The organism is Kitasatospora sp. Ki12 (genome assembly GCF_054601375.1).
This window is the reverse complement of record NZ_BAAIHT010000002.1, coordinates 1,079,156-1,135,512: the sequence shown is the minus strand read 5'-3', so window position 1 is coordinate 1,135,512 and position 56,357 is coordinate 1,079,156. Positions and strand designations below refer to the sequence as shown.

The window sequence follows — 56,357 nt, the reverse complement described above, 5'->3', positions numbered from 1 at the left end:
CAACCGAATCGCCCCGGAGGCGAGTTCGGCCCGGCAGAGGTAGCCGGGCAGGACGCTCCAGCCGGCGCCGGCCAGCACGGCCGTGAGCACCGCCCGCAGGTCCGGCACGGTGACCGCGGCCCGGGCGTGCAGCCGCTGGTCGAAGACGTGGCGCCAGTAGCGGCGGGCGATGGGCAGGTCCTCGGCGTAGCTGAGCAGCGGCACGTCGGCCAGGGCCTCGGGCAGTTCCCGGCCGGCCAGCCGCTCGGCCCAGACCGGGGCGGCGACCAGGACGAACTCCTCGTCGGCCAGCGGTTCGGCGAGCAGCGTGCGGCCGCGCGGGCGCCGGGTGGCGATCACCAGGTCGTGCCGTCCGGCCCGTAGTTCCTCCAGCAGGGGGTCGGTCAGCCCGCCGGTCACCCGCAGCTGGACGCCCTCGGCGACCAGGGGCGCCAGCTTCGCCAGCAGGACGGCGCCGAGGAACTCGGCCGGCCCGGCCAGGTGGACCGGCTCCGGCACGACGTCGCCGCGCCCGTCGGTGACGCCCGCCAGCCGGTCCAGCGGCTCCGCCAGCCGGGCGGCGAGGTCGTCCGCGTACGACAGCGGGCCGACCCCGCGTGCCCGCCGCTCGAACAGCTCCCGGCCGAGCCGCTGCTCCAGCGCGCGGATCTGCGCGGTCACCGTCGACTGGGAGAGGCCCAGGAGGTGCGCGGCCGCCGTGAAGGAGCCGACGCGGTGCACGGCGAGGAAGGTCCGCAGGTGGTTGAGGTCCAGGGGGCCGGAGCCCGGCGGCAGCCGATCGCTCATGCGTCGAGCCTACGGGATCCCGATGGCTGCGCCGCCCGAGCGAGCCATCGGAATTTCGATGGATCGCATCGCGTGGCCCATTGGTTCCGGCGGGCCCGCCGGGTCTAGCGTCGGCCGGGTGAGCGCCGCGGCGGGGTCGTCGTGGCGGGGACCGCACCACTGGAGGCACCCACCATGGCCGACATCCTGTTCGTCCTGACCGGCACGGACGTCTGGACACTGAACGACGGCACCAAGCACCCGACCGGCTTCTGGGCGGAGGAGGCCGTCGTTCCGTACCAGGCCCTGACCGCGGCCGGCCACCGGGTCACCGTCGCGACCCCGGGCGGGGTCGTGCCGGTCGCCGACCGGGCCAGCCTGACCGACCCGGCGATCGCCGCGGCGCTGGAGGAGATCGCCGAGTTCCGGCAGCCGCTCGTGCTGGCCGAGGTCGACCCGGCCGACTACGACGCCGTCTTCTACCCCGGCGGCCACGGCCCGATGGAGGACCTGGCGGTGGACGCCGACTCCGGCCGGCTGCTGACGAAGGCGCTGGCCTCGGGGCGTCCGCTCGGCGTGGTCTGCCACGGCCCGGCCGCGCTGCTCGCCGCCCGTACCGAGGACGGCGGTTCGCCGTTCGCCGGGTACCGGCTGACCGGCTTCACCAACGCCGAGGAGACCCAGGCCGGACTGGCGGACCGGGCGCCCTGGCTGCTCCAGGACCGGCTGGTCGCCCTCGGCGCGGACTTCGAGGAGGGCGAGCCCTGGGCGCCGCACTCGGTGGTCGACCGCAACCTGGTGACCGGCCAGAACCCGGCCTCCTCCGCCCTGGTGGCCACCGGGCTGCTGGAGCTGCTGAAGGCGTAGCGGCCGCGGCGCGGGCGCCCGTCGGGACGCCCGGGGACGGGACGACGGGGCGCCTCCTGCCGTCGGGTCTCCGCCGACGGAGGCCGTAGGCGGCGAGGGGCGGCCCGCCCGGATGGCGCGGGCGTCCTGCCAGGGGAGGCGGGTCCGCCCGGTGCCGGTGCCGGTGCCGGTGCTGGTGGCGGTGCCGGTGGCGGCGGCGTGGCAGGCTACCCGGGTAGCACCGCTGCCCGCGACCAGGAGCACTGCCATGGACCGACCCGCCGCCGACCGACCCGCCGACCGACCCTCCGCCCTCCGCCTCGACGCCACCGCCTCCGGGCACCCGGCGGGGATCCTGGACGCCGCCGAGCGGGCCGAACGCCGGGGCATGGACCGGCTGGTGGTGGCCGAGACCGCCTACGACCCCTTCCTCCAGCTCGCCCGCGCCGCCGACCGGACCACCGGGATCGAGCTGGCCACCGGCATCGCGGTGGCCTTCGCCCGCACCCCGATGACGCTGGCCTACCAGGCCTGGGGCCTGCACGCGGCCTCCGGCGGACGGGCCGTCATCGGGCTGGGCTCGCAGGTCAAGCCGCACATCGAGAAGCGCTTCGGGATGCCCTGGGACCGTCCGGCCGCCCGGATGCGCGAGTACGTCCACGCGGTGCGGGCGATCTGGCAGAGCTGGCAGACCGGTGAACGGCTGCGCTTCCGGGGCGAGTTCTACACCCACACGGTGATGACCCCGGTCTTCTCGCCCGACCCCGTCCCGGCCGGGGTGCCGCGGATCCTGCTCGCGGGCGTCGGGCCGCTGATGACCCGCACCGCCGGGGCGGTGGCCGACGGGTTCCTGAGCCACCCGTTCACCTCCACCGCGTACCTGACCGAGCAGGTGCTGCCCGGGCTGACCGAGGAGCGGGCGCGGGCCGAGGCGGAGGGCGCCGAGTGGACGCGCCGGCCGTTCGAGGTCGTCGGCAACGTGCTCACCGCCACCGGACGCACCGAGGAGGAGCTGGCGGCCAGTCGGGCCGCGACGCGTGAGCGGCTCGCCTTCTACGCCTCCACGCCGGCCTACCGCCCGGTGCTGGCGCAGCACGGCTGGGAGGGGCTGCAGGAGGAGCTGCACACCCACTCGGTGCGCGGGCGGTGGGCGGAGATGGCGGCGCTGATCGACGACGAGGTGTTCGACACCTTCGCGGTGTCCGGTTCAGTGGAGGAGGCCGCGGCGGAGATCCACCGCCGGTACGCGGGCCTGGTCACCCGGCTCTCGGTCAACCTGCCCGAGGACGCGGACCCTGAGCTGGGCCTGGACGTGCTGTCGGCGGTGCGCGCCCTGGGCTGACCGGGGATGACCACGGCCGGCCCTCGATGATCGATTCATTGTGTCGAACGGTCGAAGTGGATGGCCGTGCGGGCGAGGAATGATCAAGTCCGGGCAGATTCGGGCAACGGGTTTCCGGTGGCGAGTGCCGGCGGCAGGATCACGACGGCGGGACCGGCGGTGCCGTGAGGCAGGGCGCTCCGTTCCTGCCGGGCTCAGGGCCTGTCATGTCTTGGCCATGGCCATCCGTTCCCCGGCCACCGGTTCCACGGCCACCGCCGGGGCCTTTGCCGTCCGCTGCCGATCGAGGGGGTGCCCGCGTGTCCGTGTCCGACGAGCGTCCGGCCGACTACGACCTGGCGGAGAGCTGGGATCCCGTCGCAGCCGCCGAGGCCGATGCACTGGCCGACGAACTGCCTGATGAAGTGGCCGACGAGCTGGCCGACCTGGACGAGTTCCTGCGCGTCAGCGCCGAACTGACCGGCTTCGACGTGCCCGAGCTGCGCGCCACCGGCATGGCGGACGAGCACCACCGCACCGCGCTCGCCCACCGGGTCCGCGACGAGCACGCCCTCGTCCACCTCTGGTACGTCGGCGCCTGGCCCGGCGAGGCACCCAGCTCCGCCCGCGCCCACGACCAGGGCCTGGTCTGGCGCACCTTCCGGGCCACGCCGCCCGGCGCCGCCGCCCCCGGGCACGGCAGCTGGGCCGAGGCCCCCCGAGACGGGGCCACCCGAAGCGGGGCAGCCCTGGGCGGGGCGCCGCTGGGCGGGGCCGCCCTCGGAGGCGAGGCCCGATGAGCGCGCGCTGGGACGCCGTGGTGGTCGGCGCCGGGTTCGCCGGCACCCTGGTCGCCCACCAGCTCGGCGCGCAGGGCTGGCGCGTGCTCGTCCTGGAAGCCGGACGGCCCGCGCCCACCGGCGCCCAGACCTCCGCCGCCCACCGCGCGGCCGGCGGCGGACCGCCCACCTCGCCCTACCCGCACAGCCCCGACGCGCCGTCACCCGACGTCACCGACCTGACCGGCCTGCCGGACGGCGGCTTCACCGCCACCGGACACCTCGGCCAGTACGGTCCGCTGCCCTACGCCAGCGGCTACCTGCGCGCCAACGGCGGCACCGGCCTGCTCTGGACCGGGCTCGCCCCGCGCATGCACCCCGAGGACTTCCGCACCGGCGACCTCGGCCACGGCCGCAACTGGCCGATCGGCTACCACGACCTGGAGCCGCACTACCGCGCCGCCGAACGCGAACTCGGCGTCGCCGCCGACGCCGGGGAGCAGCGCGCCGCCGTCGGACTGCCCATCCCGGCCGACTACGACTTCCCGATGCGCGCCATCCCCGCCAGCTTCCTCGACCGGCAGCTGGCCGACGCGTTCGACGGCCGCACCGTCCGCGACCCCGCCGTGCCCGACCCCGCCCGGCTCGCCGTCACCGCCACCCCGCACGCCCGCAACGGCGTTCCGACCCGCGCCGCCTCCGTGCACGGACGGCCCGCCGGCGGACGGTCCGCCGAGGGACCGCTCACCGACGGACCGCTCACCGAGGGACCGCTCTGCGCGGGCAGCGCCGGCTGCGTCCCGGCCTGCCCGACCGGCGCCAAGTACACCCCGCTGCGCACCCAGGCCCGTTGGGCGGCCGGGGTCGAACTGCGCACCGAGGCCGTGGTCAGCCGGGTGCTCGCCGACCCGGAGACAGGGCGGGCCGAGGGGGTCGAGTACCTGGCGGGCGGCCGGGCCCACCGGGTGGTGGCGGACCTGGTGGTGCTCGCCGCGCACGCGATCGAGAACGCCCGGCTGCTGCTCCTGTCCGGCCTGGCCAACCGCAGCGACCAGGTCGGCCGCAACCTCATGGACCACCCGGCTCTGCTCACCTGGGGCCTGATGCCCCGCCCGGTCGGCCCCTACCGGGGGCCCGGCTCCACCAGCGGGCTGGAGGCCTTCCGCTTCGGCCCGGGCCGCGAGCGCCGGGCACCGTTCCGGATCGAGATCGGCAACTGGGGCTGGTCCTGGGCCGGCGGAGCACCGGAGGCGGAGGCCGCCGCGCTGCTCGCCGCCGGGCTGCGCGGCAAGGAACTGCGCGAGCGCCTCGGCGACCGGCTCGGCCGCCAGTTCTCGCTCCAGTTCGAACTGGAGCAGCCCGCCGACCCGGCCAACCGGGTCACCCTCGACCCGGACCGGCGCGACCCGCTCGGCCTCCCGGCACCGGCCGTCCGCTACGACCTCTCCGACTACGTACGCGAGGGCATGGCCTCCGCCCGGGCCGTCTCCGACCAGCTCTTCGCCCTGATCGGCGCCGAGGACCACACCGCCTACCCGGCGGCCGCCTGGCCGGGCCGGCTGGAACACCGGGGGGCCGTCCACGGCTACCGGGGCGCGGGCCACGCGGGCGGCACCCACCTGATGGGCGACTCGCCCGCCACCTCCGTGGTCGACCACTGGCAGCGCTGCTGGGACCACCCCAACCTGTACGCCGTCGGCTGCGGCTCGATGCCCTCGCTCGGCACCTCCAACCCCTCGCTCACCATGGCGGCGCTCGCCCTGCGCAGCGCCGGGCGGATGCACCGGGACCTGCTGGAGCTGAACCGCCCGGCAGCCGTGACACCCCCGGCCGCGTCCACCTCCCGCACCCCCGAACCCTCGCCCTCGGAGCACTCATGACCGGCCTGCCACTGCCGCCCGTACCGGAGCCGTACCACCTGCCCTTCCACTACGGCGCGCTGCACAACATCGGCGTCGACTACCTGGTCGACCGCGAGCGGGCGCGCGAGCTGCTCGGCAAGCGCCACCCCGGGCTGAAAGCCGCCGCCTTCGACGGCGGGGCCTGCGTGTCGCTCAACTACCAGCTCTACTTCGCCCAGTACCCGAACGGCGGCGGCATCACGCAGGAGCTGGAGATCAACCTGATCGCCCACCCGCTGTTCGCCGACGACCGCATCCCGGTGGTCAACTACGGCCAGTACGCCAGGGGTTACGACCAGACCAAGCTGCTGGGCATCGCCCGGCTGCACGTGCTCTGCGACAACCCGCTGGCCATCGACGCCGGACGCCGTCTCTACGCCGAGCCCAAGCACCCGGGCTGGTTCGAGAGCACCCTGCCCTCCCTCAACGCGCCCGCCGTGCGCGAACGCTGGTCCGTCTCCTGCCGTCGCGCCACCCTCGGGCCGGACGGGCTGCAGCGCCACGACGAGCAACTCCTCGCCCTGGACGTCAACCTGGTCGGCCTCACCCCCGAACCGGTCAACAACACCCCGATCACCGGCTACGGCACCGACGACGAGGGCAAGCTGCTCGCCGGCCCGCTCAACGTCTACCAGCCCTACCGCTACTACGCCCTGGACGACCGCACCGCCGAGCGCGTGCGCCTCGACCTCGGCAACCCCGCCGAGGAGTCCGCCCGCGACCTCGCCCACCTGATCGCCGACGCCCCGGCGGCCGGCGTCTGGACCTACCAGTCCCCACCGGTCGCCGCCCACAACCGGGCCTACTACGTCCGATGACGCCCCCCGGTCCCTGACCTGGCCCTGACCCGGCCGCGACCCGGCCCTGACCAGGCCGGCGGGAGCCGTCGCCGGGGCTCCCGCCGGCCTGTGACCCACCTCACACCTCGTTCCTGTCAGCAATCGAGGCGCTGCCCCGCTCAAGTCGCCGAGAGCACACGAGCAAGCGATCGAGCGAGCCGACAGGAGCACCTGATGAAGCACCGCATCGTCGTCCTCGGAGCCGGCTACGCCGGGTCCCACGTCGCCGGGAGCCTGGCCCGCCGACTGTCCCCGACGGACGTCCGGATCACCGTGGTCAACGCCGAGCCGGACTTCGTCCAGCGGCTGCGGATGCACCAGCTCGCGGCCGGCCAGGAGGTCGTGGCCCCGCGACTCGCCGAGGTCTTCGCGGGTACAGGGATCCGGCTGCGCCTCGCCCGGGTCACCGCGGTCGACCCCGAGCGCCGGGTCGTCACCGTGGCCGACACCGCCGTCGACACCGACACCGGCACCGATGGCGGTACCGACACCGGCACCGATGGCGGCACCGGCGCCGACGGCGATGGCGGCACCGGCAGCGGCGAGCTCGGCTACGACACGCTCGTCTACGCGCTCGGCAGCCATGTCGCCGACCACGGCGTGCCCGGCGTCACCGAGCACGCCTACGACGTCGCGGGCCGGCCCTCGGCGCTGCGCCTGCGCGAGCGCCTGGACGGCCTCGGCCGAGGGGGCGGTGGCGGGCGCGTGCTGGTCGTCGGCGACGGACTGACCGGCATCGAGACCGCCACCGAGATCGCCGAATCCCGGCCCGGCCTGTCGGTGACGCTGGTCGCCCGCGGCGAGCTGGGCGCCCGGCTCTCCGCCGGAGCCCGCGGCCACCTGCGCCGGGCCTGCGAACGGCTGGGCATCACCGTGGTGGAACACACCGCCGTCCAAGCCGTCGAGGCGGCGCGGGTGCTCTGTGCCGACGGCACGGTCCTGGCGTCCGACGTGACCGTGTGGACGGCAGGGTTCGCGGTCGGTCCCGTCGCGGCCGCCGCGGGGCTGGCGGTCACCGAGGACGGCCGGATCCTCGTCGACCACACCATGCGGTCGGTCTCGCACCCGGACGTGTACGCCGTCGGTGACAGCGTCCACGCCGTCGGCGACAACGGCCGGCCACTGCCGATGTCCTGCGCCTCGGCCGGCTTCACCGCCATGCGGGCCACGGCCGCGATCGTGGGACGCCTGACCGGCGGCAGGACCGCGAACACCAAGCTGGCGTACCCGGGCAACCACATCAGCCTCGGACGGCGGGACGGGATCCTGCAGACGGTCGACGGCGAAGGGCGGGCGAAGCCGACGTACACCGGTGGCCGGAAGGCCGCACGGATCAAGTCGGGCATCCTCAGGATGTCGCTGTGGGCCAACGCGCACCCCACCTTCGGCCTGCCCAAGCGCAAGCGGCGCCTGGCCGCGGTGCCGGCCGAGACACCGACCGCGGCGCCGACCGCAGGGCCGACCGCGGGGCCGACCGCGGGGCCGACCGCGGGGCCGACCGCAGGGCCGACCGCCCCCGCCCGTACCACGGCCGCGTAGCCACCTAGGGTGACCCACGTGGACGGCACCGCCATCGACCGCTTCGACACCAGCCGCTTCGAGGCCGGCCGGACCCGGCTGGCCTCGCTGGCGTACCGGCTGCTGGGCTCAGCCACCGACGCCGAGGACGCCGTCCAGGACGCGTTCCTGCGGTGGCAGGCCGCCGACCGGCAGCGGATCGAGGTGCCGGAGGCGTGGCTGACCAAGGTCGTCACCAACCTCTGCCTCGACCGGCTCCGCTCGGCACAGGCCCGCCGTGAGCGCTCCGTCGGCGCCTGGCTGCCCGAACCGCTCCTCGACGGCGACCCGATGCTCGGACCGGCCGACACCTTCGAGCAGCGCGAATCGGTGTCCCTCGCCGTACTGACCCTCATGGAACGCCTGCCTCCCCTTGAAAGGGCCGTCTACCTCCTGCGCGAAGCCTTCTCCTACCGCCACACCGAGATCGCCGAGATCCTCGGCATCACCGAGTCGGCGAGCCAGCAGCACCTCCACCGGGCCCGGCACCGCATCGCCGCCGGCCGCCGCGGCGGGGGCGAAGCCGACCCGGCCTCCGCCCGCCGGATCGTCGAGGAGTTCCTCGCCGCCGCCTCCTCGGGCCGCACCGAACGGCTGGTGGCGCTGCTCACCGACGACGCGACCGCGGTCTCCGACGCCAACGGCGCCGGCCCCGCCGAGACCTTGGTGCGGTACGACACCCCGCAGCGCATCGCCGCCATGGCCCGGGCCGGCTTCCGGCCCACACCCGCGAAACGACGCCTCGTCGGCGGCACATCCTCCCTTCACTACGCCGTCGTCAACGGCGCCCCCGCCATCCTGTTCACGCTCGGGGACCAGGTGATCGGCGCCGTGACCTTCGACCTCGCCGACGGCAGGATCGCCACCGTCCGCGGCATCGGCACCCCCGCCCGCCTCCGCCGCCTCACCGAAGCCTGGCGGCGGCACCGACCGGGCCCGCCGCTCATCGCCCGGTGGTGACTCCGGCGTCCCCGTGCCACCGCCGGCGCCACCTCACCCGCCGGCGCCGTCGGCGGGTGAGGTGCCCTCAGGGTGCCTGAAGCGGTGACGCCGGTGGGACCGGCCTGCCGACGAGCCGTTCAAGTGCCGCACTGCCGCAGTCGAACACCCGGGTCGGCTGCGAGGGGCCACCGACCGGTGAAGGCCGGGAGCCGGTCATCAACCGTGTCCGGACGAGCCACCCGCCCCGTGGGCCCGGGAGTCCGGGGGCGGCAGCGGGCCTGCTAGGGTCACGCCTCGACATGGACGAGACCGACCGGACGGATGACGTCGAGGCGCTGCGCCACCTGCACGACGGCGGGGACTACCGTCGGCTGGCGGAGCGGACGTCGAACCCCGACGTGCTGCGGCAACTGGCCCGGTGCGAGTACCCGTTCGTCTGGCACGCGATCGCCGGGAACGCGGCCGCGCCCGCCGAACTGCTCGCCTCGTTGTCCGTCCGGCGCCACAGCACCTGGAACGACAACTACCTGCTCGAGCTGATCGCCGCCCATCCCGCGTTCACCGGCGAGCCGTTGGGGCGGCTGGTCGACCTGGTGGCGGTGCGGCTGGGGGAGGGCGACCGCCCGTTCGCGGCCGTGCTGGAGCTGGCCCGCCGACCGGAGCTGACGGTCGAGCGGCTGAACTGGCTCGGGCACGTGCCCGGGGCGTCGACCCGGTTGCGCCGGGGGATCAGCCGGGCGCTGGCGGAGCGCCGTCAGCGGTGACCCCGGCCGTGGCGGTGACCGGTGCTGCGCCCGGTGCCGGTGCCGGTGGTGCCGCCGGTTCCGATGTCGATTCCGGTGCCGGATCCGGTTCCCGGGCCCGCGACCAGCGGCCGGCCAGGACCGTGCCGACCACCAGCTGGAGTTGGTGGTAGAGCATCAAGGGCAGCACCATCAGGCCCGCCTGCGGTCCGAACAGGACGGTGGCCATCGGCAGCCCGCCGGCCAGGCTCTTCTGCGACCCGCACAGCACTGCCGCGACGCGGGCCGACCGGTCGAGCCCCAGGAGCCGCGCGCCGAGCCCGGTGGCCGCCAGGGTGACCGCGAGCAGGGCGAGCAGGACCGTGAGGAGCCCGAGCAGGGCGCCGGGAGTGGCCAGCTGCCAGATGCCCTGGGCCACCGCCGCGCTGAACGCCGTGTAGACGACGAGCAGGATCGAACCGCGGTCCACCGGTGTCAGCACCCGTTTGTGACGGGCCAGGAGGCCGCCGATCCACGGGCGCAGCACCTGCCCGAGCAGGAAGGGCGCGAGCAGTTGGAGCCCGATCCGCAGCAGCCCGTCGGCGGACAGCTCGGTGTGCGAGCCCAGCAGCCAGGCCGACAGCAGCGGGGTGAGGAGCAGCCCCGCCAGGCTGGAGTAGGTGCCCGCGCAGATCGCCGCGGGGACGTCGCCCCAGGCGGCGCCGGTGAGCGCCACCGAGGACTGCACCGTCGAGGGCACCAGGCAGAGGAACAGCACCCCGGTCTGCAGTTGCGCGGTCAGGGGAACCGGCGTGAGCAGCGCCGTGGCCAGCCCGAGCAGCGGGAAGAGGACGAAGGTCGCGACCAGCACCAGCCCGTGCAGCCGCAGGTGGCGCAGCCCGGCAAGCGTCTCGCGGGTGGACAGCCGGGCGCCGTAGAGGAAGAACAGCAGCGCCACCGCGAGGTCGCAGGCGGCCTCGGCGATCCGCGCCGACCCGCCCGAGGCCGGGAACAGCGAGGCCAGGCCGACCGTCCCGGCCAATGCGGCCAAGTACGGATCGCACCGGCGCGGCAGCAGCCGACGGGCCCGCCGTGCCGGACGGTCGGTCATGGTGGTCATGTCGGTCACGGGCCGCCTCCCGCCACCGGGCGGAGCGCGGGCCCGAGCGACGGCGCCGCACCGAGCAGCCCGCCCACCAGCGATCCGGCGCCGTCGTGGTCGCTGCCCGCGGAGCCGCTGCCGTTCTGGAGATTGGCCGTGCGGTCGATCTCCAGCCAGGAGTCGGCGTTGGAGTTGTCCACGACCGTGATCAGGCTGCCGCCCGCCACCGCGGGCACGGCACCGCCCATGAGCAGCAGGGCGCAGGCGCAGGTGCCGACCAGCACCCGCAGCACGCCGGCCCGCCGGGCGGCGGCCGTCGGGGGCGGGGCGGGCCCGCGCTGCCCCGCCCTCACGCCGTCACCGCCGTGAGCCCGCGGGAGCGGGCGATGTTGCGCTCCAGCAGCTCGGTGGACTCCCGCACGCCGATCTGTCGGCTTTCCTCGGCGGACGCGGGCAGCCGCCCGTCGGCGACCTTCAGGCCGGCCAGCGCCTCGTCCATCGCCCGGTGCGCGGCGAACAGGCAGGGCGTGCTGTAGATGGCGACGTCCACCCCCAGCGACGTCAGCTCCGAGAGGGACAGCCGGGGCGACTTGCCGCCCGCGATCTGGTTGAACAGCAGCGGCTTGTCGCCGACCACCGCGCGGATCCGGCGGATCCACTCCTCGCTGCGCACGCCGTCGACCAGCACCACGTCGGCGTCGGTGGCGGCGAGCGCGCGGGCGCGGCGCAGGATGTCGTCCTCCTCGGTGGCGTCGGTGCGGGCGACCACCACGAGGTCCGTCCGGTTGGCGAGGACGAGCTCCAGCTTCTCCAGGTACTCCTCCAACGGGAGGACCTGCTTGCCGTCGGCGTGACCGCAGCGGCGCGGCCGCTTCTGGTCCTCCAGGATCACGCCCGAGGCGCCGATCCGTTCGAGTCGGCGCACGACGTGGCAGGCGACCTCGGGATCGACGTAGCCGTCGTCGATGTCGACCAGGAGGTGGTGGCCGGGGAACGCTCCGCGCAGCCGCTCGACGAAGGCGACCATGTCGGGCCAGGCGATGAAGCCGATGTCGGGCAGCCCGTAGTAGGAGGCCGCGAATCCGAAGCCGGAGACGAACATGCCGTTGTAGTGCTCGGCCGCGATCGAGGCCGAGTACATGTCGTAGACGCCGATCAGGGGCGTGGTGCCGGGGCCGGCGATCTCCGTGCGGAGCCGCTGCCCGGGGGTGTCCGTCGTCGTGGTGCCGTGGAACATGGCCTTCTCCTCGCCTGGGATGACTTTGCCTGAACTTGGTGATCACTAGACTAAACTGAGGTGCCATCATCATGCGGCCTTTAATGTTCCGTGGGCAAATCTTTAAAAGAGATTCCCCCGTTGGAGTGAGGGTGTGGAGAAAATCGGCACGTCGTAAAACAAGTTCATATGCCAAGCGCGCTGAAAGGGAAGGCGCGAGCCGGGCTCACCGGGAAGGCCGGTCGAACGGGAGCAGGGTGCCCGCGCGCTTCACCGTGCGGACGACGGGCGCCGTCTCGATGCTCCGGATCGCGTCCAGCGCCGCGACCCGGGTGGTCAGGTAGCGCGCGAGGTCCGGCGAGTCCCGGCAGTTGACGGCGGCGAGCAGATTGGTCGGCCCGGTGGTGTGGGCCACCAGCGAGACCTCCGGGTGGCCGGCCAGGGCGGCGGCCGTGGCGGCGAGCCGCGAGGGCCGGACGGACATCCACAGCCGGGCCTCGGTGCGGAAACCGAGCGCGGCGGGCGCCACGTCGACCAGGAAGGTCAGCACCCCGGCCCCGCGCAGGACGGCGAGCCGGCGCCGTACGGTCGACTCGGACCAGCCGGTCGCGGCGGCCAGCTCGGCGTGGCTCGCCCGCCCGTCCCGCGCCAGCAGGTCGAGCAGCGGACGGTCCGGCGGCTCCAGCGAGATCCGTACGGCCCCGGCGTCCCCGGCCCGGTCGACCGGCGGCGGGGCCAGCAGGGCGGCCTGCTCGGGGCCGAGCCGGGCGGGGCCGGCCCAACTGTTCGGCAGCGCATGGCTGTCGAGCAGCAGATGGGCGGAGACGTCGGTGATCCGGCCGGTCCGGGGCAGCTTGTGCAGCAGCAGCGCCTCGCTCTCGTCGGCGGTCGGGGTCTGGACGCTGCAGGAGATCTCGGTGCCGCCGGAGAGCAGGTGGACGTACGAGGTGTCCGTCCGGGCGGCCAGGGCTCCGGCGATGGCGGTCGCCGCGTCGGGTGTGCACCGCAGCCGTACGGTCCAGGCGTGGTAGCCCAGCAGGGAGCCGTTCAGGCCGCCCACGACACGGAGGGTCCCGGTGGAGCGGAGGCGGCGGTAGCGGCGGGCCGCGGTGTTCTCCGAGACGCCGAGGGCCTCGCCGATCAGGCGGAACGGAGCCCGCCCGTCGATCTGCAGGGCGTGCACCAGCCCGAGGTCGGTCTCGTCCAGGGTGACGGTATCCGTCTTCATGGGGCGCCAGTGTGCCAGTTCCCGCCGCATCCGGCGGCGTGCGTGGCGGGCGACGAACCCGGGACCGGACCGTGGGGACGTCCGGTCGAACCCGCCGCGTACGTCCGGCGGACAAGCGTTACGGAGGAAGTCCCGTGCACAAGTGGTGGCCGCTGGTGGCGGTCTGTCTAGGCGCCTTCATGTTCCTGCTCGACACGACGGTGCTGTCCGTCGCCCTGCCCGACATCGGGTCGTCCCTGTCCGCGCCACTGCCCGTGCTGTCGTGGGTGGTCGACGTCTACACCCTGGTGCTGGCGGTGCTGATGCTCGCGGCGGGCGCACTGGCGGACCGGTACGGGGCGCGCGCGGTGTACCTCGCCGGCCTGGCGGTGTTCGGCGCGGCCTCGCTGGCCTGCGGCCTGGCCCCGAACGCGGGTGCCCTGGTCGCCGCCCGCGGAGTGCAGGGCGTCGGTGGGGCGGCGATCGCGGTGACCACCTTCGCCCTGCTCGGCTCCGGCTACCGGGGGCCCGACCTCGGGAGGGCGATGGGAGTGTTCGGCGCGGTGACCGGGCTGGCCGCGGCGGTCGGCCCGGTGCTCGGCGGGGTCCTCACCCAGGAGGCCGGGTGGCGGGCGGTCTTCCTCCTCAACCTGCCGCTCGTCGTCGCCACCGCGGCGCTGTCCCGGCGGGTCCTGCCCGCCGGACGCCCGGGCGCGTACGTGAACGCGGGCGCCGGCATCCGCACCTTCCTGCCCGGCGCGCTCGCCTTCGCGCTATGCGCGGGCTCGCTCACCTACGCCCTCTCCTCGGCCGCGGCGGGACACCGGACCGCACCGGGCACCCTGGGCCCGACGGCCGTCGCGGCGCTCGCGCTGGGAGTCTTCGTCCGGGTCGAACTGCGCAGCCCTGCACCGCTGTTGGACCTGCGCCTGTTCGCCCGGGCGTCCTTCTCGGCGGTGCTGGCCTGCGTCGTCGCCGCCACGGCCGCCTTCGCGGCGCTCGTCTACACCTCGGTGTGGCTGCAGTCCGGCCTCGGCCTGGGGCCGGTGCGCGCCGGGCTCGCGCTGATGCCGCTCGCGCTGGCCTCCTTCGCCACCTCACTGCTCAGCGGCCGTCGGCTGCACGGCCGGTCGCCGCGCGCCGTCCTCGGCGCAGGCCTGCTGCTGAGCGGGATCGGCTGCGCACTGCAGGCCGGGCTGGACGCGCGCTCCTCCGCCTCCTCGCTGGCGCCCGGTCTGGTGCTGACCGGCATCGGCGTGGGGCTGCTGGGCCCGGCGATGGGCGCCGCGGTGTTCGCGGCGCTCCCGCCCGAGCGGGCCGGCGCGGCCGCCGGGGCGATGACGACCTTCCGCCAGCTGGGGCAGACCTTGGGGGTCGCGGTCTTCGGTGTGCTGTTCCAGTGGGGCGGTGCCGCGCCGTTCGAGGGCCTGAACCGGGTCCTGCTCGCCGCCGCGGCCACCGGGATCCTCGGTTCGGTGCTCGCCTACGCGTTCGCGCCGAAGTCGGCGCCCGTACCGCGCCCGTCCGCGCGCCCGGAGCCGGAGCCGGAGCCGACGCCGGGCCTGGAACCGGAACCGTGCCAGGAACCGAAGCGCACGCCGTCCCCGTCCGCCCCCGCCGAGCGACCGTAGGAACGGCCGGGCCAGGCGGAGACGGCCGGGTCGGGCGAGGACGGCCTGGTCAGGCGCTCGGCACCGGCGGCACCGCACGCCGCTCGCGCAGCGTCCTGAGCATCCGCCGGGTCGCCTTGGTGGCGACCGGGGGCAGCAGCTCCAGCGCCAGCCGGCGCGAGGCCGAGCGCTGGACCGGGGCCTTCACCCGGTAGTTGAGGCGCAGCACGCGCACCCCGGCGATGGTGTCCTCGTCCACGGTGTAGCCCTCGGCCTGCCAGTCCCGTTCCAGCAGGACCCGCCGGGCGGCCGCGACGTCGCCCCAGGTGCCGTAGAACTTCATCGGGGTGAGCAGGACGGGCCGCAGTCCGCCGGTGAAGACCGCCTCCCAGACCGCGGCCGAGACGCCCGGGGTGTGTTCGGAGCGGTAGTCGTCCAGGGCGACCAGGCCGTTCTCGGTGAGCGCGGCCCGGGCCACGGAGACGTCCCCGGCGACGTGCTCGTACAGGTGGGAGGCGTCGACGTGGACGAACCGGCAGCTGCCGGCCGGGATCCGGCCGTCGGCCAGCACCGAGGTGGGGGCCTGGACGATCTCCGGCAGCTCGCGGTGGAAGGCCAGGTAGTTGGCCTCGAAGGCGCTGCGGGTCAGCGTCTTCCGGTACGACATGTCCATCTCGGCGGCGTTGTCCTCGTCACCCGCCTCGGAGTCGAACAGGTCGCAGACCGTGAGCCGCTCGCCCGGCCGCAGGTGGTCGCCGAGCAGGACGGCGCTGCGGCCCAGGTAGCTGCCGAGTTCCAGGATGTCGCCGGTGACGCCGGCCGCGCTCTGGGCGGACAGCAGGTGCCCGAAGGCGGCCCGGTCGAGACTGAAGAACCAGCCGGGGATGTCGTCCCGCTTGAGCGGCACGGCGCTGACGGGCGCGGTCTCGGGCATGGGCACGGCGGCCTCCAGGGGGACGGCGGGGCGCGGTGGCGGATCACGCCGCGGAGGGGGGACGCCGAGGACGTGAGGCGGATCATCATAGCGACGCCGGGGCCTGCTGGAACCAGGTGTGAAGGACCGGATTCCGGTTGTTCGATCGACCGTTCGAGCCGGTCGGTCCGCCGGGCCCGCGTCCGGTGCGGGGTACGGGCCGGTCAGCGGTAGTCCTCCCATGGCTCCACCGTGTCCAGCACGGCCTCCGCCGCGTCCGGCCCGGCGGGGTCGAACGCGGCGGAGGCGCTCCCGGGGCCCCGATCGGACGGGGCGGCCGAGGTCAGTCGATGCGCCAGGCGAGGGCGTAGGGCTGGGCGAACTTGGTGATGCGGTGCGCGCGGACGACGATCTCGGCGTCGCCGGCCGGGATGCCGTCCCAGTGGACCTGCTCGACGTTGTTCGCGCGGTCGAAGCCGGGGCCGGTGCCCATGTTGCCGTGGCGCTCCGTGCCGCCGGCCCGGACGATCAGGTCGAGGTCGTTCTGCAGGCCGGCTCCGGGCGGGTCGGTCCAGACCAGGGTGATCTTCAGGGTGTGGCCGGCCTCCGGGACGGGGATGTGGAAGCCGCGTTCCTTGTCCTGCTCCAGCTCCGCCTCGTCGGCGAAGCCGGCCCGGCCGCCGTTGCCCGGGAGGACGACCGAGCGGGTGAGGTTGACGCGCCCGAACCCGGAGTTGTTGTTCGGGGACGCCCCGGCCTCGGTGGGCTGGTACTGGCCCGGCAGGTCCTCCGCGCCGTTGATCAGCATGGCCTTGAGCAGCGCGGCGCTCGGATCGGGCGTCCCGTTCTTCACCAGCGTCTCGCGCAGCACCGCGACGCAGCCCGCGACCAGCGGGGTGGCCATGCTGGTGCCGCTGTCGAAGAAGAAGGCGGGGTCGGAGCAGTCGCCGAAGAGGCTGCTCGGACCCGCGGCGCGTGAATGCGTGGAGAGGATCGAGGTGCCGGGGGCGACGACGTCCGGACAGATCCGGCCCTCCTGGGTCGGTCCTCTGCTGCTGAAGGCCGCCATCCCCTTCGGATTGGTCGCCTGCGGGTCGTCGTGGATCGGGCTGACGGGGAAGGACACCGAGCTCAACTGGCCGTAGGTGAGCGGGATGTGGGGGCGGCTGCTCTCGCTGGCGCCGACCGTGATGCAGTTCTTGGCCCCCGCCTGGCCGCTGACGGACGCCGGGTTGATGCGGCCGTTGCCGTCGCGGTCCTGGCCGCTGTTGCCGGCCGAGAAGCAGATGACGAAGTCCTTGTGGTCCCAGACCATCTGGTCGGCCTCGAAGGCGCTGCGGTCGTACGGCAGGCTCGGCTGGACCGGCCCCCAGGAGTTGGTGTGGATCCGTGCCCCGTCCTCCTGGAAGGGCGGCCCGAACAGGTCGGCCAGGTCGTCGGGGATTCCGCCGAGCCCGCCGTGGTCGTCCAGGAGCGACTGCAGGACCAGGGACGCCCCGGGGGCGGTTCCCTGGACGGTTTCGGCCATGGGGGCCGAGGAACCGTCGCCGAGCACGGAGCCCGACACATGGGTGCCGTGGCCCATCGGGTCGTCCGTCCGGTCGGGGCCGGTCCGGCCGAGGGCGGTCAGGCGCTTCACCCGGCCCTTGAACGCCGGGTGCACATCGGTCGTGGAGCCGACGTCGAAGCCGGTGTCGGCGATGGCCACGACCTGGCCCTCGCCCCGGAACGGCGTCCCGTTGAGCGAGACCCGGGCGCTCATCAACCCGGCGGCGACGCTGTTGTGCAAGCCCATCACCGGGACCTCCTCGACCTGCTGCACCTGGTCGATGGCCGCCAGCGCGGACAGGTCCCCCTCCCGAACCGTCATCCGGATCTTGCCCCGCTCCGGCCGGATGTCGCCGGCGTCGACCCCGGTGGCCGCGGCGATCCGCTGCCGGACGCCGTCCGCGCCCGCGTCGACGTCCTGGTGCAGGACGATGTCGACCGTACGGGTGCGCGAACCGGCCACCTCGACCGGATCGGCCAGGACGGCGAGGGCCGGCCGCATCCGCCCGGACCGCAACGAGGGCGCGACCTTGAAGCCCTTCAGGTACATATCGGCCCAGGCCACGAAGGGCAGTGCCCGGACGGCCGCCAGATCGGCGGGCCGGTAGCCGCACAGGTAGGTGCTCTCCGGCACGTACTCGTGGATCACCACGCCGAGCCGCGCCAGCTGCGCCTTCTCCTCGGCGGTGGGTACGTGGGTGGTCTGGACGAGCAGGTAGTCGGACGCGGAGGCGTCCTCGGACACCAGTGACGCGCGGGCCATCGCGGTGGACTGGGCCAGCGGATCGACGGTCACGCCGTTGATGGTGATTCGTGCCAAAACGGACTCCCGGGTCTCGCGGTGTGAAGGGGCGGACGCATCGTGTCACCGATCGGGTACGGACCGTGGCAGGCGAGGCCGCGTCCGTTCGTGCACGCCGTCCGGAAGGAGTGGCGGCCCGTCGAGGTGGACTCGGCGGGCCGGGTAGGGGAGTTCCTCCGGTTCGGGGCGGTCAGGGGGGCGCTCGTGGTGGTCGCGGGTCGGTGCCCCGCGGCGGATTCAGCAGCCGCTCTCCCCGCGCTCGTGGACCGGTGCGGTCCGCTGGGCCGGGAGGCCGGTGCGTTCGTTCTGCAGGTCCCACAACTCCCTGAACCGGCCCGCCTCGTCGGCCACCAGCTCGGCGAACGTGCCTTCCTGGAGGACCTTTCCGTCTTCGAGGACGACGATCCGGTCGGCGACGGCCACGTTGGTGAGCCGGTGGGTGACCAGGACGACCGCCCGCTCCCGCGCGACCGCCCGCAGGTTTTGGAAGATCCGGTGCTCGGCGCGAGGGTCGAGGGCGGCGGTCGGTTCGTCCAGGACGAGCAGCCCGGCCTCGCGGTGGAAGGCCCGGGCGATGGCCAGCCGCTGCCACTGGCCGCCGGACAGCTCCTCGCCGCCCATCCACTCCACCGCCAGCAGGGTGGACAGGCCCCGGCGGAGCTTGGCGACGACGTCGGCCGCCCCGGAGGCGTCGGCGGCGCGCAGCACCGCCGCGTCGCCCTCGGCGGTGGGCTGGCCCAGGGTGATGTTCTCGCGGCAGGTCAGGGGCCAGCGGGCGTAGTCCTGGGGCACGACGGCCACCTGGCGCCAGAGGGCGTGCGGGTCGAGGTCGCGGGTGTCCCGCCCGTCCCACCGCACCGCTCCGGCGTCGGGCAGGTAGAGCCCGGCCAGGAGCTTGGAGAGGGTGGTCTTGCCGGAGCCGTTCTCGCCCACCAGGGCCAGGATCTCGCCCCGTTCGACGTACAGGTTCACCCCGTCCAGCGCCTTGCGGTCGGAGGCGGGGTAGGCGTAGCCGAGGTTCTCCACCGCGATCCGGGCCGGGGCTTCGGGGGTCTCGGTGCCGCGCTCGGGCCGGTGGCCGCCGGCGGTGTCGAGGAAGTTCGACCAGTCGTCCAGGTACATGCCGGTGCGGAACAGGTCCGCGCCGTAGCCGACGATGCCGCGCAGGCTGCTGCCGACCGCGGTCAGCGCGAACACCGCGGCGCCGCCGCGCGGCAGGCTCATCCGGCCGGTGCTGACCAGCCACAGCATCGCCGCCCAGGCCAGGGCCGACCCGAGGCCGGAGGCGGCGGCGCCGATCACCGACACCCGGGCGCTCCGCATCGCCGCGCGCCGGGAGCTGACGTCGAGCCGCCGGCCGACCTGGTCGTACTTGGTGAGCAGGAACTCGCCCATGGTGTCCGAGCGGACCTGGTCGGCGTTGCGCTTGAGGTGGATGTACCAGCGCAGGTTCGCCATCACCCGCCGGTCGCCGATCGCGGCCCGGTTCGCCAGGAACTGCACCCGGGCGGCGTGCACCGACGCGATCCCCTGGGGCAGCGCCGCCAGGAGCAGCAGCGGGAGGAGGGCCGGGTGGAGCACGGTCAGCACGCCCGCGGCACCGAGGAGCGAGGCGAGGGAGGCGATCAGGTTCTGCGCCTCCCCGACGATGTCCACGCAGACCTCGGCGCCCCGGTCGGCCGCCTCCAGCTCGTCGTTGTAGCCGGCGTGGTCGTAGGCGGTCAGTTCGGCGGCCACGGTGGCGCGCAGCACCGCCGCCTCCGCCTCCCGGGAGATGCGCGGCGACAGGTGGATGGTGATGGTGCGGATCATGATGCTCAGCAGGGCGCGGGCGCCGGCCGCGGTCGCGATCACCAGGATCGACGGCGCCGCGTGGGCGAGCTTGTCGCCGGCCCGGCCCGGGCCGAACAGGGCCGAGATCGTACCGGTGGTCGCGAACAGGCCGGCCGCGCCGAGCACCGCGGACACCGCCTGACAGGTCAGCAGCAGCGCGACGGAGGTGCGGTCGATGCGCCAGCCGAGGCGGAAGGCGCGGACGACCAGCGCGGGCAGGCGGCGGGCCATCGCGCTGACGCTGATCGCCTCGATGGTCTCGATGCGGCGGCCGTCGGCCAGCCACCGCAGTTCCTCGTCGGCGCCCTCGGCCGGCGCCGTCGCGGTGCTCAAGCCCTCGCCTCCGTCCGCGGTGCGCGGGCCGGCCGGGCCTCCGGGGCGGGTGGGACGTGCATCGTGGGGGCGGGGGAACAGGCCATGGATCCTCCAGGCGTGGAGCGGTGCACGGACGCGCCGGAGCATGGGCGCGCGTGCGGGCGTGCGGGGGTGCGGCCGGGCCGGCGGGAGAGCCCCAAGTCGGCTTCCCTCAGGGCCAGTTGGCGGGGATCGTCGTGGGTGGGTGGCGTCCGATGATGGTGCTGTTCGAGCGCACCGTTCAAGCGGATTTCCTCCGGGCGAGCCCGGGTCGAACCGGTGCTTTTCGAGCACCTCCCGGGCGCGGCCCGGAGCCCGTCGGCCGCTCGCGCAGGAGATCGGTGAGGGCGCCGGAACCCAGTGCGCAGGCGGCGAGCGCCTGTTCGAACCCGGTCGCCCGGCCTGCTTCGAGGGGGTCGCGGACGCCGCGTCGGGGGAGGAGCACGCGCAGTGCGCAACCGTCCCCGGATTCACCCGATCGGCTGGTCAGGTGCCCGAGCGGGTTTCATGGGTCACGGCGGTCCTCGGCCGCCGGGGGAGTCCGGCCGGACGGCGGGGACCGCACCGGGTCGGGCCTTCGCCCGCGCTGGTCGTCCCGGCGTAGGCTCTCGGCTGATCGCAGTCGCCAAGAGAGGTAGAGATGGGCCAGAAGATCATCCGGTTCTCGGACCTGACCGGTACCCACGTGGAGAACGACGAGGACCTGGTGCGCGTCGTGGTGCGCCGCCACCCCGACCTGGCGGACGGCCCGGTCGAGATCGAGGCGCTCGCCGGCGAGCTGACCGCGGTGGAGGAGCTGGCGCTCGACCTGGTGACGGTCGAGCTGCACTACCCGGACGCCGACGAGCCGGAGACGGTCGTCATGGAGGCCGAGGCGTTCAACCGGCTGGCCTCCGCCGCCCCGATGGCCGAGGTGCTGCGCGGCGCCAAGCGGGTCGCCCCGGCGGTCCCCGGCCAGGCGGCGGCGCCCGCCGGGGCCAAGGAGAAGGTCAACTACGCCAGCCTGGAGCACGCCGGGAGGCCGCACAAGGGCCGCACCACCGACGCCGAGAAGCAGCTCGTCCAGCAGCACCTGGACGCGATCAACGAGCGGCTGGCCGCCGCGGGCATCCGCACGATCGACCTGGACAACCCGGAGCACGTGGCCCGGTACGGCCTGGAGCCGCTGGCCCGCGAGCGCGGCGTCCTGCTCGGCTGACCTCCCGGAACCGTCGCGGACGTCGCGTCGGCGGCACCCGCGAGGGGCCGGTGTTCCCCGTGCTCGTGACGATCACTAAGGTCTTGAAACCGTGAGCATGCGTGGATCCGGTGAAGACCAGTGGGAAGACTTCGTCAAGGAGTTCGAGAAGGAGAAGGCGGCGGGAGGGGGGAGCGCCGCGGCCGCCGAACAGGCGCCGCAGCCGGAGCGAGGGCGCTCGGGGCGTCGGCTGCTGCTTCCGGTGGCCGCCGCTCTGCTGGTAGTCGCGGGCGCGGCGGCGTACGCGCTCCGGCCGTCGGACCAGGCACCGGCCGCCGCGCCCGCCGCATCCGGCACCGCAGCCCCGGCCCCGGCGACCCAGCCGATCCCCGCCGCGCCCGCGGCGTCCGGCACCCCGGCCTCGGCGACGGAGACGGCGATGGCGGCGGCGGCCTCGCCGTCGGCGTTCCCGCTGTCCGTCCTCCCGGGGCAGGTGCAGGGGTACACGCTGGTGGCGGGCGTGGCGCGCACGAGCTGCACCGGCCCGGACACCGTGGCGCCCACACTCGCCGGATTGATCACCCAGGGCCACGGCTGTCTCGGCGTCAACCTGGCGCTGTACAAGGACGCCGAGGGCAACCAGTACAACGTGGCGCTGTTCACGATGGCGGACCAGGGCGACGGCGTGCACCTGGTGACCTTCCTCGCCTCCCACCCCGAGTCCTTCCAGGTCGCCGTCCACGTCCCGCCCACGGACTCGGGCCTGCGCCGCTTGCCGGCCGACCACGGGCGGGTGCAGGATTTCGCGGCCCACGGGCACGGCATGATCGTCGGTTCGGCCCAGTGGTCCGACGGCCGGACCGCGGACCTCGACAAGCTGTCCGAGCGGCTCACGCCGCTGACCGAGGCCGTCCTCAAGAACGTCCCGGCCTGACGGAACGTCCGGTCCGGCCGTGGTCCTTCGCCGCGGGCGTGGCGGAGGACCACGAGGACGGTCGCGCCGTTCGACGCAACGGGCATGGAACGGGGCGACGTCCGTCAGGGTGTCGTCGAGGTCGTCGGGGCCGGGCAGTCGTGGAGGCCGTCCGGCAGCCCCATGACGTTCAGGACGGGTTCCACGCCCGGGGCGACCCCGGAGAAGGCGAAGGTCGCTCCGCTGGGCAGGGCGGTGAGGGCGCACTGGTCGTCGAAGGTGAGGGACGGGTCGGGCCGCCAGGGGCAGCCGGCCGCGTCGAGGGCGCGTGTGACGTCCTGGTGGGTGAGGGAGCCAGGGAAGCCCCGCGGCTCTCCGGAACTGAGGGAGGGCAGTTCGATCACGTCGCGCCAGGTCTGGACGCAGACGAGAACGATCCTGCGGCAGTGGCAGACACTGAGTTCGAGATCGCCGTACGCAACGAGCCGGGGCCACTCCCACGGCCCCGTCAGCGTTCCGGTCCAGGGGTCACCGAAGGACGCGGTCACCTCGGCCCAGTCGGCGCCGGTGGCCACGGGGCCCCAGCGCCCGGTCTCCGCCAGTTCGGTCAGGATGTCGAGGATTGCCATGACGCGGATCATGGCAGTCGGCTCGGGCCTGCGGCCAGCGGGTTCGGGGCGCGGCGTCACGGGAGGACCGGCCTCCCCGCAGCGCCGCGCCCCGCCACCGTCCTCGTCGCACCGGGGCCCCGGGGCGCGCGGGAGCGTCAGGCGCCGGTGGGCGTCACCACGCACTGGTCGTCGGGGACGACCTCGAGGTACTTCTCGTCGATGAGGACGTTGATCTTGTAGTCCTTGTCGCCGAGCTCCTGGGGCTTGAGCGCCTTGTCGAGCCACTCCTGGATGCCGCCGCCGGGCATCCCGTAGAAGGCCGCGACGTGCCCCCGCCACACGTCGAACGGCTTCAGGGTGTTCAGGCAGTGGTAGGCCTTGCCGTCGGTGTCGGGGTTGAGCGCGTCCGGGGTCACTGCGAGCTGGGTGAACGGAGTGCCGGGGTCGGCGAGGTAGCCGCCCTTGAGCGCGCCGAAGCGGTCCAGCCTGGTGCCGACCGGCACGGTCCACCGGGTCCGGTTCACCTGGCCGTTGAGCCGCTGGAAGCCGCGGTCGGGTGCGAACAGCCAGTTGCCCGTGGTGGAGTCGGCGTACAGCTTCACGAAGTTCGTGGCACTGAGCCCGCCGAACCGCTGGTACCCCCGCAGCAGGGTGGCGACCGGCTCGGTGTTGGGCAGGGCGGCCGGGCCGAGTCGGGGGTCCTGGCAGTAGTACTGCTCCGGGTGCTCGACCGGCGGGACCGTCCGGGTCGGGCAGTCGTCGGGGAGGACCGCCCGGACGCTCCGGGGCTGGGCGACGGCGTTCCCGGCGGCCGCGACGCCGGTCATCGGCAGGGCACAGGCGAGGGAGACGACGAACATCGAGCGAAGGCGCATGCTGCGCTCCGTTCCGTGAGGCGATGGAGCAAGGGTCATCACGGAAAGTAGTGGATGGTGTGCGAATCGTCGGTCGGCGTCACGGCCCGCAACCCCGATGGACCCCGGAAATCCAGGTGCCCCGGGGCCGTCGGCCGCGTTATCCTCGGCGCCATGAACGTCACCGGCCCCGGCACTGCCACCGCTACCGCGCGAGCGACCAGCTCGCCGGTTGCCGCCGCCTGACGTACCACCTCCCCTCGGCGACCGGAAACGGGCCGCCGATGGTGACTTCGAGGTGCTTCCCTCCTCGGTTCCGACGATCGCGTGGACCCGTTGTCCGGTGCGTCCCCCCCCGGCACACGCGAAGGAGCCACCCCATGAACACCGACCAGCTCGTCCGTACGTTCACCGAGTACTACGAGGAGCGCGGCCACCGCCGGATCACCGGCTCGACCCTGCTGCCCCCGCCCGGCGACCCGGTGCTGTTCACCACCTCCGGCATGCACCCCCTCACGCCCTACCTGGAGGGGCGCCCGCACCCGCTCGGCAGCCGGCTGGTGAACGTGCAGCGCTGCCTGCGCACCACGGACCTCGACGAGGTCGGCGACCGCACCCACCTGACCGTCTTCGAGATGCTCGGCACCTGGTCCCTCGGCGACTACGAGGGCCCGCAGAGCCTCGACTGGGGCTACGGGCTGCTCACCGACGGGTTCGGCATCGATCCCGGCCGGCTCCACGTCACCGTCTTCGGCGGCGACGAGCGGGTCGGCCCGGACACCGGCTCGCTGGAGCTGTGGCAGGACCGCGGCGTACCGGTCGAGCTCACCGTCGAGGACAACTGGTGGTCCAACGGGCCGACCGGTCCGTGCGGCCCGGACTCGGAGATCTTCCTGTGGACCGGTGACACCCCACCGGAGTCGACGCCCACCCGGGACGACCGCTGGGTGGAGATCTGGAACCACGTGATGATGCGTCACCGGCGGCTCGACGACGGCACCCTCGTCCCGCTTCCCCAGCGCAACGTCGACACCGGTCTCGGTCTGGAACGGCTCTCCTCGCTGCTGCAGGGTCGGACGTCGGTCTTCGAGTGCGACGTCTTCGACCCCTGGCGCCGCCTCGTCCCGCCCCTGTGGCAGCTGGACGAACCGTCACTGCGGCTGGTCTGCGACCACCTGCGCTCGGGCATCGTCGTCATCGGCGACGGCGTCCGCCCGTCCAACACCGGCCGCGGCTACGTGCTGCGCCGGCTGGTGCGCCGGGTGCTCACCGTGCTCCGCCGGGACGACCCGCGGCGCGGACTCGGGGACCTGCCGGTCGAGTTGGTCCGGCACACCCTGGACCGCTTCCGTCAGGACGTGGACCCGGAGTCCGTGCGCCGGGTGCTGCTCGACGAGGAGGACCGGTTCGGCCGCCTCCTGGAACGCGGCCGCCGGGTGCTCTCCCGCCCCCGCTTCCGCGGCCCGCTGACCGAGGACGACCTCCACTACCTGCACGACACCCACGGCCTGCCGCGCGACCTGGTGCTGGACCTGCGCCCGGAGTGAGGAGCGCCCCAGGCTTCTCAGGTGGGGCCGGGGTGGTGTCGACGCGCGGCCGTCCTCAGAACCGTACGGGGCCGAGGTCCCGTACGGTCTGGGCGAGGGCCCGGACGAGCTCGTTCTCGGAGTCCCTGCGCCACACCAGGCCGTAGGGGATGGTCCCCATCTCCGGTACGGGGATGAAGCGCACGTGGGACATCGACCAGTAGCGGGTGACGTGGGAGGGGAAGGGGTGGACGATCTCGCCGGTGATGACGAGGTTGATCAGTTCGTCGGCGTTGGTGACCTTCTCGATCCGTTCGATGGTCTTGCCCCTGGGCGTGTGGAAGCCGAGGTAGCCGTCCTCCCAGTAGTCGGGCATGTCGGGGGGCATGGCGTGGGCGAAGTCGGCGAGGGCCTCGTGCGGGACGGCGTGGTGTTCGGCGAGTTCGTGGGCCGCGGAGACGGCCAGGACCCGGCGGTCGTGGAAGAGGACCGGGCCGACGGTGAAGGCGGGGTCGTCCACGGGTAGCCAGGTGACGAACACGTCCACGTCGCCCTCGCGGAGTCTGGCGAAGGGGTCGACGTAGGGCGCCGTGCGGATCTGCAGCTCCCACTGGGGGTGGCGGGCCTGGAAGGTCTGCCAGAAGCGGTGCAGGTCGGGCACGTTGAAGGGCATCATGCTGACGCGCAGGCGCTCGGTCTTGCCGCGGGCCGCCATCCGCGCGCGGTCGAGGCTGTGCCGCAGGTTCGCGTACACCGGCCGCAGGTCGGCGGAGAGTTGCCGGCCGAGCGGGGTCAGGTGGATCCGGCGGCGGTTGGTGCGGTCGAACAGCAGGCCGCCGAGTTGGCGTTCCTGACGGCAGATCACCTGGCTGACCCGCGCCTGGGTGAGGTGCAGCCGGGCGGCGGCCCGGCCGAAGTGCAGCTCCTCCGCAAGTGTCAGGAAGATCTCGATGTCACGTACTTCCACCTGTCGTTGACCCCCGTCATAAGTCCTGGTTATCGGATCTTACTGATCTTCGGCGTTGATGATCACGAAGAGGGGCCGGAGGATCGACGGCGGGCCGGCCCCGACTGCTACCGGGTGACGAGCCGATTTCCCCACCGAACCCGACGGAGAGAACCCATGACCATCACCGACACCGAGAGACCCCCGACCACGCCCGACGGTGAGCGGGTACCCCTCAGGAGCTGGCTCGCCGTCGTCACCATGGCGGTCGGCACGTTCGCGCTGGTGACCGTCGAATCACTGCCGGTGGGGCTGCTCCCCTTCATCGGAGGAGCCCTCGACGTCTCCGAGGGCACCGCCGGCCTGATGGTGACCGTCCCCGGCCTGGTCGCCGCCGTCACGGCGCCGCTGCTCCCGGTGGCGATCGGGCGCCTCGACCGGCGGGTCGCCCTGATCGGTCTGATCACCCTGATGGTGCTGGCCAACGGACTGTCGGCGGCGGCACCCGACTTCACCGTCCTGCTGGTGGCCCGCTTCCTCGTCGGCGTCAGCATCGGCGGCTTCTGGGCGCTCGCCGCGGGCCTCGCCGTACGGCTGGTGCCGGAGCGCTCCATCCCCCGGGCCATCTCGGTCGTGTTCGGCGGCGCGACGGCGGCCAACGTGCTCGGCGTGCCGGCCGGAACGCTGCTCGGCGGCGTCGCCGACTGGCGGGTCGCGTTCGTGGCCGCGGCGGCGCTGGGCCTCCTCGTGCTGGCGGCCCTGCTCGTCCTGCTGCCGCCCATGCCCGCCCGGGAGGTCGTCCAACTGCGCACACTGCCGCAGCAGTTCCGCCACCCGGTGGTACGGGCCGGGGTGCTCTCCACCTTCCTCCTGGTCGGCGGTCACTTCGCGGCGTTCACCTTCATCAGCCCGATCCTCCAGAGCACGTCCGGGATCGGCGAGGGCGCGATCGGCCCGCTGCTGCTCGGCTTCGGCGTGGCCGGCATCATCGGCAACTTCCTCGCCGGGGCGGCCGCGGAGCGCAACATCCGCGTCACCATCCTCTCCATCAGCGTGCTGCTGACGGTCATCCTCGCGGTCTTCCCCTTCGCCGGCCGCTCGCCGGTCAGCGGCGCCCTGCTGCTGCTGGGCTGGGGGCTGGCCTTCGGCGGGGTGCCGGTCAGCGTGCAGACGTGGATCCTCAAGGCGGCACCCGAATCGACCGAGGCGGCCACCGCGCTGAACACCTCCGTCTACAACCTGGCGATCGCGCTCGGCGCCCTCCTCGGCGGGCTCGTCGCCACCAACGCCACCATCAACGGCGTCCTGACGGCCGGGGCGGTCTTCACCCTGTTCACGTCCCTGGCGGTGTGGAGCGCCCGCCGGGAGGAGCGCGGGGCGGAACAGGCGATCCCCGCCCCCGCCGGCGCGTCCGGCTCCTGAGCGGCCGGGATGTCGTTCCGTGCCACGGCCGAGGTGATCCATACCTTCATCCGTGCCTTCACCGACCATGACGGCTCGTTGCTCGCCGACCTGATCGCCGACGACTGCGTGATGGAGGGGAGGCATCCGGCCCCCGACGGGGCCCGCTACGAGGGCCGCGCCGCGTGCCTGGAGTTCTGCCGGGCACTCGCCGAGGACCGCACCGGCCGGTTCGACCCGGAGTCCGTCGTCGTCACCGGTGAGCGCGCGACGGTCCGTTGGCGCCACCGCTTCGGCACCGGCCCGGCCGACTCGGTCCGCGGGGTGACCATCGCACTCGTACGGGACGGTCTGATCGTCGAGTGCCTCGGCTACGGCAAGACCGGCGACGAGGCTCCACCGCCCGGGCGGCGTTGAGGGCACCGGGGCGTACGGACGGGATGGGGGGCGCGGGGGGAGCGCCGTTGTCGGAGCACGTTGTTCAGCCGACCTTCATCCCGTCCACCGCCCGGCGTCGGTGGTGGTTCCGGTCGCCGCGCGACCCTGCGGGACGACCGAAGCTACCGATCGGTAGCCCGCCGCGACCGAAGGACCCGCGTTGAAGCGCACCGCTCCGCTCTCCGCCGCCCTGGCCGTCTCCCTGGCGGCCGGTGTGCTGTGCACCGCAGGCACCGCCTCCGCCCGGGACGGGAGCGGTGCGCCGCCCGCCCACCGGGACCTGTACGGCACCAAGGCCCCCTACGTGCCGCAGGAGAAGGCCGGCCGCTACCAGAGCCCGCCCAGGGGCTTCAGCCCGGTGTTCACCGAGAACGTCGCCCGCCACGGCTCCCGGGCCATGTCGGACGGCAAGGACGGCGAAGCCGTGCTCGCCCTGCTGGGCAAGGCCGAACAGCAGGACGCCCTCACCGGCCTCGGCGAGGACCTGGGCCCGCAGGTGCGGTCGCTGCTGGACGCGGCGAAGGCCCTCGGCTACGGCAACCTCTCCGCGCGCGGGGCGCAGGAGCACCGCCGGACCGCGCTGCGGATGGAGCAGCGGCTGCCGTCCCTGTTCGAGAAGATCACCGCCGAGCACGAGCCCGTCGTCGTCGAGACCTCGGGCGTGGCGCGCGCCGTGGCCAGTGCCGAGGCCTTCACCGGCGGCCTGGTCTCCGGGGACCCGGCGCTGGCGGGCCTGATCGGGGCCCCGGTCACCGACAAGAACCTGCTGTACTTCCACAAGCAGCCGCAGAACGCCGACTACCAGGCCTACCTGGCGGGCGACCCCGGCCTGGCCGCCGTCCTGGCGGAGCTCGACGCCGACCCGCGCACCGCCGAGGCGGCGCACCGCGTCGTCGCGCGCCTGTTCCGGGACGAGTTCGCCGCCGCGCTGCCGGCCGCCGACCAGGTCTCCTTCGCGCGCTCCCTCTACCAGCTGTACGCGGCCGCGCCCGACCTGGACGTCGAGGCCCCGGACGTCGACCTCGGCCGCTTCCTCGCCCCGCGCGACGCCCAGTGGTTCGCGTACCTGGACGACGCCGAGGAGTTCTACCAGAAGGGCCCGGCCTTCAGCGGCCGCACGATCACCTACAAGATGGCCGGCGTCCTCCTCGACGACCTGCTCGCCCAGGCCGGGGCGAAGGCGGACGGCTCCAGCGACAAGGGCGCGGTCCTGCGCTTCACCCATGCCGAGGAGATCGAGCCGCTCGCCGCGCTGATGGGCCTGCCCGGCAGCACCGATCCCGCCGCCCCGGGGGAGCCGTACTCGTACCGGAACAACCCGTGGCGCGGCGCCGAGGTCGCGCCGATGGCCGCGAACATCCAGTGGGACCTGTACGCGGACACGCCCGCCGACGGCAAGCCCGCCACCCACCTGGTCCGGATGCTCTACAACGAGAAGGAGACCGCCTTCAAGCCCTCCTGCAAGCCCGTCAGCAGGGGCAGCCACTTCTACGACCTCAACGAGCTCAAGCGCTGCCTCGGCCACGCCTGACGCCGGCGGAGCGGTGGACCGGTGGCCGGCGGGGCCCGGCCCCGCGTACGGTCGGCGGCGTGGCTGACGAATGTTTCGGGCATCCGCGGCTCGCCGCGATCTACGACCGGCTCGACCCCGACCGCGGCGATCTCGTCGCCTACCTCCGGATGGCGGAGGAGTTCACGGCGCGCCGCGTGCTGGACATCGGGTGCGGGACGGGGGTGTTCGCGCTCCTGCTGGCCGACCGCGGGATCGAGGTCGTCGGCGTCGATCCCGCCCGGGCGTCGATCGAGGTCGCGCGCGCCAAACCGGGCGGCGAGCGGGTGCGGTGGATCCACGGTGACGTGACCGACCTCCCGCCATTGCGGGTCGACCTGGCGACGATGACGGCGAACGTCGCCCAGGCCGTCACCGAGCCCCGGGACTGGCAGCGGACCCTGCGGGGGGCCCACGAAGCGCTGCGTCCGGGCGGGCGACTGGTCTTCGAGACCCGCGATCCGGCCGCACGCGCCTGGGAACGGTGGACCCGCGAGCACTCCCACCGGGTGACGGAGATCCCGGGCGTCGGGTCCGTCGAGAGCTGGGTCGAGTCGATCGGGACGAGCCCGCCGCTGGTGACGTTCCGCTGGACCTATGCGTTCGGCGCGGACGGGCAGGTGCTGACCTCGGACTCGACGCTGCGGTTCCGCGAGCGGGAGGAGGTCGAGCGGGACCTGACCGCCAACGGCTTCGTGGTGGAAGGGGTTCGCGACGCGCCCGACCGGCCGGGACGGGAGTTCGTCTTCGTCGCCCGGCGTCCGTGAACCCTGGCGACCGCCCGGCTCAGGAGGGGCTCATGAGGACCTCAGGAGGAGATCACGAGGGGTCCGGGGGCCAAGGCCGCTCCAGCTCCGCGATGGTGTCGTCCAGCCAGGTCCGTTCGGCGGCCGTGGAGGCCCGGGCGACGAGCAGCATGCCGCGGCGGAAGGGGTTGGGTTCCCGCTCGGCGGTGACCGGCCGGCCGTCGCCGTCGTAGAAGAAGCTGCTCGGCGCCGACAGGAAGGCCAGCCGGCGGCGGAGGACGGCGGCCTGCCGGGGCGGGTCGGCGAGGTGGTGCAGGAACGCGGTGAGCGTGAAGAACCGGATCTGGTCGGTGATTTCGGCCTGTTCCGGGTCGGCCAGCCGTCGTAGCAGTTCGGCCCGGCCGTCCTCGGTCAGTTCCAGGGTCTGGCGCGGTGCCGAGCCGGTGCCGGCCTCGGCGCGGCGGTACAGCAGGCCGGCCTTCTCCAGCCGGGCGATGGCCGGGTAGAGCGCGCCGTCGCTGACCGGGCGGACGTGGCCGGTCAGGCCGGTGATCCGGGACTTGAGCTCGTAGCCGTGCAGCGGCTGGTCGTACAGGAAGCCGAGGATCGCGAGGGTCAGCACGGTCGAAGCCCTTCCGTCGGAGTGCGCCCGCTGGAGCCGCCATGCTACCTCTTGCCGATGTACCTCTAATCGATGTATCTCTATTCGAGGTCGGCGTCCGGGCCTCCGGACGGCGGAAACAGGGGGAGGAACCATGCGCGGGCACATGCCCCGACTCACGGCACTGGCCGTACCCGTCTACGCGGAACTGCTGTCCGGGGTGGTCGCCTCGGTGATCGGCACCCTCTGGGTGGCCGGCCTCGGCGGCGCCGCGGTCGCCGCCGTCACGCTGGCCGGGACCGTCGAGAACCTGCTGCTCGGACTCGTCCTGGTGGTCGCCTCCGGCACCAGCGTGCGGCTCTCCCACGCGCTCGGCGCGGGCGACCGGGCCGAGGCCGACCGGACCGCCCGCGCCGCCTGGCGGCTCTGCGCCGCCGGCAGCCTCGCGATCGCCGTCCCCGGCTTCCTGCTGCGCGACCGGCTGGCCGGCGCGTTCCTGGACGGCGAAGCCGCCGCCCATGCCGCCGAGTACTTCACCGTCGCCTTCCCGGCCTTCGCCCTGTTCTTCGGCCAGCGCGTCGCCGACGAACTCTTCAAGGGCGCCGGCGACACCCGCACCCCGATGCGCGTCGCCCTGCTCTCCAACGCGCTGCTGCTCGTCCTGGACCCCCTGCTCATCCTCGGCGCCGGCCCGGTGCCCGCCCTCGGCGTCCCGGGCGCCGCCCTGGCCCTGACGCTCTCCCGGGCGGTCGCCCTCGCCGTCACGCTGCGGCTGCGGGGACGGGGACGGGTGCCGCAGCAGACCGGCGGCGACGGGGGAGTGTGGGCGGCGGCCGCGCGGATCGTCCGGGCGGGCACGCCGTTCGGCCTGGACTTCACCGCCCGGATGGCCGTCGGCACGGCCCAACTCGGGCTCGTGGCAGGGTTCGGCGTCGCGGCGGTGGCCGGGTACGGGGTCGGCTACCGGATGCTGCTCGTCGTCACCATGGCCTTCTACGCGCTGCGCCAGGCCGCCGCCATCGAGGCCGCCCGGCTCACCGGCGCGGGCGAGACCGGCGCGCTGCGCACCCTGCACCGCGACACCGGGCGCCTTGCCGCACTCCTCGGCGCGGGGGCGGTGGTGCTGTCCGCGACGCTCGCGGTCCCGCTGACCGCGCTGTTCACCGACGACCCGGCGGTGGCGGCACAGTCCGTCGGCTTCCTGAGGATGGCGGCGCTCTACCTCCTCCCGTACGCCCTGGTGGTCGCCCTCGGCGGCATCCACCAGGCAGCGGGCGCCGGACGCCCGCTGGTGCTCGCCGTGCTGCTCGGCCTCGGCGTCCAACTCGCCGCCTCGGCCGGACTGTCCGGGCCGCTGGGGGTGTCGGGCGTCTGGCTCGGCCCGGCGGTGGGCGCGGTGCTGCAGCTGGCCCTGCTGTCGCTGCTCGCGGGGCGCCTGGCCGCGCCGGCGGCGGAGGCTCCGACGGCGGAGGCGTCGCGGAGGTGTTCCTCTACGGTGGCTCCCGGTGGGCGAATCGGCTCCACGGCCGTCACCCCCGGCAGGGTTCTCCCGAATGGTGCGGTGCGGATGACGAGGCGGAGCGATGGTCGGACGTGAAGTGACAGCGCGTGTACGGCCGTTGACGCTGGCCTGGGTGAACTCGCACCTGGAGCCCGGTGAACGGGTCGTCGGAACGGAGGCGCTGCACGGCGGCATCACCGCCGAGGTGCGGCGGCTGACCGTCGGCGCGCCGGACGGCGGCACCCGTCAGCTGGTGCTGCGGTCCTTCGTCGACGTGGAGCACTCCGAGGAGTGGTTGAACAGGGAGGCCGACGCCCTGACGGTGCTCGCGGGGAGCGGGGTGCCGGCCCCCGCACTGGTCGCCGTCGACCCGAGCGCCGAGCGGTGCGAGTACCCGTCGCTGCTGATGACCCATCTGCCCGGCCGGACGGTCCTCGACGAGGAGGGAGTGGCGGCGCGCCTGCCGCTGCTGGCCCGTCAGCTCGTGGCGATCCACGCGGTGCGGCCGGCCGAACGGCCCCGCCCGTACGTGACGTTGACGACCGCCGACACCGTCGTGACGCCCGAGGGTGCGGACGCGGCGGCCTGGGCCGCGGCGACCGACGTGATCCGCGAGCCCGTGCCGCCGTACGAAGGGCGGTTCCTGCACCGGGACTTCCAGCCCGGCAACGTGCTGTTCGCCGTACCGCCGGAAGATCCGGCCGGTGCCCGGATCACCGGCGTCGTCGACTGGGCGGCGGCCTCCTGGGGCCCGGCGGACCTCGATGTGGCGCACTGCTCCACCAACCTCGCGCTGCTGCACGGACCGGTGTGGGGCCCGCGGTTCGCCGAGGCGTACGAGCAGGCCGGCGGGGTGCTCGCCGAAGCCGCCGACGCACGGCGGTACTGGCTGGTGCGGGACGCGCTGGCGTGCTCGGAGGAGGTGCGGGCGGTGGCGCGGCCCTGGCGGGAGGCGGGGAGGACGGAGCTGACCACCCGGGCCGTGGAGGCGCGGCTGGACGCCTACGTCACGGCCCTGATGGACGCGCCCGGCTGAGCGCGAGCGCGTGCCCGCTCCGACCTGCCCCGTGCCCGCCCCGACGGTGTCACCGGTGGGTGGTCAAGGCCCCATCCCGGTCGGCCGGTCGGGCGGGGACCGGGATCCGGGCCGCGAGCAGGGTGCCCGCCGCCGCCACGGCGGCCATGGTGAGCGCGGCGGGCATCAGCGCCGCGCCGGGGTCCGCGCTGCCGGCGGTGGTGGTGGCCACGGCGATGCCGAGCGCCGGGCCGACGTTGAGCGCGGTCTGCTGGAGCCCGCCCGCGACGCCCGACTGGGCGGTGGACGCGCCGCGGACCACCATCGCGGTGGCCGCGGCCATCACCGCGCCGAAACCGGCGCCCAGCAGCAGGAAGCAGAGGGCGATCGTGACCGTCCCCGAACCGGGGCCGAGCCGGGCGGTGAGCAGCGCGCCCGAGGTGACCAGGGCCATGCCCGTCAGCACGACCGTCCGCTCGCCGTGACGCTTCGCCAGCCGGGACGAGCCGGCCGCGGCGAGGATCATCGCCACCGCGAGCGGCGCCGCCCGCAGCGCGCTCTGCAGCGGGTCGAGCCCCTGTACGTCCTGCAGGAAGTAGGTGGCCGGGAAGAGTACGCCCTGGAGCGCGGCCGAGGCGGCGAGCAGGACGCCCAGCGGCGCCGCGACCGCCGGTGAGCGGAGCAGGGCGGGCGGCAGCAGCGGACGGGCGGTCCGCCGCTCGTGCCGGGCCAGGGCCACGGCGAGGACCGCGGCCGCCGCGAGGCCCAGCGCCGTGGCGACCGACCAGCCGGAGTCCGGCAGGGTGACCAGGGTCTGCACGAGGCAGGCGAGGGCCAGCGCGAGCAGGGCCGCGCCCGGCAGGTCGAGGCCGCTGCGCCCGCCCGCGGCCGTCCCGGGGTGCGGGCCGGACGGCACCGCGAGCGCGGCCAGTAGGGCCGCCGCGGCGGGCAGGAGGCCGAACAGGAAGACCGACCGCCAGCCGAAGTGCGCGGTGAGCGCCCCGCCGACCAGCGGCCCGGCCGCCGCCGCGAGCCCGATCGCGGCGGTGCGCACCGCGATCGCGCCCGCCAGCCGCTCGGCGGGCCAGACGGCGCGCAGCATGCCGAGGGTGGCCGGTTGCAGCAGGGCGCCCGCCACCCCCTGGAGCGCCCGCAGGGCGATGACCCAGCCGATGCCGGGGGCGAGGGCGATGCCGGCCGAGGTGGCGGCGAAGCCCGCGACGCCGACGGTGAAGACCCGCCGGTGCCCGTAGCGGTCGCCGAGCCGGCCGGCGAAGACCAGCAGGGCGGCGACGGTGACCAGGTAGCCGGTGCCGGCCCACTGGACCTCGGCGACGGAGGCGTGCAGGTCGCGCTGGAGGACGGGCCGGGCGACGGTCAGCGCGGTGCCGTCGAGGGCGACCAGGACGGCGCCGGTGATGCTCGCGGTGAGGGCGAGCCGTCGGCGCAGCTGTGGCGTCACCGGGCGGCCGGGCCGAGGTGGGCGTCCAGCACGGTGCGCAGCAGCGGCCCGATGTCCTCGCTGCCGGTGATGAGCCGCAGGCTGCCCCAGGTGCGCAGCTGGGCGAGGCCGTGCAGGTTGGACCAGAGGGCGGCGGTGCGGGCGGCCGGGTCGGCGGCGTCCGGGTGCACCTCGGTGACCAGGCCGACGAAGGTGAGGAACAGCGGCACGGTGGTGTTGCGCAGCTCCACCCCGCTGCCTTCCAGCAGGTCGTGACGGAACATCAGCTCGAACATGCCGGGGTTGGCGGCGGCGAAGCCGAGGTAGGCGCGGGAGAGCGCGTCGAGGCGTTCGCGGGCGTCCGCGCCGGTGCCGGCCGCCAGGGCGTCGGCGCCGGCCAGCGCGTCGGTGAGCTTGCCGAAGCCCTGCTGGGCGATGGCGGCGAGCAGTTCGCGGTGGGTGGGGAAGTAGCGGCGGGGCGCGCCGTGGGAGACCCCGGCCTGGCGGGCGATCTCGCGAAGGCCCAGCGCCTGGACGCCGCCCGTGGCCACGAGTTCGACGCCGGCGGCCACCAGCCGGGCCCGGAGGTCCCGTTCCTGATCAGTCATGGACACTGTCTACCAGCACCACGTAGACAGTGTCTACTCGCCGTGGGGGTGGTGCCAGTGCAGAATCGGCGGCATGGACGAAGGCGGCGAGCCGGCCTGCTGGCTGGACCGGGTGTGTCCGGAGTGCGGACGGCTGCGCGAGCGGCCCGGGGCGGAGTCCTGCGAGAACTGCGGCGCCACCGGCGACGACCCGCGCGACGGGGACGCGCCCGCTCCGCGGTGAAACCCGGCTCACGGTGAAACCCCGGTCCGGCCGAGGGGCCGGACCGGGGCGGGTACCGAAGCGGGCCGAGGCGCGGGCCGGCTACCGATACGCCGGGCTACGGCTACTGCGGCGGCTCGTCGCGGAACTGGTTCTTCAGCTGTTCCTGGGCGGCGTCCACCTGACCGCTGTACTTGCCCTGGGTGCGCTCGTCGACGGTGTCGCCCGCCTTGTCGACGGCCTTGTCAGCCTGCTCCTCGTGCCCCTTCAGCAGGCTCTTGAGCTTATCCATCATGGACATGTGGTCACACTCCTGGATGAGACGGCCCTACTCCTCCAATATCACCGCGCATCCCCTCGCGCGCATCCCGCGGGGTGCGCGGCGGGCTTGGCAACGCGATTCCGGTCCTGTCAAATCGTGACTTCACGGCCCGTCGGAAGGAGTCCCCTTGATGCTGCGCACCCGTCGTTCGAGCACCCCGGTCGACCGCTCCACCCGGTACGACCGCACCGGTCCGAGCGACACCGACCCGATCGGCAGCGCCACGCCGATACCGCTTCCCCGCCCGGTCCTCACCGGGCGTCGGGCGGGCGCCGCGCTGACCGTCGCCGCCCTCGTGACCCCGCTGCTGCTGGCCGGCGCCGGCACCGCCGCCGCCGACCCGGACCCGGCGCGCAAGGGAGCCAAGCTGGCCGCCCGGCTGGTCGAGGCCAGCGACGCCGAGACGGCCCACGACACCCTGGCCGCGCTGCAGCGGATCGCCGACCGCAACGGCGGTACCCGGGTGGCCGGTTCGAAGGGGCACGAGCAGTCCGCGCAGTACGTCTACGAGCAGGCGCGGCGGGCCGGGCTCAAGGTGTCCAAGCAGGAGTTCACGTACACCTTCTTCGAGGCCCGGGCGGAGCACCTGGACGTGGTGTCCCCGAAGGCCGAGTCCGTGCCGGTGATCGCCATGACGTACTCGGTGAGCGGCCCGGAGGCGGGCCTGACCGCCGAGTTGGCCGTCGCCCCGGTCACGGCCACCACCGGCTGCGCGCCCACCGACTACCCGGCGGGCGGGTTCACCGGCAAGATCGCCCTGATCCGGCGCGGCGGGTGCAGCTTCGCCCAGAAGCAGGCCGCGGCGGCCGCCGCGGGCGCGTCCGGCGCGCTCATCTACAACAACGCCGAAGGCGAACTCAACGGCACCTTGGGGGAGCCGACGGCCGGGAAGGTCCCCACCGGCGGGATCACCAAGGCCGCCGGGGAGTCACTGGCCGCCGCGGCCGCCGCCGGGCCCGTCCGGGTGACCCTGGACATCCGCACCGTCATGGAGCCGCGCAAGACCTGGAACGTCATCGCCGAGACCCGCGGCGGCGACCCGGACAACACCGTGATGGTCGGGGCGCACCTCGACTCCGTCCCGGCCGGACCGGGCATCAACGACAACGGCTCCGGCTCGGCCGGCATCCTCGAGGTCGCGAGGAACCTCAGCGTCCGCCCGGTGAAGAACAAGGTCAGATTCGCCTGGTGGTCCGCCGAGGAGTTCGGACTCAAGGGCTCCGAGGCGTACGTGAAGTCACTCTCCGAGGCGGATCAGAAGAAGATCCGGCTCTACCTCAACTTCGACATGATCGCATCCCCCAACTACGCGCAGTTCGTCTACAACGGCTCGGGCAGCGCCGGCGGCGCCACCGGTCCCGAGGGATCGGCGCAGATCGAACGGGACATCACCGGCTACCTGGACGGCGTCGGCCAGCCGCACGACCCGACCGCCTTCGACGGCCGTTCCGACTACGGACCGTTCATCGACGCGGGCATCCCGGCGGGCGGCACCGACACCGGCGCCGAGAAGATCAAGTCCCCGGAGCAGGCGGAGCGTTACGGCGGCACGGCGGGTACCGCCTACGACGCCTGCTACCACAAGGCCTGCGACAACCTGGGCAACATCGACATGGACGCCTTCGACGTCAACATCGACGTGATCGCCCACGCCGTCGGCACCTACGCCTGGGACCTCTCCTCGCTGCAGCGGCCCGTACCGGCGCCGAACCCGGCCGGGAAGGCCGCGGCGGCTCCGGCGGCTCCCGCGGCCCCGGCCACCGGGGGCGCGGCCGAGCCGAGCGACCACTCGCACGGCGTGACGGCCTGACGCCCGGGTGGGCCCGCTGCCGTCCTCGGGCGGCGGGCCCACCCGCCCGCCGTACGCACGACACCTGCCGCACCCGCCGTACGCACCGCGCACACCGCGCGCGAATCCGTCATCCGCCCCTCCCTCCCCCTCCGTCATCGCCCCTGGTGGGCGCCGGTGCGGTCACCGTAGCGGAGACCACTGACAATCCCGCCCCGAGGCCTGTACGGTGCCGCGCGGGGCGCATCGACCGAGACCCGGTGGGTGCGCCGAGCCCGGTCCTGACACCATGGGACCGAGATCACGACACCGTGACACCCTCGGAGGAGTCAGCAACATGAGCACGCACTACGACGTCGTCGTCCTCGGCGCGGGCCCCGGCGGCTACACCGCCGCCGTCCGCTCGGCCCAGCTGGGCCTGAAGGTCGCGGTCATCGAGGCCAAGTACTGGGGCGGCGTCTGCCTCAACGTCGGCTGCATCCCCTCCAAGGCCCTGCTGCGCAACGCCGAGCTCGCCCACATCTTCACCAAGGAGGCCAAGACCTTCGGCATCAAGGTCGAGGGCCAGGTGACCTTCGACTTCGGCGAGGCGTTCCGCCGCAGCCGATCGGTCGCCGACGGCCGGGTCAAGGGCGTCCACTACCTGATGAAGAAGAACGGCATCACCGAGTACGACGGCTGGGGCACCTTCGTCGACGACCACACCCTCCAGGTCGCGCTCAGCGGCGGCGGCTTCGACGTCGTCACCTTCGACCACTGCGTCATCGCCGCCGGCGCCACCACCCGCCTGCTGCCCGGCACCAGCCTGAGCGACCGCGTGGTCACCTACGAGGAGCAGATCCTCACCGAGCAGCTGCCGGAGAGCATCATCATCGCGGGCGCCGGCGCGATCGGCGTCGAGTTCGCCTACGTGCTGCACAACTACGGCGTGAAGGTCACCATCGTCGAGTTCCTGGACCGCGTGGTGCCGCTGGAGGACGTCGAGGTCTCCACCGAACTCGCCAAGCAGTACCGCAAGCTGGGCATCGAGGTGCTGACCTCCACCCGGGTCGAGTCGATCGACGACAGCGACCCGAACGCCAAGGTCCGCGTCACCGTCACCAAGGACGGCGAGCAGAAGGTGCTGGAGGCCGACAAGGTCCTCCAGGCGATCGGCTTCGCGCCGCGCGTCAACGGCTACGGCCTGGAGAACACCGGGGTCAAGCTCACCGACCGCAACGCCATCGCGGTGGACGGCCGCGGCCGCACCAGCGTCGAGCACATCTACGCGATCGGCGACGTGACGGCGAAGCTGATGCTCGCGCACGCCGCCGAGACCATGGCCGTGATCGCCGCCGAGACCATCGGCGGGGCGGAGACCATGGAGGTCGACTTCGCGATGATCCCGCGCGCCACCTACTGCCAGCCGCAGATCGCCTCCTTCGGCTACACCGAGGCGCAGGCCCGCGAGCTCGGGTACGACGTCAAGGTCGCCAAGTTCCCGTTCACCGCCAACGGCAAGGCGCACGGCCTCGGCCACCCGATCGGCTTCGTCAAGGTCATCAGCGACGGCAAGCACGGCGAGCTGCTCGGCGCCCACCTGATCGGCCCCGAGGTCACCGAGCTGCTGCCGGAGCTGACGCTGGCCCAGCAGTGGGACCTCACCGTCCACGAGGTCGCCCGCAACGTGCACGCCCACCCGACCCTGGGCGAGGCGGTCAAGGAGGCCATCCACGGCCTCGCCGGCCACATGATCAACATGTGACGCACCGGTCGCACCGGTCCTGACACCCCGGTCCTGAGACCCCGTCGGGCCCCGTCGAGCAGTCGCTCGGCGGGGCCCGACGGGTTCCGGGGAGGGGGCTCAGGTCCGTCCCGCGATCAGCCCGAGCCGGCCGTCGAAACGCCGGTAGAGCACCCGCCCGCGGCCGTTGACCGGGTCGGCGAAGAACAGGAACGGCAGCTCGGCGCCCACCAGCCGGTCGACCGCCCCCGCCTCGGTCAGCCGGGCGCGCCGTGCGGGCTGAGCGTGATCGGCGCGGTCCGGCGGCCGGGCGGACCGGCGGCGACCGTACGGGCGAGGCGGTAGCCGGTCGGCCCGACCCGGTAGACGACCGCGTCCGTCTCGGTGGCCGGATCGGTGAACAGGTGGATGTCGTAGTCCATCGCGTCCATCGTCCGGGCGGCGGCCTCCGGTGAACACCACACCAGTGCGGGCTCCTTGCGCCGGACCACCCGGGCCGGACGACCGGCCTCACCCGGCGGAACGACCGGGAGGGAGGGGACGGCCGCCGGGCCGGTCGGCCACGGGTGCGGGGCCCAGGCACCGGTGACGGCCCCGATCCTGCCGCGCAACGCCTCGACGACCCGGTCGAGCGAATCGCCCAGCCCGGCCGCGACCTCCTGCACCCGGATCCGCCGGCCGTCCACCTCGGCGTTCACCTGCGCCAGCACACCCCCGGCCACCGCGGCCAGCCTGACCCGCAGGGCCTCCACCAGCGTCCCCACCCCGGGAGCCGCCGCCGCGGCGGCGACCCGGGCCCGTGCTTCGGCCAGGACCTCGCCCGGCAGTCCCTCGCACGCCCCCACCACGACCAACTCGCCCATCACCCAAGCCCTTCCAGTCCCGTCCGGCTCATCCCGCCGACCAGGATCCCCATCCCGGGGCATCCGGGCAAGGGCACAACGACCCCACCCCGCAGGCCCGCCGGGCGCCGGCCCGGGGCCGGAGAGGTCCCGGAGCGGTGGCGGGGCCGGGGCGGTGGCGGGGCCGGGGCGGTCAGTGGAGCTGGGTGCGCAGCCAGCCCTTGACCTCGGGGGTGACCGGGTCGGTGATGTCGGCGAAGTCGTCGTGCTTGGTGAGGAACTTGGCGACGTACGGGCAGATCGGCACGATCCGCTTGCCGGCCGCGCGGACGTCGGTGAGGGCGTCCTGGACGAGGCGGGAGGCGAGGCCCTGGCCGGCGAAGGCCTCGTCGATCTCGGTGTGGTAGAAGACGCGCTGCTCCTCGTGGTCCCGGTACTCGGTGAAGCCGGCGAGGTCGCCGTCCACGAGGATCTCGTACCGGTGCCGCTCGTCCGCGCGCTCGACGACGGTGCTGGTGGGAGTGGTCACGGTGGGGCCCTTCGGTCGTGCGGAGAGTCGCTGAATCGATGAAGTCGATCATGGGCATCCTGCCAGGCCGCCCCCGGCCGGGTCATCCCCCTCCATGCACAGCCCGGGGCTCCGCTCCTGGAACCAAGGGCCCCGCCCGGCGCCGACGCGCGCTCACCGCTCCTGCCGGCCGCGTCTGGCCCGGTCCCCGCTGTCGGGCGGCCCGCGGTGGCCGCGCAGGTCGCGGAGTTCGCCGACGACCGCCCAGGCGACCGACACCACCGGCACCGCCACCACCGCGCCCAGCACGCCGGCCAGGACGGCGCCACCGGTCACCGACAGCGCGATGACCACCGGGTGGAGCCGTACGGACCAGCCGAGCACCAGCGGATGCAGCAGGTGCCCCTCGAGCTGGCCGATGATCACGATCAGGGCGAGCACCAGCAGCGCGATCACCGGGCCGCGCGCCGCCAGGGCGACCACGGCGGCGATCGCCAGGGCGATCGGGGAACCGATCAGCGGCACGAGCGCCGCCACGAACTCCAGCACCGTCAGCGGCAGCACCAGCGGCACCCTCAGCACCGCCAGGGCGATGCCGACCAGCACCGCGTTGGTCCCCGCCACGATCAGCACGCCACGGGTGTAGCCGGAGAAGGTGCGCCAGGCCGCCCGCCCGGCCCGGTCCCAGACCGTACGGCTGCGGGCCGGCAGCTGCCGCTGCGCCCAGGACCACATCCGGTCGCCCGAGTGCAGGAAGAACACCGAGCAGAACACCGCGAGCGCGAGCCCGGTGACCAGCTCGACGGCCCGGCCGGCGCCGCTGAGCGCGGTGCTGATCAGCGTGGACCGGTGCGCGGCGATGAAGTCGCCGATCTTGGCCCGCAGGTCGGTGACCGTGCCGGGACGCAGGTGGAAAGGCGCGCCGGTGAGCCAGTGGTCGATCCGGCCGAGGCCGCCGCGCAGCTCGTTGCCCAGCCGGCTCCACTCGTCGGCGACGGTGGTGCCGACCAGCGTCAGGACGCCGCCGATGACCGCGACGCTGCAGAGGAAGGCGAGCAGGACGGCCAGCGAGCGGGGCATCACCCTGGCCAGCAGGTCCACCGGCGGGCGCAGCACCGAGGTGACGACCAGCGCCACGAACAGCGCGATGACCGGCAGTTCGAGCCGGGCCAGGACGTCGACGGCCAGGTAGGCGCCGACGCCGAGCAGCCCCAGCCGCCAGGTGTACCCGGCGGCGGTCCGCAGCCCGGACGGCACCCGGTCGACGGTGGGCGCCCGGTCACCGGGGCCCGCCGGGCCGGTGCGCCGCTGCGCCACCCGGGGGCGGCGGCTGCCCAGCGGCATGGCCCGTCGGCCCGGCCGGGCGGAACCGGGGCGCTCACGCCCGGGGCGGGGGCTCACCCGCGCCTCGCGCCCCGGCCCCGGCGGTGGGGAACCGCGCGGCCCGCGACGGTGACCCTGCTGTTCATGGAAGCCTCCCGGGTGGAAGTCCTGCACCCAGCCTCTCTCCGGCCGGGGCCCCCGCGCACCCGCCCACCGGTGCGTGTAGCCGCGTCCGGACGGGGCAAACGCGGAGCGTGTCCAGCGGTGCGGCTCCGAGGAGGGGCGGCGCGGGCTGTCCGGGAAAGGCCGACCGTCCGTGTACAAGCGGCCCGGCGCGGGAGGAGAATCGACTACACAGGGTGGGGGAGAGAAGGAGGCGGTCATGAGAAGCCTCACGCGCCGCTACGCGGTGACGCTCCCCGGCCGGATCGGCGGGCACGCTCCACCGGCCGTCGTCGTCGTTCACGAGACGCATGCCGTGGGGCCCGACGGAGGCCTCGTCTGGGAGAGCGCGGACGGTGGACTCCGGGTGGAGATCAGAAACGAGGTGGCCACCGTCCTGGCCGCCCGAGGAACCGGCAGCCGGCACCCGTGCCTGCCGGCCGTACCACTGCCCTGACGGACGGGCGCACGGGCACACGGATGGAGCGGTACACGGCGGAGCGCTACACGGACGGAGCAAGCGGCGGACGCCACGGTCCAGGCCGCGGCGTCCGCCGCCGCGTCCGGGGTGACGGGCACCGGGCCGAGCGCCGTGACCGGTGACGTCACGGACCGCTACCGGGCGGTGGCCGCCAAGGCCTCACGCACGGTGACCAGGCAGGGGTCGCAGTACCGGTCCGGCCCGGCCGGGTCGGCACCGTCCCCCGGCGGGACGACACGCTGGGACGGTTCGAGGAACCGCCCGCACAGCGACGACGACGCGTCGTCCTTCGCCACCACGTGCCACACCACGGCGGGCGGCGACACCGCCGGGTCGTGCTCGGCCCACATCTCGTACACGGCGCTACCTCCGGATCGCAGGGGCTCGGTCAGTCCATGCAACCCCCTGGTCCTCCGAACGGCCACCGGGCCGGACCCGCACGGCTGACGTCGCACCGAAGGAACCCCAGCCGGTGCACGGCTGGGGTTCCTCCGCCCGGGGTGGCGGGTGTCGGGTGGTCGGTCAGCGGACCGGTCGGGTCAGCGCTGCAGGGTGAGCAGGCCCGGCCGCCAGGGCAGCTGGTCGTAGGGGCCGGTGGCGGTGGGGGACTTGCCCTGGTAGAGGAGCTGGAGGTTGCAGGGGTCGATGGTCATGGTCTGGTCGGGGTTGTTGCGGACCAGGTCGCCGTGGCTGATGTCGTTGGTCCAGGTGGCGCCGCTGTTGGCCTTGCCCGCGAAGGGGTTGCTCTCGGTGGCCGCCTGGGGGGTCCAGGAGCCGTTGAGGCTGGTGGCGGTGAACGAGCGGAAGTAGCGCTGCTCGTTCGCCCCCCGGGCCTCGACGATCATGAGGTACTGGTTCTGGTCCTTGACCTTGTAGACCTGGGGTGCCTCGAAGAGGTTCTTCACCGTGTCGCTCATGACCGTCGTGTAGGACGAGCCGAAGTTGCCCGGGAAGTTCCCGATCGGCATGCTCGCCCGGTAGATGCTGCCGTTGTCACCGGCGAAGAACAGGTACATGTTCTGGCCGTCGGCGATCAGGGTCTGGTCGATCGGGGCGGCGTTGGGGATGGAGCCGGTGAACAGCGGCTGCGGCGCGGACCAGCCGTTGGGGTTGGTCGGGTCGCTGGAGGTGCGGTAGATGAACGGCCACTGGCCCCACTGGTACGCCAGCACCCAGATGTTCTTGGGCGCGAAGTAGAACAGCGTGGGCGCCACCGTGGCCTGGCCCATACCGGTCTGCCCGGCCGAGGCCATGTCCGACCAGTTCGAGAACGGGCTGAACATCATCGACCCGTACGACGACCCCGACACGTTCGACGCGTAGACCAGGTGCTTGCCGTTGTAGACCACGTCCGTGAAGTCCTTCACCGACGCCCACCCGTGCGCCGGCTGCGCCAGCACGCCCGAGGAGGACCAGCGGTAGGACGACGGAAGGGCGCACGTGCCGCCCGGCGGGGTCGAGCCGGACAGGCCGGTCCAGTTCTGGTTGCTGCCGCCGTTGCACGTCCAGAGCTCGACCGCCGTGCCGTTGGCCGTACCGGCGCCCGTGACGTCCAGGCACAGTCCGGACTCGACGCCGACCACGGTGCCGTCGGTGTTCACCCGCCACTGCTGGTTCGCGGCGCCGCTGCAGGCCCAGATCTGTACCCGGGTGCCGGCCGTGGTGGCGTGGTTGGGAACGTCCAGGCACTTGTTGCCGTACACGGTCAGCTGGTTGCCGGAGGCCAGCGTCCACAGCTGGTTGGTCCCGCCGGAGCAGTCGTAGATCTGCAGGGACGCGCCGTCGCTCTGGCCGGCGTTCTGCACATCGAGGCACCGGCCGGAACCGACACCGCGCAGGGCGCCGCTGGTGGCAGCCTGGGCCGGGTTGGCGACGAGCATCGCCGCCAACGCCACCACGGCCGCGAGGACGGCGGTGAGCACCGTGGACAGCTGCCTGCGGTGGGAACTTCGTCTGCGCATGGGTACCTCTCTCGGTGAACGTACGGAACTGCCGCACGGCCGTGTGAGCGCTGACATCCGAGCGCTGACAGTCGAGTGCCGCTGCGGGCTCCGTGTCGCGATACTGGGTGGGGTGTCGCATCCCCCGGCGGCTCGCGGGGGTCTTCCGGTGGTACGGAGGGATCCGGCGGAGGCACGTGCCCGTGCCCGTGCCGCTCAGCTCACCTGAAACTCCAGTGCTGGTTGGCGCCGCCGTTGGAGTCCCAGATCTGGACGGGGGTGCCGTTGGCGCTCTGGCTACCGGGGGTCTCCAGGACCTTCCCGCTGGCGACGTTGGTGAGGGTGTAGGAACCGTCGCCGTTCTTGGCGGCCTTCCAGTGCTGGTTGGCGCCGCCGTTGGAGTCCCAGACCTGCACCTTCGTGCCGTTGGCGGTCTGGGTTCCGGGCTCGTCCAGGACCTTCCCGCTGGCGACGTTGGTCAGGGTGTAGGAGCCGTCGTTGTTCTTGACGGCCTTCCACTGCTGGTTGGAGGCGCCGCCGCCGTCCCAGATCTGGAGCGGGGTGCCGTTGCCGTTCTGTCCGGCGGGCTGGTCGAGGACGCGTCCGGCGCCGGCGCCGGTGAGCGTGTAGACGCTCCCGGAGACGATGCCCCCGTCCGGGTTGCCGCCGCTGCCGCCGCCCAGGGCGGTGAGCGCCGCTCCGTAGGCGGCCTTCTTGTTGCCGTTGTTGTCGAAGAGCAGCGGGTTCTCGCCGCCGCGCCAGGAGTCGCTGTCGCGGATGCCCCAGACGGTGATGCCCGTGCAGCGGGCGACGTCGAGGCAGGCCCGGACGGTGTCGGCGTAGGCGGAGGCGGGGGCCTGGGCGATGTCGAGTTCGGTGAGCTGGACGTCCACGCCGAGCGCGGCGAAGCTGGACAGGGTGGTCCGGAAGCTGGCCGGGGCGCCGCCGGAGCCGAAGTGGCTCTGGAAGCCGACGCAGTCGATGGGCACGCCGCGGGCCTTGAAGTCCTTGACCATCCGGTAGACGCCCTGGGTCTTGGCGTCGGACCAGTTCTCGATGTTGTAGTCGTTGTAGCAGAGCTTGGCCGAGGGGTCGACGTTCCGCGCGGTGCGGAAGGCCTCCTCGATGAAGCCGTCGCCCAGCACGTCCTGGAAGACCGAGCTGCGGTGCCGGCCGCTGCCGTCGTCCGCGAAGGCCTCGTTGACGACGTCCCAGGCGTAGATCTTGCCCTTGTAGTGGGACGCCTCCTGGGTGATGTGGTTGTTCATCACGCCGCGCAGGGTGTTGGCGTCGTTGATGGAGCGGACCCAGCCGGGCAGCTGGGAGTGCCAGACCAGGGTGTGGCCGCGCATCTTCTGGCCGTGCGCGGAGGCATGGCCGACGATCGAGTCGGCGGGGCCGAAGTTGAACGACCCCCGGGAGGGTTCGACGGTGTCCCACTTCATCTCGTTCTCGGGAGTGATCATGTTGAACTCCCGGTCGAGGATGCCCGAGTAGGTCGGGTCCCCGAGCCTGCCCGAGGCCACCGCCGTACCGAAGTAGCGGCCGCTGCCGGCCGCCGCCGCACCGAGCGTGGTCGCCCCGGCGCCGTGCGCCGCGGGGATCGCGGTGACCGCGGTGACCGAGCTGACGGCCAGGCACGCGGCCGCGGTCAGGACCTTGCGGGGGCGGATCCTCTTGTTGAGCCATGGCATGACGGATCGTTCTCCTTCTGGGTGGGGGGATGTCTGCGCGGCGGACGGCGACCCGGCGCCTCGTCCTGGCTCCGGGGCCGTCTGTTAGCGCTAACAATTCACGGCGGACGCACGCCCTGCCGGACGGGTTCGGGAGGAACCTCCGGCAGGAGACGCGTGCGGTCAGTACGTCGTGCGGCGGCGGACCGTCAGCTCGCGGTGCAGGAGACCGTCGGCCACGTGGTGCTGCCGTTCTTCATGATGGTCATGCCCCAGTTGTTGCCCGCGCCGTTGGGGGAGGCGACGAGGGTCTGGGCGTCGGGGTAGGACGTGTTGACGTTCCAGGTCGAGCCGACCTTCTCCGGGGAGGGGACCTTCACGGTCACCTTCCAGGCGCTGGATCCGGTGACCGAGACGTTCAGGTTGTAGCGGTCGCTCCACGAGTCGCCGGCCGAGAGCGCCGCCGTGCAACCGCCTCCGCCGCCACCACCGGTGGAGGAGCCCAGCGTGATGTTGGAGCTGCCGCTGCTCTGGTAGCCCTCTGTGGCCATGACCTCGTAGTTCATGGTGCCGAGGTTCATGCCGGACCTGGCCCAGGCGTCGAAGTGGTTGCCGACGGTGATGGTGCCGCCGGTCCGCTTGGCCTGACGGACGCTCCAGTACTGGTTGAAGGTCCTGATGCCCTCGATGGAAGGGGCGTTGTAGCGCGTCGTCTCGTAGATGTCGTAGGTGCCGCCGTCCGTGGTGACGGTGCCCTTGTACGCGCCGGTCGGCTTGTACGAGCCGTAGTTCTCGACGACGTAGTACTCGACGAGCGGATTGGTGCTCCAGCCGTAGAGCGACAGGTACGCGTTGCCGTTGGTGCTCCACGTGCCCGAGTAGGTCACCGGGTTGCGGGACCCGGTGCTCCAGCCCTTGCCGGCGACGAAGTTGCCCGCGTTGCTCCAGGAGGTGCCGTAGTTGCCACCGCCGTTCAGGGACATCGAGGCGGCACCGGAGCCCTCGGTCCAGAACGTGTAGAAGTATCCGCCGTCGGTGCCGGTCTGGTTCGTGGAGATGGTCGCGGCCTCGGCGGTGCCGGGCAGGAGGAGGACGGCCGCGAAGGCCGGCGCGAGGAGGCGCGCTTTGCCGGCGTGTCGCCGGACGCGGCCGGTCGTACGGTTCTTGGGGTGGGAGGAGTTCACGACGGTGATCCGTCCTGCCGAGGGTGGAGGTGGGGATGGGCGCAGCCCTGCGCCACCGATGGCCGCGGAACAAGGGGGGACGGCCGGACGGCGTCGCGAGGCGGTGCACGGGATCGACTCGTCGTCGACGTCGCTGACCCCGACGTCGGTTGGCGAACGCGCCCTGGATCCAAGGCCGTTCGGACTTGTCGACGGCGACAGTGTTGGCCTGGGTCCGACAAGCTGTCAACGCTTTCGGTCGAAAACGCGACAGATTCGCCGGGTCTCGCGCGAGTCTCCGCGGGCAAAGGCCTGGCCGGACGCCGTGCATCCCGAGGCGGGCCCGAGGGCTTGACCAACGCCTTACCGACTCCGGTGGCGGTCGCCCGCGCCGCGGAGCGCAACTCGCGAGGAGATACCGCGAAATTTTCGCGGCCTCAAGCAGACTCCCCGGTGAAAGTTTCGAGAGGTGACGCCTAGGGCCGGGAGCCGGGGCCGAGCCCCGGCTCCGCTCAGCGCGGGGCGGGCGCCACGGTGCTGGAGCGCACCACCAGGGTGGTCGACAGTTCGAGGCGGGTGGGGGTCGCCGGGGCCTCCCCGCCGCGGAGGGCGAGGACCAGACGGGTCGCCTGTTCGGCCATCTGGCGCAGGGGTTGGCGGACGGTGGTCAGCGCGGGGCTGCTCCACTGCGCGATGTCCAGGTCGTCGTAGCCGACGACGGACAGGTCCTCGGGCACGCGCAGGCCGCGCACCCGGGCGGCCTCCATGACTCCGAGCGCCTGCAGGTCGCTGCCGGCGAAGATCGCGGTGGGCCGGTCCGGGAGCTCCAACAGCCGCTTGGCCCGGGTGAATCCGCCCTCGGCGTGGAAGTCGCCGAAGGCGGTCAGCGCGGGGTCGACCCCGAGGCCGGCCATGGACATCGCGGAGCGGTAGCCGTCCAGCCGGGCCAAGGAGCAGAGGGTGTCCTCGGGGCCGGTGACGATGGCGATGCGCCGGTGGCCGAGTTCGATCAGGTGCCGGGTGGCGGCGAGACCGCCGGCCCAGTTGGCCGAGCCCACCGAGGGCACGTCCGGGTCGGGGTTGCCGGCCGGGTCGATGATCACGAACGGTATCGACCGCGCGCGCAGTTGGCGCTTGAGCTCGGGCGGCAGGCTGGAGAAGACCAGCACCACGCCGAGCGGGCGCCGGCGCAGCACCGCGTCGATCCACTCCGGCCCCGGGGCCTGGCGCGAACCGCTGTGGGTGACCACCATCGCCGCCCCGTGCTCGCTCGCCACCGCCTCGACGCCGCGCAGGAGTTCCATCGCCCAGAGGCTGTCGAGCTCGTGGAAGACGATCTCGACGAGGGGCGCCTCACTGCTGCTGCGCGCGGCGCGCCGGTAGTCGTGGTCGCGCAGGACCCGCTCGACCCGGACGCGGGTGGGCGCCGAGACGTCCGTGCGGCCGTTGAGGACTTTCGAAACCGTCGAAACGGAGACCTCGGCCTCGCGCGCGATGTCGGCGAGCGTCACCCGTCCCAGTTCATCGCCCTTTTCCATGGACGCAGCATAGGGCACAGGCGGCGCAAGGGAGTTGGCGCATCACGCTTCAGTAACCCTCGGTGCGAGGGGTTGACCCGAAACATCCTCGCAACCTAGCGTCCCGGCGGGGCAGGGATTTCGTGAAGCGAATCGAAACTTTAGGAGTCCTGATGAAGAGACGCGCTTTCGCCGTTGCACTGGGCCTGACCGTGGCCGTGGTGGGGATGACCGCCTGCGGCAGCGGCGGATCCTCCGCCGGCGGGGACTCCGGCACGATCCACGTCCTGGTCTACGGGGACGCCAGCAACAAGGTCGAGAAGCAGCTGGTCGAGACCTTCAACAAGACCTCCAAGGTCAAGGCCGTGCTGGACACCATCCCCGGCGCGGACTACCAGCCCAAGCTCAACACCATCATCAACACCCCGCAGGCGCCGGACGTCTTCTTCAACTGGGGCGGCGGCAGCATCCAGCCCTACGTGAAGTCCGACCTGCTGCTCCCGCTGGACGACATGATCGCCGCGGACCCGGGGCTGAAGAGCAACTTCCTGCCCTCGGTGTTCAACACCGCGGTCATCGACGGCAAGTCCTACGGCATCCCGATGCGCGGCACCCAGCCCGTGCTGCTGTTCAACAACAAGAAGGTGCTGGCCGACGCGGGCCTGAGCGTCCCGAAGACCTGGGACGACCTGCTCGACGCCGTCCGGGTGCTCAAGGCCAAGGGCGTCACCCCGTTCGCCCTCGGCGGCGGCGACCAGTGGCCGACCCTGATGTGGTACGAGTACGTCTTCGACCGCGTCGCGGGCCCCGAGCTGTTCCAGAAGGCGCTGTCCGGCGACAAGAGCGCCTGGGAGAGCGAGGACGCGAAGAAGGCCCTGGGCATGCTCAAGCAGCTGGTCGACGCCGGGGCGTTCGGCTCGAACTTCGACTCCGTCAAGTTCACCGACGGCGGCTCCCCGGCCCTCCTGGCCAAGGGCAAGGCGGCCTTCGAGCTGATGGGCTCCTGGGAGTACGCCACCCAGCAGGACGCCAGCCCCGACTTCGCCAAGGGCGACCTCGGGTACAGCAGCTTCCCCAGCATCGCCGGCGGCAAGGGCGACCCGGCCAACGTGGTCGGCAACACCAACAACTTCTACTCGGTGCTGAAGAAGAGCAAGCACCCCGAGGCGGCGGCCGCCTTCCTGAAGCTCATGTACTCCGACGAGTTCGTGAAGGCGCAGCTGGCGATCGGCAACCTGCCGACCACCACCGGCACCGAGCAGTTCCTCTCCACCGCGGCCAACCCCGACTACTCGAAGTACCAGTACGACCTGGTCAAGGCCGCCCCGTCGTTCCAGCTGTCCTGGGACCAGGCGTACCCGCCGGCCGCCAACACGCCGATCCACGTCGCCGTCCAGCAGTTCCTCAACGGCAAGCTCGACGTGAACGGCTTCATCAAGGCCATGCAGGCCCTGCCGGCCTCCTGAGGGGAATCGCCATGAGTGCTTCCTCCTTCGTGTCCCGGTCCGGCCGCCGCCCGCGGGCGGGGAGCCGGACCGGCGTCGGGGTGACCCGCCCGGGCCTCGTCTGGGCGGTGCCCGCGACCGTGTTCTTCCTGCTGTTCGCGATCGTGCCGCTGGTGCTGGTGGCGGTGCTCTCCTTCACCAGCTGGAACGGCGTCGACGCCCCCCGGTTCAACGGCCTCGCCAACTGGACCAAGCTGCTGCACGACCCGGTGATGACCCAGAGCATCTGGCTGACCCTGGTGCTCACCGCGGCCGGCGTGGTCGTGCAGACCCCGGTGAGCATCCTGCTGGGTGTGTGGGCGGCCGGTCACCAGCGCAACCGCGCGGTGCTGTCCGCGATCTTCTTCGTCCCCCTGCTGCTGTCCGCGACCGCGGTCTCGGTGGTCTGGCGCGCCATCCTCGACCCCAACTTCGGGGTGCCCTCGCAGCTGGAATGGCTGTTCGGGGACGGCAATCTGATGGGCAGTCAGAGCGGCGGCGTCGCGGTGCTCACCTTCGTCGGCATGTGGCAGTGGACGCCCATGCACGCCCTGCTCTACCAGGGCGGCGCCCGGGCGATCCCGCGGGTGCTCTACCAGGCCGCGTCGATCGACGGCGCGGGCAAGGTGCGGCAGTTCTTCCACATCACCCTGCCGCAGCTGCGCAACACCGCCATCACCTCGGTGATCCTCATGGTGGTCGGCGGGCTCACCACCTTCGACACCGTCCTCATCCTCACCCAGGGCGGCCCCGGTACCGACACCACCAACAGCGCCTACTACATGTACCAACAGGCCTTCAAGAGCTTCGACTTCGGCGCGGGCTCGGCCATCGCCCTGGTCCTCGTGGTGGCCGCCACCCTGATCTCGCTCGCCGTCGTGCGCCTGTCCGGCTACGACAAGATGCGCAGCACCGCGGAGGGACTGTGATACGACGGCGCCCGAACTACCTCGCCGGACTCGGCTCGCTGGTCTGGCTGGCCCTGGTGGGCTTCCCGCTGTACGTCCTGCTGATCGCGACGTTCCGGACCCGCGCCAACTACTCCTCGCAGGGTCCGCTCACCTTTCCCTCGCAGCTGACCCTGCAGAACTACCTCGACGACTTCTCCAACGGCTTCGGCCAGGACTTCCTCAACACGCTCCTGGTCACCGTGAGCGTGGTCGCGATCGTGCTGCTCGTGGTGCCCCCGCTGTCCTACGCGATCGTACGGGCCCGGGGCAGGACCATCGGCACCGTCTTCCGGATCTTCCTGCTGGGGCTGGCGATCCCGGCCCAGGCCGTGATCGTGCCGATGTTCTACGTCATCAGCAAGGCCGGTCTCTACGACCACCTGATCGGCGTCATCCTGCCCACCGCGGCGTTCTGCCTGCCGGTGTGCACGCTGGTCCTCACCGGCGCCATGCGGGACATCACCGGCGAACTCTACGAGGCCATGGCCATGGACGGGGCCTCGCCGTGGCGGGTGTTCTGGCAGCTGGTGCTGCCGCTGTCCCGGGGCGGCCTCTCGTCCGTCGTGGTCTTCGCCGCGCTGCAGGCGTGGAACGGCTTCCTGTTCCCCCTGATCCTCACCCAGTCGGAGAGCACCAAGGTCATCACCCTCGGCCTGTACAACTTCCAGACCGAGCACGGTGTCGACGTGCCCGGCCTGCTCAGCGCCGTCGTGCTGTCGATGCTCCCCGTCTTCATCGTCTACCTGTTCGCCCGACGCGCCTTGGTCCAGGGCCTCATGGGCGTCGGAGGAAAGTGACCGGCAACATGAACCTGGCCGTCCCGTCCACAGACCCGACCAGCCGCTGGCGCGACCGCGCGCTCAGCCCCGAGGAACGCGCGCAGGCCCTGATCGCCGTGATGACGCTGCCGGAGAAACTGGCGCAGCTCGTCGGCGTCTGGGTCGGCGCCTCCGACGAGGGCGGCGACGTCGCCCCGCACCAGCACGACATGGAGGAGCCGCCCGACCTCGACGACCTGCTCCCGTCCGGACTGGGCCAGTTGACCCGGCCCTTCGGCACGGTGCCGGTCGACCCGGCGCTGGGCGCGCTCTCGCTCGCCCGCAGCCAGCAGCGCATCGCCGCCGCCAATCGGTTCGGCATTCCGGCCCTGGCGCACGAGGAGTGCCTGGCCGGCTTCGCCGCCTGGGGCGCCACCGCGTACCCGGTGCCGCTCTCCTGGGGCGCCACCTTCGATCCGGACCTGATCCGGCGGATGGCGGCGGCCATCGGCCGCGACATGCGCGCGGTCGGTGTCCACCAGGGCCTCTCCCCGGTCCTCGACGTCGTCCGCGACGCCCGCTGGGGTCGGGTCGAGGAGACCATCGGCGAAGACCCGTACCTGGTCGGCACGGTGGCCACCGCCTATGTGCAGGGCCTGGAGTCCGCGGGGATCGTGGCCACGCTCAAGCACTTCGCGGGCTACTCGGCCTCGCGCGCCGGACGCAACCTCGCCCCCGTGGGCATGGGCGTCCGCGAGCGTGCCGACGTGATCCTCCCGCCCTTCGAGATGGCGGTGCGCGAGGGCCGGCCTCGCTCGGTCATGCACGCCTACACCGACACCGACGGCGTCCCCTCGGCCGCCGACGAGGCGCTGCTCACCGGGCTGCTGCGGGACACCTGGGGCTTCGAGGGGACGGTGGTCGCCGACTACTTCGGCATCGCCTTCCTCAAGGTGCTGCACGGCGTCGCCGGAGACTGGGCCGAGGCCGCCGCCCTCGCCCTGGCCAGCGGCGTGGACGTGGAGCTGCCGACGGTGAAGACCTTCGGAGAGCCGCTGCTGCGCGCCGTCGAGGACGGGACGGTGCCCGAGGCGCTGGTCGACCGGGCGCTGCGCCGGGTGCTGGTGCAGAAGGCCCAGCTCGGCCTGCTGGACCCGGACTGGGACGCCGTCCCGGCGGCGCTCTCCGGCCGCCGGCTCGACGACCCGCGCGAACTGCGCGGCTCGGTCGACCTGGACGGACCGGAGAACCGCGCCCTGGCCCGGGAGATCGCCGAGCAGGCCGTGGTGCTGCTGCGCAACGACGGCACCCTACCGCTGCGCGACCCGCGCCGGATCGCGCTGATCGGCCCCAACGCCGACACCCCGACGGCGGTGCTCGGCTGCTACGCCTTCCCCGTGCACGTCGGCAGCCAGCACCCCGATGTCCCGGTCGGCATCGAACTGCCCACGCTGAGACAGGCGTTGGCGGCCGAGTTCCCCGGCAGCGAGATCCGGACCGCGGCCGGGGCGAGCGTCGACGGCTCCGACACCTCCGGCTTCGCCGAGGCCGTCGAGGCGGCCCGGTGGGCGGATGTCGTGATCGTCGCCCTCGGCGACCGGGCCGGCCTGTTCGGGCGCGGCACCAGCGGCGAGGGCTGCGACGTGGAGTCCCTGGAACTGCCCGGGGTGCAGCGGCAGTTGCTGGACGCCCTGCTGGACACCGGCAGACGGGTCGTGCCGGTGCTGCTGGCCGGCCGCCCCTACGCGCTGGGACGCGCGGCGACCGAGGCGGCGGCGCTCGTGCAGACCTTCTTCCCCGGCGAGGCCGGCACCGAGGCCGTCGCCGCCGTGCTCAGCGGCCGGACCAACCCCTCGGGCCGACTGCCCGTCAGCATCCCGGCCCGGCCGGGCGTCCAGCCCTCCACCTACCTCGCCGCCCGGCTGGCCGGACCGAGCGAGGTGTCCAGCACCGACCCCACCCCCGCGTTCGGATTCGGGCACGGCATCGGCTACACGGCCTTCGCCTGGACCGACCTGGAGGTGGAGCGGGCCGCCGCCGCGACCGACGGGGCGGTCGGCCTCGCCTTCACCCTGCGGAACACCGGCGACCGGCGCGGCAGCGAGACCGTCCAGCTCTACCTGCACGACCCCGTCGCCAGCGTCGTCCAGCCGGTGCAGCGGCTGATCGGCTACCGGCGGATCACCCTCGACGCGGGCGCGGAGACCCGGGTCCGGATCGGCGTCCCGGCCGACCTCGCCTCCTTCACCGGACGCGACGGCCGACGCGTCGTCGAACCGGGCGAGTTGGAGCTCCGCGTCGCCGCCTCCAGTACCGACGTCCGGCTCACCGCCACCGTCCGACTGGAGGGACCGGTCCGCGTGCTGGACCACACCCGGCGCCTGCACGCGGACTTCCACTCCTCCTGACCCGCCCCCGCGCCGGTCGCCGGCCACGCCCTTCGCGGGGCGCGGCCGGCCGCCGGCGGCCACGGCGGACCGACCCCCCACACCGGTGGTCCTCCTGCCGTGGTGGCACCGGAACCACCTTCAGCCGCACGTCAATCCAGACGGAGAGGTCCTATGTTCCGATCCCGCTCGTTAACGTCCCGCCTCCTGGGCATCCTCGCCGCGGTCGGCCTCGCGGTCGGCCTGAGCCTGCAGGCGGCCCCCCAGGCCGCCGCCGCGTCGCTGACCCAGATCACGAACTTCGGCACCAACCCGACCGGCCTGCAGATGCACCTGTACGTGCCGAACAACGTCAAGGCCAACCCGCCGATCCTGCTGGCCCTGCACGGGTGCCAGGGGACGGGGCCGTACATGTACTCGAGCACCGACTTCGCGTCGCTGGCCGACCGGTACGGGTTCCTCGTCATCTACCCCTCGACGAACCCCAGCGGGAGCTGCTGGGACGTCTCCTCCGACCAGGCGTCGACCCGCAACGGAGGCAGCGACCCGGTCGGGCTGATGTCGATGATCACCTACACGGAGCAGCACTACGGCGGCAACGCCAACGCCGTGTACGTGACCGGGGAGTCGTCGGGCGGGATGATGACGAACATCATGCTCGCCGACTACCCCGACGTCTTCAAGGCGGGCGCGGCGTTCATGGGCGTGCCCTACCACTGCTTCTACACCGGCTCCGTCCGCGGCTGGAACGGCCCGTGCGCCCAGGGGCAGGTCTCCATGACCCCGCGGCAGTGGGGCGGCCTGGTGCGCGGTGCCTATCCCGGCTACACCGGTCCCCGGCCCCGGGTGCAGCTGTGGCACGGGACCGCGGACACCATCCTGAGCCACAACAACCTCGGTGAGGAGATCAAGCAGTGGACCGACGTCCTCGGCGTCAGCCAGACGCCGTCGGCCACGGACACCCCTTCGGCCAACTGGAACCGTACGCGGTACAACAACAGCGCCGGCACCACCCAGGTCGAGGCGTACAGCATCGCCGGGGCCGGGCACCAACTGCCGGTGCAGGGCACCGCGATGGCCGCCACCGCCGTGCACTTCATGGGCCTGGACGCCGGGTCCTCCGGCGGCGGCACGACCGGCGCGCTGCGCGCGGTGGCCGCGGGCAAGTGCCTGACCGACGCCAACACGGCGCCGGGCACGCAGCAGCAGATCTACGGCTGCAACGGCGGCGCCAACCAGACCTGGACCCGTACGGCGTCGAACCAGCTGACCGTGACGGTCGGCGGCAGCACGCTCTGCCTGGACGCCAACGAGCACGGCACCACCGCCGGCACCAAGGCGATCGTCTGGTCCTGCAACGGCCAGCCCAACCAGCAGTGGCAGCTGAACCCGAACGGGACCGTCACCGGGGTGCAGTCGGGGCTCTGCCTGGACGTGGCCGGCCTGGCCACCGCCGACGGCACGCCCGTCCAGCTGTGGACCTGCAGCGGCGGCAGCAACCAGCAGTGGACGCTGGGATGACGGCACGGGCGCGCCGACGGGGAGACGC

General features: G+C 73.3%; 50 protein-coding genes (1 of these 50 cut by a window edge). 27 read left to right on the top strand and 23 right to left on the bottom strand.

What is annotated here, in order from left to right:
* On the bottom strand, positions 1–786 hold the 5' portion of the coding sequence (locus ACYP53_RS22640; protein WP_459648732.1) for a LysR family transcriptional regulator. 123 nt of this gene lie to the left of the window's left edge; 786 of the gene's 909 nt are visible here — the first part of the coding sequence; its start codon is at positions 784–786; its stop codon lies off the left edge, out of view.
* Positions 787–960: 174 nt separating this feature from the next.
* On the opposite strand from ACYP53_RS22640, the gene ACYP53_RS22635 reads away from it, so the two are divergent.
* The 8 genes from ACYP53_RS22635 to ACYP53_RS22600 all read left to right on the top strand — a co-directional run bounded on the left by ACYP53_RS22635 (position 961) and on the right by ACYP53_RS22600 (position 9,714).
* Positions 961–1,632 carry a type 1 glutamine amidotransferase domain-containing protein gene (locus ACYP53_RS22635; protein ID WP_459648731.1) on the top strand — a complete coding sequence of 224 codons (672 nt, stop codon included), beginning with the start codon at positions 961–963 and terminating at the stop codon, positions 1,630–1,632.
* A gap of 247 nt (positions 1,633–1,879) precedes the next feature.
* Positions 1,880–2,953, top strand: a complete 1,074-nt coding sequence (locus tag ACYP53_RS22630; protein ID WP_459648730.1) for a TIGR03617 family F420-dependent LLM class oxidoreductase — start codon at positions 1,880–1,882, stop codon at positions 2,951–2,953.
* Between the two features lie 299 nt (positions 2,954–3,252).
* Positions 3,253–3,732 carry a hypothetical protein gene (locus tag ACYP53_RS22625; RefSeq protein WP_189918654.1) on the top strand — a complete coding sequence of 160 codons (480 nt, stop codon included), beginning with the start codon at positions 3,253–3,255 and terminating at the stop codon, positions 3,730–3,732.
* A complete protein-coding gene (locus tag ACYP53_RS22620) occupies positions 3,729–5,591 on the top strand; it encodes a GMC family oxidoreductase (RefSeq protein WP_459648729.1) in 1,863 nt (620 codons plus the stop codon). The genes ACYP53_RS22625 and ACYP53_RS22620 overlap by 4 nt, the downstream gene beginning before the upstream one ends.
* Positions 5,588–6,430 (top strand): hypothetical protein, encoded by an 843-nt coding sequence (locus ACYP53_RS22615; RefSeq protein WP_459648728.1) that lies wholly within the window; start codon positions 5,588–5,590, stop codon positions 6,428–6,430. The genes ACYP53_RS22620 and ACYP53_RS22615 overlap by 4 nt, the downstream gene beginning before the upstream one ends.
* A 195-nt stretch (positions 6,431–6,625) precedes the next feature.
* Positions 6,626–7,990 carry an FAD-dependent oxidoreductase gene (locus tag ACYP53_RS22610; protein WP_459648727.1) on the top strand — a complete coding sequence of 455 codons (1,365 nt, stop codon included), beginning with the start codon at positions 6,626–6,628 and terminating at the stop codon, positions 7,988–7,990.
* 18 nt (positions 7,991–8,008) lie between these two features.
* The gene (locus ACYP53_RS22605; RefSeq protein ID WP_459648726.1) at positions 8,009–8,968 is read left to right on the top strand and encodes a sigma-70 family RNA polymerase sigma factor; all 960 of its coding nucleotides are present in this window, start codon (positions 8,009–8,011) and stop codon (positions 8,966–8,968) included.
* A 281-nt stretch (positions 8,969–9,249) separates the two neighbouring features.
* Positions 9,250–9,714 carry a hypothetical protein gene (locus ACYP53_RS22600; protein ID WP_229928764.1) on the top strand — a complete coding sequence of 155 codons (465 nt, stop codon included), beginning with the start codon at positions 9,250–9,252 and terminating at the stop codon, positions 9,712–9,714.
* Here the strand turns inward: ACYP53_RS22600 and ACYP53_RS22595 are convergent.
* The 4 genes from ACYP53_RS22595 to ACYP53_RS22580 all read right to left on the bottom strand — a co-directional run bounded on the left by ACYP53_RS22595 (position 9,680) and on the right by ACYP53_RS22580 (position 13,218).
* Positions 9,680–10,792 carry a bile acid:sodium symporter family protein gene (locus tag ACYP53_RS22595; RefSeq protein WP_459649811.1) on the bottom strand — a complete coding sequence of 371 codons (1,113 nt, stop codon included), beginning with the start codon at positions 10,790–10,792 and terminating at the stop codon, positions 9,680–9,682. The two genes, ACYP53_RS22600 and ACYP53_RS22595, sit on opposite strands and share 35 nt — an antisense overlap.
* Positions 10,793–10,797: 5 nt before the next feature.
* Positions 10,798–11,127: a hypothetical protein gene (locus tag ACYP53_RS22590; RefSeq protein WP_459648725.1), complete on the bottom strand. Its 330-nt coding sequence runs from the start codon at positions 11,125–11,127 to the stop codon at positions 10,798–10,800.
* Positions 11,124–12,011 (bottom strand): isocitrate lyase/PEP mutase family protein, encoded by an 888-nt coding sequence (locus tag ACYP53_RS22585; RefSeq protein WP_189918645.1) that lies wholly within the window; start codon positions 12,009–12,011, stop codon positions 11,124–11,126. Before ACYP53_RS22585 ends, ACYP53_RS22590 begins: the two co-directional genes overlap by 4 nt.
* Before the next feature lie 205 nt (positions 12,012–12,216).
* Positions 12,217–13,218: an Lrp/AsnC family transcriptional regulator gene (locus ACYP53_RS22580; protein ID WP_459648724.1), complete on the bottom strand. Its 1,002-nt coding sequence runs from the start codon at positions 13,216–13,218 to the stop codon at positions 12,217–12,219.
* A gap of 134 nt (positions 13,219–13,352) precedes the next feature.
* On the opposite strand from ACYP53_RS22580, the gene ACYP53_RS22575 reads away from it, so the two are divergent.
* The gene (locus tag ACYP53_RS22575; protein ID WP_459648723.1) at positions 13,353–14,828 is read left to right on the top strand and encodes an MFS transporter; all 1,476 of its coding nucleotides are present in this window, start codon (positions 13,353–13,355) and stop codon (positions 14,826–14,828) included.
* A gap of 49 nt (positions 14,829–14,877) precedes the next feature.
* Here the strand turns inward: ACYP53_RS22575 and ACYP53_RS22570 are convergent, their stop codons facing one another.
* The 3 genes from ACYP53_RS22570 to ACYP53_RS22560 all read right to left on the bottom strand — a co-directional run bounded on the left by ACYP53_RS22570 (position 14,878) and on the right by ACYP53_RS22560 (position 20,365).
* Complete coding sequence (locus ACYP53_RS22570) at positions 14,878–15,741, bottom strand: class I SAM-dependent methyltransferase (RefSeq protein ID WP_459649810.1); 864 nt, start codon at positions 15,739–15,741, stop codon at positions 14,878–14,880.
* A gap of 322 nt (positions 15,742–16,063) precedes the next feature.
* Positions 16,064–18,088: a S8 family serine peptidase gene (locus ACYP53_RS22565; RefSeq protein ID WP_459648722.1), complete on the bottom strand. Its 2,025-nt coding sequence runs from the start codon at positions 18,086–18,088 to the stop codon at positions 16,064–16,066.
* A gap of 219 nt (positions 18,089–18,307) precedes the next feature.
* Entirely contained in the window at positions 18,308–20,365 is a 2,058-nt protein-coding gene (locus tag ACYP53_RS22560; RefSeq protein WP_459648721.1) for an ABC transporter ATP-binding protein, read from the bottom strand.
* A gap of 532 nt (positions 20,366–20,897) precedes the next feature.
* On the opposite strand from ACYP53_RS22560, the gene ACYP53_RS22555 reads away from it, so the two are divergent.
* Together ACYP53_RS22555 and ACYP53_RS22550 are read left to right on the top strand one after the other, a co-directional pair.
* Positions 20,898–21,455 (top strand): hypothetical protein, encoded by a 558-nt coding sequence (locus ACYP53_RS22555; protein ID WP_189918635.1) that lies wholly within the window; start codon positions 20,898–20,900, stop codon positions 21,453–21,455.
* A 91-nt stretch (positions 21,456–21,546) separates the two neighbouring features.
* A complete protein-coding gene (locus ACYP53_RS22550) occupies positions 21,547–22,368 on the top strand; it encodes a hypothetical protein (RefSeq protein ID WP_459648720.1) in 822 nt (273 codons plus the stop codon).
* Positions 22,369–22,472: 104 nt separating this feature from the next.
* Here the strand turns inward: ACYP53_RS22550 and ACYP53_RS22545 are convergent, their stop codons facing one another.
* Together ACYP53_RS22545 and ACYP53_RS22540 are read right to left on the bottom strand one after the other, a co-directional pair.
* On the bottom strand, positions 22,473–22,976 hold the full coding sequence (locus ACYP53_RS22545) for a hypothetical protein (protein WP_459648719.1): 504 nt from the start codon (positions 22,974–22,976) through the stop codon (positions 22,473–22,475).
* Between the two features lie 137 nt (positions 22,977–23,113).
* Complete coding sequence (locus ACYP53_RS22540) at positions 23,114–23,833, bottom strand: TNT domain-containing protein (RefSeq protein ID WP_459648718.1); 720 nt, start codon at positions 23,831–23,833, stop codon at positions 23,114–23,116.
* Positions 23,834–24,192: 359 nt separating this feature from the next.
* Between ACYP53_RS22540 and ACYP53_RS22535 the strand changes: the two genes are divergently transcribed.
* Positions 24,193–25,359, top strand: a complete 1,167-nt coding sequence (locus ACYP53_RS22535) for an alanine--tRNA ligase-related protein (protein WP_189918627.1) — start codon at positions 24,193–24,195, stop codon at positions 25,357–25,359.
* A 55-nt stretch (positions 25,360–25,414) separates the two neighbouring features.
* On the opposite strand, the gene ACYP53_RS22530 is transcribed toward ACYP53_RS22535, so the two are convergent.
* On the bottom strand, positions 25,415–26,305 hold the full coding sequence (locus tag ACYP53_RS22530) for a LysR family transcriptional regulator (protein ID WP_459648717.1): 891 nt from the start codon (positions 26,303–26,305) through the stop codon (positions 25,415–25,417).
* Positions 26,306–26,461: 156 nt separating this feature from the next.
* Here ACYP53_RS22530 and ACYP53_RS22525 point away from each other — a divergent pair, with 156 nt between their 5' ends.
* From ACYP53_RS22525 to ACYP53_RS22510, 4 genes are all read left to right on the top strand, one after another.
* Complete coding sequence (locus ACYP53_RS22525; protein ID WP_459648716.1) at positions 26,462–27,706, top strand: MFS transporter; 1,245 nt, start codon at positions 26,462–26,464, stop codon at positions 27,704–27,706.
* A gap of 9 nt (positions 27,707–27,715) precedes the next feature.
* Positions 27,716–28,102 carry a nuclear transport factor 2 family protein gene (locus ACYP53_RS22520; RefSeq protein WP_459648715.1) on the top strand — a complete coding sequence of 129 codons (387 nt, stop codon included), beginning with the start codon at positions 27,716–27,718 and terminating at the stop codon, positions 28,100–28,102.
* Positions 28,103–28,283: 181 nt separating this feature from the next.
* On the top strand, positions 28,284–29,654 hold the full coding sequence (locus ACYP53_RS22515; protein WP_459648714.1) for a histidine-type phosphatase: 1,371 nt from the start codon (positions 28,284–28,286) through the stop codon (positions 29,652–29,654).
* Positions 29,655–29,713: 59 nt separating this feature from the next.
* Complete coding sequence (locus ACYP53_RS22510) at positions 29,714–30,439, top strand: class I SAM-dependent methyltransferase (protein ID WP_459648713.1); 726 nt, start codon at positions 29,714–29,716, stop codon at positions 30,437–30,439.
* 52 nt (positions 30,440–30,491) lie between these two features.
* On the opposite strand, the gene ACYP53_RS22505 is transcribed toward ACYP53_RS22510, so the two are convergent.
* Positions 30,492–31,040, bottom strand: a complete 549-nt coding sequence (locus ACYP53_RS22505) for a PadR family transcriptional regulator (protein ID WP_189918616.1) — start codon at positions 31,038–31,040, stop codon at positions 30,492–30,494.
* 145 nt (positions 31,041–31,185) lie between these two features.
* On the opposite strand from ACYP53_RS22505, the gene ACYP53_RS22500 reads away from it, so the two are divergent.
* Together ACYP53_RS22500 and ACYP53_RS22495 are read left to right on the top strand one after the other, a co-directional pair.
* Positions 31,186–32,616, top strand: coding sequence for an MATE family efflux transporter (locus tag ACYP53_RS22500; RefSeq protein WP_459648712.1), 1,431 nt, complete (start codon positions 31,186–31,188; stop codon positions 32,614–32,616).
* Positions 32,603–33,556 carry a phosphotransferase family protein gene (locus ACYP53_RS22495; protein ID WP_459648711.1) on the top strand — a complete coding sequence of 318 codons (954 nt, stop codon included), beginning with the start codon at positions 32,603–32,605 and terminating at the stop codon, positions 33,554–33,556. The genes ACYP53_RS22500 and ACYP53_RS22495 overlap by 14 nt, the downstream gene beginning before the upstream one ends.
* A 49-nt stretch (positions 33,557–33,605) precedes the next feature.
* Here the strand turns inward: ACYP53_RS22495 and ACYP53_RS22490 are convergent, their stop codons facing one another.
* Positions 33,606–34,997 (bottom strand): MFS transporter, encoded by a 1,392-nt coding sequence (locus ACYP53_RS22490; RefSeq protein ID WP_459648710.1) that lies wholly within the window; start codon positions 34,995–34,997, stop codon positions 33,606–33,608.
* Entirely contained in the window at positions 34,994–35,584 is a 591-nt protein-coding gene (locus ACYP53_RS22485; RefSeq protein ID WP_459648709.1) for a TetR/AcrR family transcriptional regulator, read from the bottom strand. The genes ACYP53_RS22490 and ACYP53_RS22485 overlap by 4 nt, the downstream gene beginning before the upstream one ends.
* 73 nt (positions 35,585–35,657) lie before the next feature.
* Here ACYP53_RS22485 and ACYP53_RS22480 point away from each other — a divergent pair, with 73 nt between their 5' ends.
* The gene (locus ACYP53_RS22480) at positions 35,658–35,807 is read left to right on the top strand and encodes a hypothetical protein (protein WP_189918974.1); all 150 of its coding nucleotides are present in this window, start codon (positions 35,658–35,660) and stop codon (positions 35,805–35,807) included.
* A gap of 103 nt (positions 35,808–35,910) precedes the next feature.
* On the opposite strand, the gene ACYP53_RS22475 is transcribed toward ACYP53_RS22480, so the two are convergent.
* Positions 35,911–36,087 carry an antitoxin gene (locus ACYP53_RS22475; protein WP_189918606.1) on the bottom strand — a complete coding sequence of 59 codons (177 nt, stop codon included), beginning with the start codon at positions 36,085–36,087 and terminating at the stop codon, positions 35,911–35,913.
* Between the two features lie 151 nt (positions 36,088–36,238).
* On the opposite strand from ACYP53_RS22475, the gene ACYP53_RS22470 reads away from it, so the two are divergent.
* On the top strand, positions 36,239–37,918 hold the full coding sequence (locus ACYP53_RS22470; RefSeq protein WP_459648708.1) for a M28 family metallopeptidase: 1,680 nt from the start codon (positions 36,239–36,241) through the stop codon (positions 37,916–37,918).
* A gap of 316 nt (positions 37,919–38,234) precedes the next feature.
* A complete protein-coding gene (lpdA, locus tag ACYP53_RS22465) occupies positions 38,235–39,641 on the top strand; it encodes a dihydrolipoyl dehydrogenase (protein WP_459648707.1) in 1,407 nt (468 codons plus the stop codon).
* Positions 39,642–39,877: 236 nt separating this feature from the next.
* Here lpdA and ACYP53_RS22460 read toward each other — a convergent pair whose 3' ends face one another.
* The 3 genes from ACYP53_RS22460 to ACYP53_RS22450 form a co-directional block, all read right to left on the bottom strand.
* The gene (locus ACYP53_RS22460; RefSeq protein ID WP_459648706.1) at positions 39,878–40,483 is read right to left on the bottom strand and encodes a sigma 54 modulation/S30EA ribosomal C-terminal domain-containing protein; all 606 of its coding nucleotides are present in this window, start codon (positions 40,481–40,483) and stop codon (positions 39,878–39,880) included.
* Positions 40,484–40,655: 172 nt separating this feature from the next.
* A complete protein-coding gene (locus tag ACYP53_RS22455; RefSeq protein ID WP_459648705.1) occupies positions 40,656–40,991 on the bottom strand; it encodes a GNAT family N-acetyltransferase in 336 nt (111 codons plus the stop codon).
* Positions 40,992–41,144: 153 nt separating this feature from the next.
* Positions 41,145–42,314: an AI-2E family transporter gene (locus ACYP53_RS22450; RefSeq protein ID WP_459648704.1), complete on the bottom strand. Its 1,170-nt coding sequence runs from the start codon at positions 42,312–42,314 to the stop codon at positions 41,145–41,147.
* A 361-nt stretch (positions 42,315–42,675) separates the two neighbouring features.
* Between ACYP53_RS22450 and ACYP53_RS22445 the strand changes: the two genes are divergently transcribed.
* Positions 42,676–42,912 carry a DUF6296 family protein gene (locus tag ACYP53_RS22445; protein WP_189918596.1) on the top strand — a complete coding sequence of 79 codons (237 nt, stop codon included), beginning with the start codon at positions 42,676–42,678 and terminating at the stop codon, positions 42,910–42,912.
* A gap of 158 nt (positions 42,913–43,070) precedes the next feature.
* On the opposite strand, the gene ACYP53_RS22440 is transcribed toward ACYP53_RS22445, so the two are convergent.
* From ACYP53_RS22440 to ACYP53_RS22420, 5 genes are all read right to left on the bottom strand, one after another.
* Entirely contained in the window at positions 43,071–43,295 is a 225-nt protein-coding gene (locus tag ACYP53_RS22440) for a hypothetical protein (RefSeq protein WP_189918594.1), read from the bottom strand.
* Positions 43,296–43,475: 180 nt separating this feature from the next.
* A complete protein-coding gene (locus ACYP53_RS22435; protein WP_189918592.1) occupies positions 43,476–44,897 on the bottom strand; it encodes a non-reducing end alpha-L-arabinofuranosidase family hydrolase in 1,422 nt (473 codons plus the stop codon).
* A 200-nt stretch (positions 44,898–45,097) separates the two neighbouring features.
* The gene (locus ACYP53_RS22430) at positions 45,098–46,570 is read right to left on the bottom strand and encodes an endo-1,4-beta-xylanase (RefSeq protein ID WP_459648703.1); all 1,473 of its coding nucleotides are present in this window, start codon (positions 46,568–46,570) and stop codon (positions 45,098–45,100) included.
* A 188-nt stretch (positions 46,571–46,758) separates the two neighbouring features.
* The gene (locus ACYP53_RS22425) at positions 46,759–47,733 is read right to left on the bottom strand and encodes a glycoside hydrolase family 11 protein (RefSeq protein ID WP_459648702.1); all 975 of its coding nucleotides are present in this window, start codon (positions 47,731–47,733) and stop codon (positions 46,759–46,761) included.
* Positions 47,734–48,224: 491 nt separating this feature from the next.
* Positions 48,225–49,250 carry a LacI family DNA-binding transcriptional regulator gene (locus ACYP53_RS22420; protein ID WP_189918590.1) on the bottom strand — a complete coding sequence of 342 codons (1,026 nt, stop codon included), beginning with the start codon at positions 49,248–49,250 and terminating at the stop codon, positions 48,225–48,227.
* A gap of 152 nt (positions 49,251–49,402) precedes the next feature.
* On the opposite strand from ACYP53_RS22420, the gene ACYP53_RS22415 reads away from it, so the two are divergent.
* The 5 genes from ACYP53_RS22415 (at position 49,403) to ACYP53_RS22395 (ending at position 56,329) form a co-directional block, all read left to right on the top strand.
* Positions 49,403–50,695, top strand: coding sequence for an ABC transporter substrate-binding protein (locus tag ACYP53_RS22415; protein ID WP_459648701.1), 1,293 nt, complete (start codon positions 49,403–49,405; stop codon positions 50,693–50,695).
* Positions 50,696–50,706: 11 nt separating this feature from the next.
* On the top strand, positions 50,707–51,642 hold the full coding sequence (locus tag ACYP53_RS22410; protein ID WP_189918581.1) for a carbohydrate ABC transporter permease: 936 nt from the start codon (positions 50,707–50,709) through the stop codon (positions 51,640–51,642).
* Positions 51,642–52,460 carry a carbohydrate ABC transporter permease gene (locus tag ACYP53_RS22405; RefSeq protein ID WP_189918932.1) on the top strand — a complete coding sequence of 273 codons (819 nt, stop codon included), beginning with the start codon at positions 51,642–51,644 and terminating at the stop codon, positions 52,458–52,460. Before ACYP53_RS22410 ends, ACYP53_RS22405 begins: the two co-directional genes overlap by 1 nt.
* A complete protein-coding gene (locus ACYP53_RS22400; protein WP_459648700.1) occupies positions 52,457–54,829 on the top strand; it encodes a beta-xylosidase/alpha-l-arabinosidase in 2,373 nt (790 codons plus the stop codon). The genes ACYP53_RS22405 and ACYP53_RS22400 overlap by 4 nt, the downstream gene beginning before the upstream one ends.
* Before the next feature lie 153 nt (positions 54,830–54,982).
* Positions 54,983–56,329: an extracellular catalytic domain type 1 short-chain-length polyhydroxyalkanoate depolymerase gene (locus ACYP53_RS22395; RefSeq protein WP_459648699.1), complete on the top strand. Its 1,347-nt coding sequence runs from the start codon at positions 54,983–54,985 to the stop codon at positions 56,327–56,329.
* The last annotated feature ends 28 nt before the right edge of the window (positions 56,330–56,357 follow it).

Coding starts and splice junctions, on each gene's coding strand:
- ACYP53_RS22635 (WP_459648731.1), top strand. CDS start 961: ATGGCCGACATCCTGTTCGTCCTGACCGGCACGGACGTCTGGACACTG.
- ACYP53_RS22630 (WP_459648730.1), top strand. CDS start 1,880: ATGGACCGACCCGCCGCCGACCGACCCGCCGACCGACCCTCCGCCCTC.
- ACYP53_RS22620 (WP_459648729.1), top strand. CDS start 3,729: ATGAGCGCGCGCTGGGACGCCGTGGTGGTCGGCGCCGGGTTCGCCGGC.
- ACYP53_RS22615 (WP_459648728.1), top strand. CDS start 5,588: ATGACCGGCCTGCCACTGCCGCCCGTACCGGAGCCGTACCACCTGCCC.
- ACYP53_RS22610 (WP_459648727.1), top strand. CDS start 6,626: ATGAAGCACCGCATCGTCGTCCTCGGAGCCGGCTACGCCGGGTCCCAC.
- ACYP53_RS22600 (WP_229928764.1), top strand. CDS start 9,250: ATGGACGAGACCGACCGGACGGATGACGTCGAGGCGCTGCGCCACCTG.
- ACYP53_RS22595 (WP_459649811.1), bottom strand. CDS start 10,792: ATGACCACCATGACCGACCGTCCGGCACGGCGGGCCCGTCGGCTGCTG.
- ACYP53_RS22585 (WP_189918645.1), bottom strand. CDS start 12,011: ATGTTCCACGGCACCACGACGACGGACACCCCCGGGCAGCGGCTCCGC.
- ACYP53_RS22580 (WP_459648724.1), bottom strand. CDS start 13,218: ATGAAGACGGATACCGTCACCCTGGACGAGACCGACCTCGGGCTGGTG.
- ACYP53_RS22570 (WP_459649810.1), bottom strand. CDS start 15,741: ATGCCCGAGACCGCGCCCGTCAGCGCCGTGCCGCTCAAGCGGGACGAC.
- ACYP53_RS22560 (WP_459648721.1), bottom strand. CDS start 20,365: ATGCTCCGGCGCGTCCGTGCACCGCTCCACGCCTGGAGGATCCATGGC.
- ACYP53_RS22555 (WP_189918635.1), top strand. CDS start 20,898: ATGGGCCAGAAGATCATCCGGTTCTCGGACCTGACCGGTACCCACGTG.
- ACYP53_RS22545 (WP_459648719.1), bottom strand. CDS start 22,976: ATGGCAATCCTCGACATCCTGACCGAACTGGCGGAGACCGGGCGCTGG.
- ACYP53_RS22540 (WP_459648718.1), bottom strand. CDS start 23,833: ATGCGCCTTCGCTCGATGTTCGTCGTCTCCCTCGCCTGTGCCCTGCCG.
- ACYP53_RS22535 (WP_189918627.1), top strand. CDS start 24,193: ATGAACACCGACCAGCTCGTCCGTACGTTCACCGAGTACTACGAGGAG.
- ACYP53_RS22525 (WP_459648716.1), top strand. CDS start 26,462: ATGACCATCACCGACACCGAGAGACCCCCGACCACGCCCGACGGTGAG.
- ACYP53_RS22520 (WP_459648715.1), top strand. CDS start 27,716: ATGTCGTTCCGTGCCACGGCCGAGGTGATCCATACCTTCATCCGTGCC.
- ACYP53_RS22500 (WP_459648712.1), top strand. CDS start 31,186: ATGCCCCGACTCACGGCACTGGCCGTACCCGTCTACGCGGAACTGCTG.
- ACYP53_RS22495 (WP_459648711.1), top strand. CDS start 32,603: ATGGTCGGACGTGAAGTGACAGCGCGTGTACGGCCGTTGACGCTGGCC.
- ACYP53_RS22485 (WP_459648709.1), bottom strand. CDS start 35,584: ATGACTGATCAGGAACGGGACCTCCGGGCCCGGCTGGTGGCCGCCGGC.
- ACYP53_RS22480 (WP_189918974.1), top strand. CDS start 35,658: ATGGACGAAGGCGGCGAGCCGGCCTGCTGGCTGGACCGGGTGTGTCCG.
- ACYP53_RS22475 (WP_189918606.1), bottom strand. CDS start 36,087: ATGTCCATGATGGATAAGCTCAAGAGCCTGCTGAAGGGGCACGAGGAG.
- ACYP53_RS22470 (WP_459648708.1), top strand. CDS start 36,239: ATGCTGCGCACCCGTCGTTCGAGCACCCCGGTCGACCGCTCCACCCGG.
- lpdA (WP_459648707.1), top strand. CDS start 38,235: ATGAGCACGCACTACGACGTCGTCGTCCTCGGCGCGGGCCCCGGCGGC.
- ACYP53_RS22460 (WP_459648706.1), bottom strand. CDS start 40,483: ATGGGCGAGTTGGTCGTGGTGGGGGCGTGCGAGGGACTGCCGGGCGAG.
- ACYP53_RS22450 (WP_459648704.1), bottom strand. CDS start 42,314: ATGCCGCTGGGCAGCCGCCGCCCCCGGGTGGCGCAGCGGCGCACCGGC.
- ACYP53_RS22445 (WP_189918596.1), top strand. CDS start 42,676: ATGAGAAGCCTCACGCGCCGCTACGCGGTGACGCTCCCCGGCCGGATC.
- ACYP53_RS22435 (WP_189918592.1), bottom strand. CDS start 44,897: ATGCGCAGACGAAGTTCCCACCGCAGGCAGCTGTCCACGGTGCTCACC.
- ACYP53_RS22430 (WP_459648703.1), bottom strand. CDS start 46,570: ATGCCATGGCTCAACAAGAGGATCCGCCCCCGCAAGGTCCTGACCGCG.
- ACYP53_RS22420 (WP_189918590.1), bottom strand. CDS start 49,250: ATGGAAAAGGGCGATGAACTGGGACGGGTGACGCTCGCCGACATCGCG.
- ACYP53_RS22415 (WP_459648701.1), top strand. CDS start 49,403: ATGAAGAGACGCGCTTTCGCCGTTGCACTGGGCCTGACCGTGGCCGTG.
- ACYP53_RS22410 (WP_189918581.1), top strand. CDS start 50,707: ATGAGTGCTTCCTCCTTCGTGTCCCGGTCCGGCCGCCGCCCGCGGGCG.
- ACYP53_RS22395 (WP_459648699.1), top strand. CDS start 54,983: ATGTTCCGATCCCGCTCGTTAACGTCCCGCCTCCTGGGCATCCTCGCC.